The organism is Pantoea sp. GbtcB22 (assembly GCF_019091025.1).
Taxonomy (GTDB): Bacteria; Pseudomonadota; Gammaproteobacteria; order Enterobacterales; family Enterobacteriaceae; genus Pantoea; species Pantoea leporis.
Genome location: NZ_JAGXKB010000001.1, coordinates 1362347 through 1418484, shown reverse-complemented (window position 1 = coordinate 1418484; position 56138 = coordinate 1362347). Strand labels below are relative to the sequence as shown.

The following is a 56138-nucleotide window of genomic DNA, read 5'->3' as shown; positions in this document are numbered from 1 at the left end:
CTGCGGATAACGACGATTGCCATCGGCTTTCATCTGCGCGTATTCCGCTTTTTCATCATCACCGTTGATCAGAAATACGGCATGTTTCGGTATTACATCCAATGCAATCTGTTTGGTTTTATCCCACCAGTTTCCATTAATATCCCGCCCCCAATCTTTATAATCATGCTGAAATTCACGGGCAGCTTCGCGGAGTTGATATTGGGCGTTAGTCGGATCAAGATCGGGCTTGCCCTGCAAGCTTTCGTCCAGCGGCAAGCGGCTCTTTTTGGCTTCTGCTCGCCGTAAGTTAAGCGCTTTTACCGCTGCTTTATGGTCATCCGCTTCTTTTTTAAGTCCTTCAGGAGTTAGCTGTGGTGCTTTGTTAAAGAAACTGTGGGCAAACTTATCGCCCTGAGGAAGCATACTGCCGTGAGCGTAGCGGCCAATGCGCCACGCGGTGATCCAGCCAATCTGATCGATCAGCGCGCTTTCAAGTGTCTGAGAAAGTTGATAGGCGCGATAGCCTTCTGATGTATCTCCCGGCTCTTCGCTGCCTTGCAGAGTGGTGTTGAGCAGGGTTTGACGCCAGATGTTGAAGCGTTTGGCTAACATAGGTGCAACAGCAAACTCAGTAACAGAATCACCAGACATCACGCGTGATGGAGAGATATCTTTAATTAGTAAGGTTATTGCGGAGGGATGTACCAGCAATGGAGCGCCGGACTCGAATGCCGCAGCATACATATCGTGAAGAACGATCTGCGATAGAATTTCACCTGTGCCATTACATGATTTTCCCTGATCCCCTGGAGGATAACCGCCGCCAACATCTGAGTGCATTCCAGGATAAATGACCTCCTGAGTGTTGGCTGGGTAACTGCCATCAGGGCGACGAACGGAGTCAAGAGGGAAACATAAGCGCTGTTCGTGTGCGGCAACAAAATGCCGACAACATTTAATTAATCCAGGAAATTTACGCTCATCAGGTAATTGCTGACTATTATCTGCCCAGCCCATATGTCCTGCGGCACCCGGCACCATGTGAGCAGCCCCAACAGACGCCACCGTATCCAGTAATCCCAGAAACTCAATACTGATGGGTAAACCAGCAAGTTGCAGATGATCGTTTTTTAACTTGGGGTCGGGTAACTGGGTTAACCAGTTCACAAAGGTTCGCGCTTCAGCAGCACCGCGAGAAAAACCATAGATAAACAACTTAATACCCAGAAGATGGGGCTGCTGAGTTTGCGCTGCCTGACCTTCTAACGCCTTTAACAAGGGATTGATCGCATTACGTCGGTTCACTTCCCCTGAAAAAGCTCCGCGAGCCTGCATACTGGGCAGCATTCCCTTCGCTACTCCATCATCAAGGCGTTTGGCTCCTTTGGTGATAGCATATGTCAAGGCGTTAACTACTCTCAGCAACGCCCAGTTAATTCGATCCTCTCCACCAGCGGCGAAAGCCAAGCCATCATTGCTGTAATCCATCTCGCCAATTTTAGGAAATGGCGTGCCAACGCCAGGAATGTAGTAGGAGAAATACCCCTCGGTTTCTGCTGTTTTGTCATATGTTGCATGAAACAATTTGGCGATATTGGTCGGATGAGTTGGTTTAGCTACACGCGTATCGTTCTCTTCATTATTTCCCGTGCCATCGAAAAATAAGCTGATATGTAGGCTCTGACAGCATGGAATGATGCCTTTCTTACCTGATTCTTCGGCCAGGCTGGCACGATAATCATTTTCTTCGCAAATCTGCTTTTTATAATTGGCATTAACCTGCGTTTCGCTAAGTGGCAAGCGACCACTGTCAGGGAACAGCGGTGGTGCAAAACAAGGCAGCGCTAAATTCATTTCACGGGACATGTCGCAGGCTCCTTCATGTTAAGAGGCTCTTTAATCGGGTAGCCCGATGTACCGTATCCAGAGCATGCGGTTGTCACCTTAACCTGATTACAGGGTAGAAAGTGCACAGTTAGTCCACAGCGTTCCTTGCCATACTGCGGAATATTAACGATGGCACTATGTTGCTTAAAACCGCTTTTTAGCTGTTTTTCCCAAGCTAGATATTTGTCCCAATCTTTATAACTTGGTGGCGATGGTGAAGTATGAGGATCAACTTCCCATTGAATCCGAGCTTTCAATTCAGGTGTCCATTTTTCAGGCAGCATGATGCAGCATGTGTTACCAGCCATCGCCCCTCCATACCCATTAACCGAAAACGAATTAACACCACTGTCAGCCATATGGTTGATACCGCTCAAGTCTCCAGCGGTATAGCCGTCATCAACGCTTGCCTGCGAGCAACCTGAAAGTATCGAAGCAACGATAAAAAACAATCCTTTATTCAACCAATCGGATGTTTTCTTTTTCATTTCCAGGCTCCTTCCATCATTAACGTTATCTGTCCTGAAGCAGAACACTGAGAACGCTCGGACAATGACTGTAATTGCTGGAAAACATCCTGTATGGCTTGCTTATGAATGAAATCGTAGTTGTAATATTCATCTTCATAATTAACCAGCATGACTCGATTGCAAGGCATAAATATTGCGATGACACTTGCGGCTTTAAGCAGAGATTCATCGGGAGTATATGATTCAGTGAAGTCGCTGATATCCGTCGTCTCTGCTTGTAGAAGCCTTGTTCCAGCATCCCAGCTAATCGTCACAGATTCTGGAGCAACAGATGGATTCTCCTTTGTCATCAGGGATGCTTTATTAAGTTTTCCTGATGCGCTACCAGCCTGAGGGATAATTCTAGTTCGGGATTGAGTAAGTATTTCTCCAGTGCTTTTTTTTCGAATAGTATAATCAACGTCTGGTTGACCCGTCATATTGACGGCAAAAACTGGGACATAATTTTCCGCGGGTTGTTTATAAACTTTAGGCGAATTGCTGATGGCTAGATCGACAGGCAATAAAAGTGTATCGATCACTGCATCAAAGGGCATCGAAATAATTGAGAGAACGGGTAAAATTCCACCACTAAATAACCACATGAATGCATTAGTGGTAATGCGTATATCGGTATCAACTCCGCGATAAACTTTTTCGCTACTTTCTCCGCGCATCAATGTCCCGCATCCAGCTAGCTGCACAAACAAACTTGCGCAGATTAACTGTTTGCTCAGCGTACTAAATATCCATTTTTTCATTCGCTTTATTCCTTATAGTCCAGTAGATCGCCTATATATCCCGCCCGGCTTGCTTTAATAGCTATTTCCAGGCATTGCGCAAAGTGTTCCTCTCGTGAGGGAACCAAAGTTGCCTGCTCCTTCATCAGCGCCTCGGCATCACTAATACATCCCATCAGCTCAACCTGCGCATCACTCATGCGGTTCATCTCTGGCGCATCAGCAAGTTGTCGACCCGGGTTCCAGGTACCTATTTTCCACACCACCTCGTCATCACGATCTCGCCAGCCCCAGAACAGCGCAATATCGGTGAAAGCCGCCTGCTGCTCTGGCGTCAGAACGTGCTCAAGTAGCGAGGGAAATACGCGATTGTCGTAATAGCGCAGTAAACCGGTTTGCTCTTCCCAGTGAACCTGTGACAGTGCCTGCAAATGGCTACTCAGCAGGTCGAATGCCAGTGGCGATATCAGCAACGTCAATCGCGGTGTCGTGGAGAAGTGTTCCACCAGCTGTTCAAGCCAGCGCTGGTGGCTGCTGATGCTAAAATGCAATCGCATCACCAGCGGTGAATACTCTGGCGTTGCCGCTTCAGGCGTGTTCGCAAACAGCTCGAACCAGCGTAACGGCGGGTTAATCTGGTTCAGCGCCTGTTGCAGCGGCTGTGCTGTGCCAGCCTGATCAACCAGCACATCGAGATAATCCTGTCCGGCAGCAGTGCAAAGCGCGGTGGCCTGTTTCAACCATCCATTATTCATGTCCGTCATCGCTATCCCCTTGGCGCAAAAGCCAGCGCGGCTTCCTGCGCTTTTTTCAGGCACTCTTTGCACACGGATTTAGGCAGATCAGGCAGCGTTGTTTCTTCGCTGGCAGGAGAATTCCAGGCATGAACGCCACGGATGCTGGTTTTACCCGGCGAATGAATTTGGATATCACCCTGCGGCGTAATCCTGATGGTTGCGCCGCCACATCCCAGCACAATGCCGTTTTTCGCGGTCAGGCGCAGTTCACCCTGAACGGTCTGCACGCTGATATCTTTCATCGCCGTCAGTCCCAGGGTATCGCCGTGCGATTCCACCGTCAGCGGGCCCTGGCCCGACACCATGCGAATCCCTTCCTGCTGCGACAGCAGGGAAATCGCCTGACCGGCGTTGACCTGAATGCGTTTGCCACTGGCAATGCTGGTTTCCGTCTGGCTTTGCAGATGCAGAGTGCTGCCTGAGTTGAGCAGAATGCTTTTGGGGCTGACAACGCCAATGCCTTCTGGCGCACTCAGCAACATGGCAGGGGATTTGAGCTGGTCGACAGCGGCCAGATAAGCCCTGAGATGCGTGACATCAGGCTGGAGATTATGGTGCGACTGAGTGATCGACTGCCAGCCGCTCATCTGGCTGATCGCACCTTTGACCAGGCTTATTGCCGGTGTCATTTCCAGCACCGGCCCGGTTGCCGTGGCCTGCTTATCAGCCGTCAGGAAAAGGCCCTTGCCGGCTCGCAGCGTACCGGTGCTGTCTGTACGCAGCTCAAACCCTTCGCCGCGCTTGCTACGTGAACTGTCGACGATATGTCCGAGTGAAAGTTGGCTCTTACCGCCAAATTCCGTCGACAGTTTGACATGTTCATATCCACGGCGATCCTCAAAGCGGAGTTTGTTGTTCGCCGGCGTCCTCAGCACATTGCGTTGATAGTTATAGAGATTGACATGATCTTCATGGCGAGAATCATGCACCGCGCAGAGAATGTAAGGTCTGTCAGGATCGCCGTTGGTGAAGGCAATCATCACCTGCGTTCCAGCTATCAGTGGAAAATGCCAGCCGTAGACATTGCCTGCATAGGGCTTCGCCAGCCGCACCGGTACACTTTCAAAACCAGACTGCCAGGATTCGTTTAGATCGAACTGAAAACGCACCCGATAGCGGCCATGTTCATCAAGTTCTGCATATTGCGCATTTTCTACCGGGCTGGTGACGCGAGCCAGCAGCGTGCCTGCAATGTGCGGCCAGCTTTTCAACGGTGGACGATAAGTGCTTTGCGGCCGAACGGGCACAGCGGTAAAGCGGATAACATAGGCGGTATCGCGCGAAATACGGGTTGATGAGGTAGACACTACCAGCAGGCCATCCGGCGCGTCTGGCCACTCTTTACCTTGTGGCGAGATCACCATGCCCGGACGGATATCCATGCCGTTGCTCATACCGTCGAAAGTGACCTGCTCGGTGATCAGGCGTTCCTGGCGACGTCTGACAAACCACTGTCCCTGTTCCGGTAGAGCCTGGTACTCCTTGCCCAGCAACTGATAGTTTTCACCATAGCGATACAGCTCTCCCGTAAGCGCAGGCTTATCAGGATCGGTTTCCGCTTGCGCCTGCATGTCATTTTGCGCGTTGCGGTAATACTCATCATTGAGTCGTGTGCTGGCGGCAACGGATTGGCGATTAACTGAAATATCCCAGAGAGATTCCAGGCCGCCATCAAATAACCCTGACGGATGGCGAAAGACGATGCTTTGCTCAGCACCATAGGCCTGCGCGCTGTCACCCAGTACCAGCACATCTCGGTGGTTTTCTTCATCCCAGGTGAAGTAATAAAAGACACCAATGCGCGACAGATGACGCTCTATAAAGGCGAGATCGCTCTCCGCATATGAGATATAGAAATCGCGAATCGGATATTGAGTATTCAGGCGAAAGTGATAATCCAGCGAGGAGTATTCCCAGCGTTTAAGGATATCCTCTACCGCACCCGGTACACTTTTATGCTGGTAAACGGCATAGGTCAGGCTGTTTTTTAGCAGCGCAAGGCGCGATTCCAGCGTGACCACATAACGTGTTTGGTCAGCAGAGGATTCGCACTGCTGGAAAGCGGTAACTACACCGCGCAAAATGCGGGGTTCCACTGACAGCCAGGGTTGGCCGTCAGGGTAAAACAATAACTGGGCCGTGCTGTTAATCAGAATATCGGCGGGAATATCGCGTGTAGCGCTGGTGAGTTCAATACTGTACTTCCACGGCGAATTTAATGCCTCTTCACCGCTAAAACGCAGCACTGACAAAAGAATATCGGGACGCTGATTTTTCAGCGTCTGGATGCTCAGTTGATAGTGGCTGTATATCGGCGTCTTGCCAGCCGTAATCACAAAATCCTTCTTGCCCATTTACAGATTCCTTCCTGAAATTTGTTTGCCTGAAGCCTACCCTTTGACTAACAGATATTGCAGATGACCGTTCATGATGAAAGTGGCGAGAATAATGGCAACCAGCACACTGCTGCGAATAAGCCACGGAGAACGTTGCCAGAAAGATGTTTTATGTTTCGAGCGCTGGATAATTATTGCTGAGTCGGCAGATCCAATCTGCTTCGGCAATAGCGCTTTTAGCTGCTGCATCAGCAACTGGCGCTCCTCATCGTCTTCCGTTCGGTATTTTCCGGCATAACCCAAATGCAACATTCTGTAGTAGCAGCTAATGGCGGCTTGAGCTGTTGCAGGTTCACGAAGCAGATTTTTGATGCGATCAAAGAATTGCTCACCACCAATGAGGTGCCCGAGAAAGTGCCCCTGCAAAGGTGTGCGTTTCCACCAGGCAGAGATATCAGCTTGCGGAATGGTCATGATCAGTTCGTCGAGAAACACGCAGTGCGCAAATTTGATTTCTTCGCAGAGAGAAGCTGATGCTCCCGCTGTCGTGAGGTGATGCTGAACCTGTTGAATCGTATTGAAGCAGCGCTGGTAGAGTGCATCATCAACCGTGATGGATTGCCCATTACGGATCGCGAGCGCCAATAGCCAGGTATCCTGCATCAGCTCATCGAGAGTATTCGCTGTGATGTTGTGTTGTGAAAACGTCATGGGCACCTTCCTGGTAACGCCTGAGCATTGTTAATCCATTAATCCAATTACCGATTTCAATCGAGAAATGGCTGTTGCTCTCGCTGCTTACTTAGCCGAGCAAAGGTGGACTCGCTGCCCTGAAGGAGCGATCTCCACCTACCAACGGCCCTGAGGATATTACAAGGAGTGATAGTTGATCAAACTAACAATTTGAGTTTGTGAAACAGGATTCCAATTTTAAGCAAGGATTTTCACTCGACATTACTAGTAATCCTAATGCGATTCAGTAACTGCGGTTTTTTATTTTACATTCTGATTTTGAACGATTTTTGATAATTTAATAAAGGGGAAGGCTGTTCTGCGTGAGTAAACATGTGGTGCGAAGATGTGAATGTTGAGGATGAAAATAACGATCGATGAAACGTGATTACGTTAACAGTTTTGGCAGGTTAGGGGACATTGGCAAGGTCTATAAGCTCCAGCAAAAATTTAAGGGCCTGAGGTAGATTGGTATTGCTGAAGTGCGTCGGCAATACATCCCACCACTCAATGTTGTTAAACCACTGCTGAAATATTACTGCCGTTTTAACTCGTTCTTTTTAAGCACTAACTTTTCAATCAACTCATCCAGCCCGCTCTCAACCAGCATCTCCACCGCATCGCTTCTTGTCGTTTCACTCAACCGCACAACCTGATCGATTTTCCTCAAAACAGACATACGCAACGACAGCGACACCGCTTTCTTTTTCTCTTTATCCAGAAATACCCGGCTGACGGTTTCGCTCTGTTGCAGTTCGGCATTGAGCTTAAGCGCTTCATTAATATGGCGCAGGCTTTTCTTATCGAGTTTGCCGGGTTCAGTAAGTTGGTAGCAGTGGGTGAGGCGGCTGTATTTGATCTCCGCAGACCAGGATTCACGCAGCTCTTTTAGCGCGCGCGTCAGCGTGGGTTCGGAGCAGTCTAGCGAGGCGAGAATACGGCTGGATGCAACCGGTTTGCCGCTGCTGAGCAGTGAGGCGAGCATAAATACGCGTGTCTGTCGGGTACTGAGTTGCATGGTCGATTGAGGCCTGCGTTAGTGGTCAATGGTCGGTATCGCCCTCCTGGCAAACGGTTTTCGACAGTATCAGAGGGTATTTAAATATCAGGTAAATAGGGTCCGAAAATTCCTACGTCCGGTTTGTGATTCAGTGGTAACGCGGTGGGCAGGAATGCCTACCCTGCGGGGGTTGTCAGGTTACCAGCATCAAGGCGCCGTCTGAGCGGGTATCGGGTGCGATGCCATATTCCTGCGCGCGCGCCAGGATGGCGGCGGCCCAGCGGCGATGCGTCGCCGGTTCGCACATCGCGCCCTGCGATTTGAATACCGCCTGGCTTGAATTAAGGATGCGGAAGGCATCCGCTTGATCGCTGGCGGAAACCATCAACATCTCCTGAATCTTGCCGATTTGGCTCGGGTGAATGGCGGTTTTGCCCACCAAACCGTGCGCGATATCCAGCGCCAGTTCCTGATCCATAATCTGCTGATCGTCGATGTGCTCGCACACCGGCGCGGTCAGCGCAAAATCGCGCGACGCGAATACCGCCACCAGCATTTTGATGGTGTAACCCATCGGGCTGTCATACAGCGTGAAGTGGCGCGAACGGCGCAGCGACAGCACATTCATCAAGTCGTTACCGCCAATGCGCAAGGCGACCACGCGCTCGCGGCAGGCATGATGTTGCAGCGTGAGGGCCAGCTCGCGCATCGCCACCACATCGAACACCTCTTCGGTTTCCAGCGTCGGCATCATGCACAGATGGCTCGGTTCGAGAATCTGCCACCACAGCGGCAAGGAATCGGCGGTGAATTTCGGCAGCACAAAACCGTCTATCGCGCTGAGGTTGAGGTTTTCCACCAGCCACGCGCCCATCTCGCTGTTGCGCGGACGGATAAACACCAGCGGCCACTGCGCGTTGCCATTGGCACGCTGTTCGGCATTCAACACCAGCAGGATCTGCTGGAGATTGTGCAGCGCCTGCGGCAAATCCGCATCACTGACCGCATCTTCCAGGCAGATCACCAGCGAGCGCAACCCGCTGATTTTATTGTGCAGAATGGCATCGACGATATCGCTGCGCATCGCTGGCATATACAGCGTTGCGCCCAATCGCCATGGAGAGAGACGGCCGTTCATCACAGCACCTTTTTGATTATCGTCACGGCGCGGTATTGCCCAAGATCGGCTCCCGCTTCTGTGATGGTCAGCCCTTTTTGTTGGGCAAGATAGACCAGCAGCGCCACGTCGGGATCGTCCACCGAACGGACCAGCACCTGATCCGGCACGCGACGTAGCACGGCGCGCGTGGCTTCGGCGATGCCCGGCTTAATGCGGTTGATGCTGTTCACCTGATAACGCGCCGCCAGCATGGCGATCACCGCTTCACTTTGCGCCACCAGTTGCTGCTGATGTTGTGGATCCTGCTGGCACGCGGGCAGGGCGCTGACATCCAGCGATCGCGCATATTCCGCTACGGTGTTCACCAACTGCTGGCTGCAATCGTATTGCGCCAGATGGTCGCACTGCACGCAGCCGTGCAAGCCCGCTTCAGACCACAACGAGCGCGAAATTAACCCTGAAACCGGCGCGCCCATAATGCCAAACGGGATCAGCCAGTCATCATCGCTGGCCGAAAGCCACGCCCGACCGCACGGATCGGCCAGCACCACCAAGCGCGGCTGTGCCGGATAGCCGGGACGATGTTCGAGGCTGCGGATCAGCTCGCCGGTGATGGCGCCTTTGCCGGTCCAGCCATCAACGAACACAATGCCTGCGGTGCCGTGGCGCGCTTCGATGATCTCCAGCGCGGCCTGATCAATACCGCGATCGCGGATGATGCTAATGCCGTAATGGTAAGATTCGTGGCCCATCGCGCGCAGCGCCTGTTGCAGCATCACGCCGAGCGGCACGCCCGCGCGCACCAGGCTTGCTAGCACAATCGGCGTGTCGCCAAACTGGTGTGCCAGCGTCCGCGCCAGCATGGTGACTTCTTGCGCCAGGCGTCCGGCACCGGCGTCAAGCGCGCGGGAAAACAGCTCAAGGTGCCAGCGCGTCGGTTCCGGTTCCTGACTCAACATCTCGGAATAGTGGCGCGCGCCAGATTGGATCAGCTGCTCTTTTTGCTCCACCGGCGTCATGTCGATTTCAACCGGCTTCAGCAGAAATTCGACGTCGCCGGCTTGGTACGATCCAGAGAAAGGCAAGTTATTCACCATCTGTTTGTTCTCCGAATATGGCCTGGTTGATGCGTTCGGCAAACTGGCTCTGACGCGGAATGCCGTACCAGCTGCACAGCTTCATAAAGCGGTGATCGCTGAGGCTGTCGCCAAGGCCAATCACCGGGAAAACGCCGCGCTCGTTACGCAGCTTTTCCAGCAGGTAGCTGACGGCTAAGCCTTTTTCCACCACGTTCGGCAGCCAGGCGACGTTGTTGCTGTTGCGATGGATGTAATAGCCGGCGGTGGGGAAGCGTTGCTCGATTTCATCGGCGATGGCGTAAAGCTCTTCGAGGCGCGTGCTGTCGCGGTGCTTCATCACCAGATAGATCGGCGTGACGCCATATTCATAGTTGATGCGCGCCCAGCCGTTGATATCGCGCTCTGCCATCAGGTCGGTGATCGCCTGCTGCATCGAGAGCAGCGCCGGGCCGTACGGCGTCAGTTTTTCCAGCATGTGCGCGCGCCATTCGGCATCTTCCTCGCCTTGCGGATTGAGGATCACCGCGCCGTGCGTGGTCACCGCCCACGATCGGAAAGGGATCTGCACGCGGGCGATCTCTTCGGTGCCGCGCGCGGTGACCGGGATCAAATCGGCCTGCTCGATCATCCAGTCAACCAGCATCGACTGCTCTTCCGTCATAAAGCTGCGCGGCTGCAGGCTGAGATCGAGCGCGCCAGTACGGAACGGCTCAAGATCCAGCTCGTCCACCATTTTGCGGCGCGTTTGAAATAGCGTGTCGTCAAGGTCGGAAAAAATCACCGGTTTATTCATAGCTGATCACCTCCACCTGTGGCGCAACCTGGGCCAGTGCCGTTGTTAACAGCGGATCCACGCTGTCGACCGGCGTTTCGATGCACAGCAAAATGCGGTCAAACTGCTGATGCGCCACGTTGTATACGAAGTTGGCGATGCCGAGACCGTAGTTATCACCGAAGGCGATAGCTGATTCGATGGCAAATCCGGTAGCGATCGGCGAGCGCGTGGTGGAGCTGTATTTCACCGCTGCGCCTTGTGCCGCCAGACGTTCAGCCAGCAAGAAAGGTTCCCAGACAAATTCGCTGCTGCCGAGCACGAGGATTTTTTCTCCCGGCTGCGCCTGAATCGCGCAACCCAGATCGCCCGCTGGCGCTGCCATGCCGAGTCGGCCCCAGCGCTGTTTGCCGGTGATGGGCACGGTGGCGGCATCGTTAAGCACCATCGCTGGCATCGGCGGCAGTGCGGCGTCGGGATCCTGCTGCCAGTGCCAGTCGCCTTGCATCAGCGACACGCTGCGCACCGGCACCGGACAGCGCGCGGATAACGCATCGCCGCTCCAGTCGGTGAGCGTGACGGCGATAACCTGCTCGATCTGCGTTAAGCCGCCGTCGTTGCGCAGCGCTTCGAGCAGGTTAATAAAGGTGTTGCCGGTGGTGGCTTCGTCATCAATCATCACCAGCGTGCGCGCGTTGAGCACGCGCTGGCGCAGCTGCGCATCATCGGGCAGGTAGATCAGATGATCGGTGGCGTGGCTGTGATTTTCTTTAAACTCGCACAGCAAATCCGCCTGCTGCGGATGGCGCGTTGAGGTGAGATACACCGGCTCACTGACGTGCTGGCGCACTTCATCAAACACGCCTGCGCCGAGGCCAACGGCGGTTTCCGCCATGCCGATAAACAGCACCGGGCCGTCAGAAAGCGGCGGAAACTGCTCCGCCAGCTGGCGATACACGGCGCGCATTTTCTCCGGCGCCACCGGAATGTGGCGGCCAAGCACTTTACTGACGAACAAAAAAGCGCGCTTGGGATTGCGGCGCTCGGCGATCTCGAACAGATCGTCGATGGCGCTGATGCCGCCGGTTGGCGTAACGCTCAGCGTGCCGCATGACAGCGTCCTGCTCCAAAGTGTGGTCATGGATTGTTCCTTATTGAACCTGGTTGGACAGGACGGGGTTGTACGCCACCACGTCGCTCAGCGCGCGGACGGTGGCTGGCGTGAAGTCGCGGCGGGCGTTGTCGATCACCTGCTGCTGACTGATCAAGCCTAGCTGGCGCAGGGCAAACAAGCCGGGAAGATTGACGCCGCTGAAACGGGTGTAACCAATGCCGCCGGAAGGGCGCATATTGATCTCCAGTAATAGCGGTTTGCCGCTGGCATCATTGCGCGTCTGCACGTTGATCAATCCATCCGCGCCCATCGCAGCGGCACAGGCTAGCGCCAGTTCAAAGGCTTCGCCGCGGTTTTCCAGATACTGCAGCGCCCCTTCTTTGCGGCGCGCCACGGCGGCCAGCACCTTGCCGTTTTCCGCCAGCATATCAACCGAATATTCCGGGCCTGGCAGATACGGCATCAGAACCAGCGGCTCCATGCTGTCGGCGGCCTCCAGCGCCTGTAAGTAATATTCGGCTTTCACCCGGCGTGCGTCGGGATGGGTAAACGGCGCCATCGGCGAGACGCTTTCATCAAACTGCCAGAATCCCATGCCATAAATACCGGTAACCGGTTTTACGCACAGCGGCAGATCGCCAAAGGGTTTATCGGCGATCAGCTCACGCAACTGTACGGGCGAATCCACGCGCAGTGAAGGCACCACCGGCAAATTCAGGCTTTTCATATGGTGGGCAAACGCGACTTTGTCATCGGCCAGATCCAGCATCGCAACATCGCGTGCGCCAGTGGTTAAGCGCGCACCGCTGGCTTCGATAGCGGCGCGATGGGCTTCAAACCAATGAGCATGTCGACCGGTATGGATCGCCTGAATGGCATATTTTTCTACGGTAGAAAGAATAAATTTGAGGCGCTGATTAACATCACCGGGTTCAATTAATGCATGATCCGCCAGAGAAAGTATTTCATTACGCGATTGGCGATGTGATGCATAAATCGACACGTTGTAGTTATGTTTTTTTGCTGCAGATATTATGCCATTAATTATATCGCGCTGGGAGGATAAACCTTCCATTAGCCAAATTTTGTGAGACATTTCTAATTATTTCCGCAAGAGGCTGGTGGCTGGGTTATGGTTTGCGAGTTTATTTCTCACTTTGAAATGAGTCAATCATAATATGATTTTTTACCCTAACGTAACCTTATGAATTTTAATGTAAAGAATTGTCATGTTTAGTGCGTTGCTGGTTCGGGCTGGATTCTTTTAAGTTGTTCTTCTGCAAGGATTTATTGTATTTCATAAAATTGCTGTGAAAATTAATGCTGAACATGAATATCCTCATGTTATGATTTTGCCCTCATGGAATTTGTTGCAAATATAAAACCCTTTTCAAACCTGTTTGAAGGAATTATGACATGGTTTCATTAAGCAAGAATCAGACGGTTTCACTCAGCAAACAAACCGCTTCGCTGAATAAATTACATTTCGGCTTAGGCTGGGATCCCATTAAAAAGAAAGGCTTCATGGGCAAGCTTTTTGGTGGTGGCAGCGATTCCATCGATCTGGATGCCAGCTGCGTATTATTGGATCAATCCGGTCATGCCATTGATACCATCTGGTTCCGCGCATTGACCTCCAAATGTGGTGCGGTGAAACACAGCGGTGATAATCGTACTGGCGAAGGCGATGGCGACGATGAAGTGATCATCGTTGAGTTGTCACGTCTGCCAGCTAACGTTGAGTATCTGGCGTTCACCGTGAACAGCTTCCAGGGTCAAACCTTCAATGAAGTGGAAAATGCCTTCTGCCGCGTGGTGGATCAAAACGGCAAAGAGCTGGCGCGCTATGAGCTGACTGAGCAAGGCAGCCATACCGGCATCGTGATTGCTTCGCTGCACCGCAACGGCGGACTGTGGGACTTCACGGCGCATGGCCGCGCGAGTGCCGGCCGTACCATTGACGCGATGCAAAACGACATCGTTGCCGCAGTGGTGCGCTAATGAATATGACGCCGGGGAGCAATGCTCCCGTTCCCGCTAATCTGCTGACGGTGCGCGTGCTCGCTGGCGCCGCCGTTGATGCTTCGGCCTTTCGTCTGTTCGCCAGCGGCAAAGTCAATGGCGATGCCGATATGGTGTTCTACGGTCAGCCGGATAACGATGACCGCACCATCAGCCTGAAAAGCGAAGGGCACAACTCCGCCTTCTCTGTCGATCTCACCCGCCTGCGTCCTGAGGTGCAGAAAGTGGCCTTTACCGTTACCTGTGACGGCGGCCGCAACGTGTCGGGTTTGCAACGTCTGGCGATTCAGGTGGAGCAGAGCGGTGAAGTGTTGCTGAATGGCAGCGTGGAGCTGGTAGGACGTCAGGAAGCAGCGTTGATCCTCGGCGAACTTTACCGCCGTAATAATGAGTGGAAATTCCGCTTTATTGCGCAGGGTTTCAACGGCGGCTTAAAGCCGCTGGCGGAACATTTTGGTGTGGATGTGGCTGAACCCGCGCCTGCCCCAACGCCTGCGCCTGCACCGCAGACGGCACCGGCTCCAGCACCGACACCCGCGCCGGCAAAAATCAATCTGAGCAAAGTGTCTCTTACCAAAGAGAAGCCAGCCATCAGCCTGACCAAGCGCGATAACTTCGGTGAGATCCGCATCAATCTGAACTGGCACCGTGAAACCAGCAGTGGCGGCGGGTTGCGCGGATTGTTCGGCGGCAACAAAGGCGTGGATCTCGATCTCGGCGCCTTCGTTGAGCTGCAAGACGGCTCGCGCGGTGTGATCCAGGCGCTGGGCGGCAATTTTGGCGCCATGCATGCCAAACCTTTCGTACACTTGCAGGGCGACGATCGCACCGGCGAAGTGACCGACGGCGAATGGCTGCACATCAACGGTCGCGAATGGAGTCAGATTCGCGAGGTATTAATTTTCGCCTTCATCTATCAAGGTGCGGCGAGCTGGGACAAAACGGATGGCGTAGTCACGCTGCACATTCCAGACCAGCCTCCGATTGAAACGCGTATGACTGAAGGGGAGAACCGCCGCAACATGTGTGCGATTGCTCGCCTGGTCAATGAGAACGGCAGTATCCGCGTCGAGCGTATCAATCAGTTCTTTAACGGGCATTCCGATATGGACAAAGCTTTCGGTTGGGGATTCAACTGGCGAGCTGGCTCCAAATAATAACAGACAGAGGATTCACTATGAGCTTTTTCAACAAGGTCAAAGGGGCATTTAATTCCGGCCGCGATGAATTAACCAAACAGGTTAGCCGCTTTAAGAACAAGAAATTTATGCAAGGCACCGTCGCGGTGTGCGCACGCATTGCGGTGGCAGACGGCGGCGTGAGCGCGGAAGAGAAGCAGAAGATGATCGGTTTTCTGCGCGCCTCCGAAGAGTTGAAAGTCTTTGATACCAATGAAGTGATTGAGTTCTTCAACAAACTGGTGAGCAGCTTTGATTTCGATCTGGAAATCGGCAAGGGCGAAACCATGAAGTACATCATGGCGTTGAAAGATCAGCCGGAAGCCGCACAGTTGGCGATCCGCGTAGGTATTGCTGTCGGTAAGAGTGATGGTGATTTTGATGCTGACGAGCAGAAAGCGGTGCGCGAAATCGCCGTCGCTTTGGGCTTTGATCCAGCAATATTTGGTCTGTAATTTTTATCTTTTAAGGGTTCATCATGGTGTCTACGCACATTGGCTTCCCAACTGAAACAGTCGCGGTTTTCATCGCGCTGTCGGTGGGCGCTATTTTTATCGACCTGTTCATGCACCGCGGCGACAAGCCGATTTCGCTGAAAAGCGCGGCGCTGTGGTCAGTGTTCTGGGTGGCGGTGGCGATGGGTTTCGCCGGCTTCCTCTATATCCATCACGGCGCTGAAGTTGCCAGCCTGTTCGTGACCGGTTATGCGCTGGAGAAAGTACTCTCCGTCGATAACCTGTTCGTGATGATGGCGATCTTCTCGTGGTTTGCTGTTCCGGACCGCTATCGTCACCGCGTGCTCTACTGGGGCATCATCGGTGCCATCGTTTTCCGTGGCATCTTCGTAGCGATCGGTACCGGCTTGCTGAGCCTTGGTCCGTATGTGGAAATCGTGTTTGCGCTGATCGTCGCGTGGACGGCGGTGATGATGCTGAAAAGCGGCGATGACAGCGACGAGATCGAAGATTACTCGCAGCATCTTGCTTATCGCATGGTGAAGCGCTTCTTCCCAATCTGGCCAAAAATGCGCGGTAACGCCTTCCTGCTGAATCAGAAGGAAGTTGATGAAGAGCTGCAGAAGCCAGAAAACAAAGACGTAGTGATTGGTCGCGGCAAGAAAGCGGCGCTGTATGCCACGCCGTTGATGCTGTGTGTGGCGGTGGTTGAACTCTCTGACGTGATGTTCGCCTTTGACTCCGTGCCGGCGATTATCGCAGTAAGCCGTGAACCGCTGATCGTTTATAGCGCCATGATGTTCGCCATCCTCGGCTTGCGTACACTGTACTTCGTACTTGAAGCATTGAAGCAGTATCTGGTTCACCTCGAGAAAGCCGTTATCGTGCTGCTGTTCTTCATCGCGGTGAAACTGGGTCTGAATGCTACCGATCATATCTGGCATCACGGCTACAGCATCTCTGCTAGCGCCAGCTTGTTTGTGGTACTCGGCGTGTTAGCGGTCGGTATCGTACTCAGCGTGATGTTCCCCGGTAAGCCCGAGGAAAAAGAAGAGAGCTGATCTTCTGCCAGCAATGAGTCTGAAAAATCATTAACCAAGAGGTAATTACAATGAGCGTTTCTCTTTCTAAAGGCGGTAACGTTTCGCTGAGCAAAGCGGCACCAACCATGAAAAACGTCCTCGTTGGCCTTGGCTGGGATGCACGTTCCACCGATGGTCAGGACTTTGACCTTGATGCGTCAGCGTTCTTGCTGTCCGCCAGCGGTAAAGTCCGCGGCGATGCTGACTTTATTTTCTACAACAATCTGGTCTCTTCCGACGGTTCCGTTTCCCACACCGGTGACAACCGTACTGGTGCAGGCGATGGCGATGATGAATCGCTGAAAATCAAACTGGATTTGATCCCGGCTGACGTCGACAAGATTGTGTTTGTGGTCACCATCCACGACGCGCAGACCCGTCGTCAGAGCTTTGGCCAGGTTTCCGGCGCGTTTATCCGCCTGGTGAACGATGACGACCGCAGTGAAGTGGCGCGTTACGATTTGACCGAAGATGCCTCCACTGAAACCGCGATGCTGTTTGGTGAGCTGTACCGTAACGGCGCCGAGTGGAAATTCCGCGCGGTAGGCCAGGGTTATGCCGGCGGCCTCGCTTCGGTATGTGCTCAGTACGGCATCAACGCGTCTTAATTATCACGGGCAGCTTCGCGCTGCCCGCATCATCCAATTAAAAGCAGGAGCTTTAAAATGGCAGTTTCTCTGGTAAAAGGCGGTAACGTTTCCCTGACTAAAGAAGCACCCACCATGAATGTTGCCATGGCGGGTCTGGGTTGGGATGCACGTGTAACAGATGGTCAGGATTTCGACCTCGACGCGTCAGTATTTATGGTCGGTGACGACGGTAAAGTGCTGAGCGATGCCAGCTTCATCTTCTTCAACAACAAGCAGAGCGCTTGTGGTTCCGTTGAGCATCAGGGCGATAACCGCACCGGTGCTGGCGATGGCGATGACGAGCAGGTTAAAATTACCCTGTCTAAAGTACCGGCTGAGGTGAAGAAGCTGGTCTTCGCGGTGACCATTTATGATGCCGAAGCGCGTAAGCAGAACTTCGGCATGGTGAGCAACAGCTTCATGCGTATCTTCAATAATGACAGCGGTGCTGAAATCGCCCGTTTCGACCTGTCTGAAGATGCGTCTACCGAAACCGCGATGGTGTTTGGTGAGCTGTATCGGAATGGTGCCGAGTGGAAATTCAAAGCCGTTGGTCAGGGCTTCGCAGGCGGCCTGTCAGCGCTGGCTTCGCAGCACGGCGTGAGCGTCTGATTCAAAGCATTTTATCAAAGCCCCGGCTGGTCCGGGGCTTTTTATTATCCAAAGGACGCATCCTTAACAGGAGGTTAAAACTATGATGTTACAACCGGGCCAGAACCTGCCGCTGAACACCACCGAACTGACGTTGCGCCTGCACTATGCTGCTTCATCCACGTTGCGCGGCGATGTGGATACCAGTGTTTTCCTGCTCGATGCCGCTGGCAAAGTGAGTGGCGATGCCGATTTCATCTTCTTCAATCAGCCCACAACCGCCAATCGCAGTGTGGTCATGCAGAGCACGCCGCAAGGCTGCACCATTAATCTGGATCTGATGAAGATTGCCGCCAGCGTCAGTAAAATCGCCGTCGCCTTAGTGATTGACGGCGACGAGGCGATCAATGCGCTCAACAGCCTGAGCTTAACCGCTGAAGATATTGCCCAATTCAGCCCGGAAACGCACGGGCGCGGGGAGAAGGCGCTGATTCTGGCCGAAGTTTATCGTCATAATGGCGGCTGGAAGCTGCGCGCTCTGGGGCAGGGATTCAACGGCGGGCTCGAACCACTGGCGCGTCATTATGGCGTGGATATCGCCCAGCCCGATCCTCAGCCAGCCGCGCCAACGGTGGTGAGCCTGGAGAAAAAGCTGCAACAGAAAGCGCCACGATTAGTGAGCCTGGCGAAAAACGCCAGCGTTAGCCTGAGCAAATACCAGCTACAAACGGTGAAAGCGAAGGTGGCATTTGTACTGGACGCCTCGGGTTCGATGAAAGGGCAGTTTAGTAAGGGCAACGTGCAGGCCGTATTAGATCGCATTGCGGTGCTGGCGGCGCAGTTTGATGATGACGGTTCGATGGATGTCTGGGGCTTCGGTCAGCAGCACGCGAAATATCCCGATGTAACCCTGGATAATCTTGATGGCTACATCGCCACCATCCAGCGTGGCGGCAAGACATCGGCGTGGGAGATTTTACCAGGACTGGGCGGCACTAATAATGAACCGCCGGTCATGGAAGAGCTGATTGATACCTTTAGGCACAGCGATCTGCCAGTGTACGTGGTTTTCATTACCGACGGCGGCATCAGCAAAACCCGCGCCATCAAAGAGGCGATTCGCCGCTCGGCTAACTATCCCATCTTCTGGAAATTTGTCGGCCTCGGCGGCAGTAATTATGGCATTTTGCAGGATTTGGATAACTTCAACGATCGCCGCATCGACAACACCCATTTCTTCGCCATCGACAACTTTGCCAGCCTGGCGGAAGACCGGTTATACGATTTGCTGCTGGAGGAGTTTAAGCCGTGGCTGGATGCAGCAAAGGCTGACCGGATTTATTGATCAGCCCGAATTGTGCGCCTAAGGATCCAGACGCAGCATGCGCAGTTTTTCCATTGGCACGCGGCGTTTTTTCCACGTTGGATGGAAATGACGCCAGTGTGGATCCTGCGCGGCGGCCAGTAACTCAAAATCACCGCGCGTATCGCCCCAGGCGCGCAGGTGATAGTTATGCAGCGGGCCGTAAACGCTTTCCAGTCGCTTGACCTTTTGCCCGCAGCGGCAGTTATGGCCGGTAATTTTACCAGTAAGAATGCCGTCAACGACTTCTAATTGGGTACCGATCAGATTGATGCCCAGACGCTCGGCGAACGGTTCTAATACCATCGCCGGCGAGGCGGAACAGATGGTCACTTCGGCGCTGGAGTTCACTTCGGCGGCAACCGCTAACAGCCCGGCTGGGCGCATTAGCTTATTCCAGTTTGCCGCGCAGAAAAGTTGCGCCTGCTGGCGAATCCATTGCTCCTCAACGCCGGTTAAAAAGGTGTGAATCAACACTTCTTTTAACTCATCACGCGTTAGCTTTTTCCGCATGCAGCGCAGCGTAGGGAATGCCAGTTTGGCAATTTTGCGTGCGAACGCGCGCTTGCCAAAGCTGAAACGCAGAAAGGGGATGAAGCTGTCGTGAATGGTCAGCGTGCCGTCAAAATCGAAGACTGACAGAACCTGATTTTCACGCGCTAAGGAGGATTCCATGGACATGTTGTTCTCTTTTGTCGCAAGCCGTAATCAATGCCACGATGATAGCAAATGGCTGGCCGATATTCTCATGCGTGAATGCGGCTACCGATAAACGGTAGCCGTTTGAAACGCTTACTCGCGGATTTTGCCCTCTTCCTCGCGGGTTTTACCCTCTTCGATAAACTCTTCGTCAATCTCTTCGGAGTTCTCACGGTTATCGCGACCGGAAAGCAGATTCCAGCAGGCAATAAACAGCGCGGCGATCAGCGGACCAATGACAAAGCCGTTGATGCCGTACACTTCCATGCCGCCTAGCGTGGAGATCAGGATCAGATAATCCGGCATTTTGGTGTCTTTACCGACCAGCAGCGGACGCAGAATATTATCCACCAGGCCAACCACCACCACGAAGAAGCCAATCAGGAACAGCGCTTTCCAGATGGCGCTGGTGGCGAAGAAGAAGATGGTTGCCGGTACCCAGACAATGGCGGAACCGACCGCCGGAATCAGTGACAGGAACGCCATCAAGGTGCCCCACAGCAAGCTGCCATCAATGCCTGTGATCCAGAAGGCGATGCCGCCCAGCACACCTTGTACCACCGCAACCACCACCGTGCCTTTGACCGTGGCGCGCGATACCGCTGCGAACTTCATCAGCAGGTGATGTTTCACGTAGGTTGAAAGCGGCAGCGCTTCCAGAATTAAATTCACCAGCCAGGCGCCATCTTTCAACAGGAAGAACAGCAGATAGAGCATCACGCCAAAGCCAACGGTAAAGGTGAAGGTCCCTTTGCCGATCAGGAACACGCTGCCCGCCATGTATTGGCCGCCTTTCAGCGCAAAGCCAGAGAGCTTCTGCTGAATCTCCTGCGCGTTGTTCAGGTTGTTATCGGCGAGATAGTTGCGTGCCCAGGAAGGCAGATGCTGCAGCAGATCGGCAAACACCGCAGGGAACTGCGCGGAGTTGTTCTGCAGCTTGGTGTAGACGGTGTTAACTTCAACCACCATTGAAGAGGTGATCAGCGCCAGCGGCGTGAACACCATCAGGCAGATAATCAGTAACGTAGCGAACGAAGCCAGACCGTTGCGATCGCCCATTTTACGGCGCAGCAGCGACTTCAGTGGATGGAAGATCACCGCCAGAATCGCGGCCCAGAAAATGGCAGAAAAATAGGGTGTCAGCACATCAAAAAAGGCGAAGGTGACGATCGCCAAAATAACGATAAAGAAGCCTAAATTAAGTCCTTTAATACGCATTACATAGTCTCGTCAGTAGATAGGGCGAATGAACTATAGAACGCTTAACGGGGAAAGTAATGTTTTTAGGATCGATGGTTCGCTCAAGCTCGTGAAGAGAGCAGACACAGGATGTCCCGATTTGTCCGCCTGATGTCTGTTCACTGGCTGGCGCGGCAGCACTATTACGGTGATGATGGTGGCTGAAACTCACCGGAGGAAATCATGCTGGAACTACGTCCTAACTGCGAATGCTGCGATAGAGATCTGCCGCCGGCGTCGCTTGAGGCGCGCATCTGCTCATTTGAATGCACGTTCTGTGTGGCGTGCGCGGAAGGTATCCTGGCGCAGCGTTGCCCGAATTGCAGCGGTGAGCTGGTGCGTCGACCGATTCGTCCTGCTGCAGCGTTAGCACGTCATCCGGCGTCCTCAACGCGCCATTTATCTTCTTCATGAGATAGTGAGCGTGCAAACGAATATTCTGCTCATGTAAACGTTTACCCTAAATAGTTTATCAGGCTGCCTCGTGATATTTAAACGTTACGCAAGCAGGGTAATTTTGAGCACGATAGTAATCACCGCTGTGTATTAATGTTGGTGATAAACAATCCGGGCCTAATAAGGAGCAGTAATTGTTAAATACTCATCAGGTTGCGCGTGCGGCGTGCTGAGATTATAAAGGTTTAAAAGGCCAATGGTGTTGTTTTTAAAGGGATATTAACGATGCTTGATAGCATGGATTAGCTGTTTGAATGCCTTATTGTTGTGTCTTTGCTGAATCTGGTCAGAGCACAGACCTTATTTATCCTGAAACAACGTTCCTAAAAAAATATCTTTTCTGTCATTTAATTTTTGCGTATTTTTCTGAAAAATAGCCCTTTTCAAAAGAAGTTTTCAATTTTAAATGGTATTGTTTGCTGGCAATGCTAGTGATGTGGCGTTGTGTGCTTCAGTTTTACCCTCACTTTTGCAGGGTTTACCCCTTTATGCAATTTATGGAAATTGAATTATCCTCCCGATCCTTGCGATCGGGTTTTTCTTTATATTTCCCGCTCTCGCCGCAATAAACGCTGATGCGTCTCTTCGATCCCGTTAATGTCAGAAAATACACAATCGTTAAGAAAGTGATAAGTTGACGTAATTTCCTGTAAGTATGCGGTTTTTAAGAGTTTTGGAAATGCTTTTCTGTCTCCAGTTAATCAATAGTAATGCTTAACGGCACAGCAACCGCCGTTATCATTGGAGGCAACACCATGAAAAAAACAACATTAACTCTTATTGCGTCATTTATTGCATGCAGCACACTGTTTTCTAGCGTCTCGTGGGCAGACGGCCCAGGTGATCAGCGCTGGCAGCCGCACGGCGGCGACCAGCATCAGGACCACGGACGTGGCCCGGATCGTGGCGGCGACCGCGGACCGGATCGCGGCAATCATCATGACCGTGGCCACGATCGCGGCCCCGGCCCGGATCGTCATGACCGTTATGCTGACCATCGTATGCCGGAAGGGCATCGTGACGGCGACCGCTTCGCCTGGGGCGGACATGACTTCCGTCGCGGATATCCGGCACCGCCGGAGTTTCGTGGTCCGCACTATCGCGTAGATGACTGGCGTGACCGTGGTCTGTATGAACCACCGCGCGGTGAGCATTGGGCTTACATCGACGGTAATTACGTGCTGGTGGCCGCAGCAACCGGCATCATTACCGCAATTCTGCTCAACGGCGCGTTCAACTAATCCCTCCGCGGATGGCTGCGGCCATCCGTGTTTCTCTGCGCTTTATCCGCTCACCAGGTTATTCTCTCTACGACCCGTTTTTCCTTTCGATACGTTAAGGAGTGATGATGACCGTGGTAAAAATGGTGGCGGTGGATAAAGACGGCACCTTTCTCGACGACAAGAAACAGTACAATCGCGCGCGTTTTAACGCCTGCTATCAGGAAATGAAGCAGCGCGGCATCAAGTTTGTGGTAGCCAGCGGCAACCAGTATTACCAACTCAAATCCTTCTTCCCTGAGATCGCCCACGAAATTGCCTTCGTGGCGGAGAACGGCGCGTGGATTATCGATTGTGATGAAGAGTTATTCTGCGGCGAGTTTTCCCGTCCGGATATTGATGCGGTGCTGGATACGTTGCACAACGGTAACTATCCCGAACTGCGTTACATCCTGTGCGGACGCGACAGCGCGTACTACTTCGAAGGCCTTGATGAAAAGTGGCTGGTGAAAATGCGTCACTATTGCCACCGCCTGAAGGCGATTCGCAGCCTCGATGACGTGGCGGGCGATAAGCTGTTCAAGTTCGCGCTGAATCTGTCTGATGATTACGTGGAACCGCTGATGGCGGACATTGAGCGTCTGCATCAGGGGGCGGCCGCCGCCACGTCCAGCGGTCACGGATCGGTGGATTTGATCGTGCCGGGCAACCATAAAGGTCACGGCCTCGATCTGTTGGGCAAACGCTGGGGCATCGAACGCAGTGAAATTCTGGTGTTTGGCGACGGCGGTAACGATCTCGAAATGCTGCAGCAGTCGGGCTTCAGCTTTGCCATGGCGAACGCACCGCAGAAGGTCAAAGATGCGGCCCGCTTTGAAGCGCCGGGCAATAACGACGAGGGCGTTTTACAGGTGATTGAGCAGATGCTGGCCGGTAAACCGCCGTTTGTCATCTGATCGTCATTTTTAGCTTAATTTAATCCTTGCTTTGCCGATATTCGATTGTGACGGAACGCACAATTCGCCGCTGAGCGGCACTTCTTATCTCAATCGTTAATGCAGTCGGTTAGAAAGGATAAATTATGTTGCCAACCCGTTTGGCTGCCCGCATAACGCTGGGTGGCCTGCTATTACTGTGCGTCACCACCGCAGTCGTGTTTTCCGTTCTGTTGTTGCGCGGTCAGCCGCGCGTCATCGAAGCCAGCCATACGCTGATTGAGCAGGCCGGTAGCAATCTGGTCAGCCAATTAAATCAGCAGCTGGTGCGCATTGAAGGCGAGGCCGTCAGCATGGCGCGCCTTGCTGAAGTGTTGCCGCACGATGCCACGCTGTGGCAGCAAAGCTTCCCACAAATCATCAACAGCAGCGGCAATAAAACCATTGCCGGCGGCGGCGTGTGGCCGGAACCCGATGCGTTTAGCGCCGGTGTGCAACGTCGTAGCTTCTTCTGGGCGCGACAGGGTGATGGCGCGCTGGCCTATTCCGATGACTACAACCTGCCTGCGGGCAACGGCTATCAACAGGAAAGCTGGTACAGCGCGGTGCGTAACGGACCGCGCGATCGTTGCGGTTGGTCGGAGGTTTATCAGGATCCGGTCTCCGGTGTGAAAATGGTGACCTGCAGCGTGCCGTATGCGGCGGGCGATCGGTTTGCCGGTGTCGCAACGCTGGATGTGCAGCTGGATAATCTTGCGGGCTTTATGCAGCAGAAAGGGCAGGTGACGGGCGGTTATGCCTTTGCGCTCGATAGCGCGGGCAATCTGCTCTATTACCCAGGCCAGGATATGAAATCGCTCACCACCTTGAGCAGCCTGGCGGAAAAATCCAGCTGGCTGGCGCCGCTGGCCGCCCGTATCACCCAGTTGAAGGGCGATGGCGATGTATTACAACTGTCGGATTTTGCAGACGGCTACTTGCACAACAGCGCGCAGGTGACGCTGTTCCGCATGCCCGGCACCGGTTGGGTGATTGGCCTGGTAACGCCGGAAAGTGCCGTCAGCGGCCTGGCGCGTACCATGATGCGCGACATCTTCACTTTCCTGATTCCGGCGATGATCGTGCTGCTGCTGTTAACCTGGGCGTTTACCCAACGCATTGGCCAACGTCTGAAGGCGACGCACGCGGCGCTGGATGAGATTGCCAATGGCGATGGCGATTTAACCCGCCGTCTGACCAAAAGTGGGCGCGATGAGCTGGCGGATATTGCCGGTGCGTTCAACAGCTTTGTCGATAAGATCGCTGGCGTGATTACCCGCGTGCAGGGCAGCGGCGAAACGGTGGCGGCCAACGCATCGGGATTAGCGCACAGCAACACCGCGCTGTCGGAGAAAATCGCTGAGCAGGCTGCGGCGCTTGAGCAGAGTGCGGCGGCGATGGAGCAGCTTAACGCCACCGTGCAGCAAAACGCTGAAAATACCCGACTGGCCGATGCTGCCGCCGAACAGACCGCGCAGATTGCCCGCAGCAGCAGCGAAGTGATGGGCGAAGTGGTGAGCACCATGGGCGCTATTCAATCCTCGTCGCGCCGCGTGGCGGAGATTCTGACGGTGATTGACAGCATCGCGTTTCAAACCAACATCCTTGCCCTGAATGCGGCGGTGGAAGCGGCACGCGCCGGTGAGCAAGGGCGTGGTTTTGCGGTGGTGGCATCTGAAGTGCGCGCCTTAGCCCAGCGCAGCGCCACGGCGGCGCAGGAGATCAAAGCGCTGATTGCCGATTCCGACAGCAACGTGCTGGCCGGCAGTAAACTGGTGGAAGGCGCGGGGCAGCAGCTTTCGCAACTGGTTTCCGACGTGCATAAAGTGAAGCAGGTAGTCAGCGAGATGCGCGTGGCCGGTGATGAGCAGAGCAAAGGTATCGCGGAAGTGACGCTGGCCGTATCACAGATGGAGCGCGGTATTCAGCAAAACCTGAGGCTGGTGACGCAAACCGCCGAAAATACCCAGGCGCTGCGTGATGAAGCGGCGCAGCTGGCGCAAGAGATGGCGATGTTTAAAGTGGCTGAGCAGTAAAAAATCGGGCAGCGTCGGCTGCCCGTTATCATTTAGACGATGCGCCAGGCGGCGGCAATCATCTCGGTTAACGTCGGTGCATCGTAGCTGACCCAGCCGTTTTTGCTGTTGGCGCGTGACACAATCCAGTCAACGTCGGTGGCTGACAGCGTTGGGCCCTCTAACCAGAACGGCACGATCGCCTGCTGCTGGATCCAGGCTTTCAACGCCAGCGCGGGCGGCGCGGGATCGTCCGGCAGCAGCTGTTGGCCGAACTGCGCCATCAAACGTTGCTGTTCAGCATGCTCGGTTTCTGCCAGCACCTCGAGGAACGGGAACAGTAAACGTCCGCACACTTCGCCGTGATGGAACGGCTTAATTGCCCCTAACTCACCGGCAATGCCGTGGATCACGCCCAATCCGGCGCTGCTCAGACACACGCCACCCAACCATGACGCCATCATCATCGCTTCGCGCGCGGCATCTCCACGCTCGTCGTCACGGTTTAAATCTGGCCAGGCCTGGAAGAACAGTCGCAGCCCATTAAGCGCAGTTTGCTGGGTGAACAAATTGCCTTTGCGCGACAGATAGGCTTCGAAAAGATGGGTGAAGGCATCGATGGCGCAGGTTGCCAGCACGCTGTCGGGCGCGCCTTTTAGCAGATCAGGATCGAGAATTGCGACCTGCGGCACAAACACCGGATGGCGCAGCGACGCTTTGACCTGAATATGCTGCTGATCGGTCACCACTGCGTTCTGCGTGACTTCGCTGCCGGTGCCGGCCGTGGTGGGAATGGCGATCAGCGGCAAGGTCACCGCTTGCACTGGCGTATCACCGACTTTCTCCAGATAGCGCGCGGTATTCAGAGGGTGCTGCATCATCGCGCTAAAGGCTTTAGCCGCATCCAGCACGCTGCCGCCGCCAATCGCCACCACGCGATCAACATGGCCGCGCCAGCGTCGCACCCAGCCATCAATCTCATCTGGCGAGGCTTCATGGCTGACAATCTCGTAACCGATGATGTGATCGTTGAGCGCGGCACCTAAGCGCGTCCAGGCCGGACCATTCAGGAATGAGCGGCCGCAAAACAGCAGCGTCGGCTGGGTATTGGCCGCCAGCAGCGGAATCAGTTGGTCAATGCTGCCGCGCCCAAACAGGGTTTGTTGATTACTGTACAACTCGATCAGATTCTCACTCACCTGCACGTCCTTCTTGTTTGGCTCAAAGACCTAAGTGTAACCATAAGCCATGACACTCCCGCTGCAAACATTCTGATAACCCGCTGGCAAAAAGTTGATCACCTTCGCAAAACAGAAATTCCGCTGCGGCGCCAGGTGCTTTGTACGCAATGTTACCCTTAACATGATACCCGTAACATTGCTCAGCAGGATGTTTACTGTGGTGCACGTTGTTGATTCTCATGTCCTCTGGGATAACCAAAATAAACCGCTGCCGGTAACTTACCGTGCGCAAAAGTGGAGAAAAATTATGCCATTACTCTATGTGGCGATTGGCGTAGCGTTACTGCTGTTGCTGATGATTCGTTTCAAATTGAACGGATTTATTGCGCTGATTCTGGTGGCGCTGGCCGTTGGCATGATGCAGGGCATGCCGGTCAACAAAGTTATCGTTTCGATTAAAACCGGCGTCGGCGGCACGTTGGGCAGCCTCGCGCTGATCATGGGTTTCGGCGCGATGCTGGGTAAACTGCTGGCGGATTGCGGCGGGGCGCAGCGAATCGCCACCACGTTGATCGCTAAATTTGGCGAGAAGCATATTCAGTGGGCGCTGGTGCTGACCGGCTTTACCGTCGGCTTTGCGCTGTTCTACGAAGTGGGATTTGTGCTGATGCTGCCGTTGGTGTTCAGCATCGCCGCCTCCGCGCGCGTGCCGCTGCTTTACGTGGGTGTGCCGATGGCGGCCGCGCTCTCGGTCACACACGGTTTCCTGCCACCGCATCCGGGCCCAACTGCGATCGCCACGCTGTTTAACGCCGATATGGGTAAAACGCTGCTGTACGGAACGCTGCTGGGGATTCCAACCGTTATTCTCGCCGGTCCGGTTTATGCGCGCTTCCTGAAAGGCATTGATAAGCCGATCCCGGAAGGCTTGTGGAACCCGAAAACCTTTACCGAAGCGGAGATGCCTGGCTTTGGCGTCAGCGTCTGGACGGCGTTGGTGCCGGTGGTGCTGATGGCGTTGCGCGCAGTAGCGGAGATGCTGCTGCCGAAAGGTCACGTGTTGTTGCCGTATGCCGAGTTCTTTGGTGACCCCATTATGGCAACCTTGATTGCCGTGCTGATCGCCATCTTCACCTTTGGTCTCAACCGTGGCCGCAGCATGGATGACGTGATGGCCACCATCACCGATTCGATCAAGATCATCGCGATGATGCTGTTAGTGATTGGTGGTGGCGGGGCGTTCAAACAGGTGCTGGTGGACAGCGGCGTCGATAAATATATCGCCAGCATGATGCATGAAACCAATCTGTCGCCGATCTTCATGGCGTGGTCGATTGCTGCGGTGCTGCGTATTGCGCTGGGTTCCGCTACCGTGGCGGCGATTACGGCAGGCGGGATTGTCGCACCGTTGATCATCACCAGCGGCGCCAGTCCGGAACTGATGGTGATTGCGGTTGGCTCCGGCAGCGTGATTTTCTCTCACGTCAACGATCCGGGCTTCTGGCTGTTTAAGGAGTATTTCAACCTGACCATCGGCGAAACTTTCCGCTCATGGTCGGCGCTGGAAACCATTATTTCGGTGTGCGGTTTGCTGGGTTGCTTACTGCTCGCCAACGTCATCTGAGTATCAAGGCTGAGGCACTGCGCCTCAGCCGCTTGCGGTTTACTGCGTTAAGGCGCGGAACGCCGCGAGTTCCTCTTGCGGCATTCCCGCTTGTAACGCCGCGTCACAGATTTGCTCCCAGCTGTTGCTGTCGAGAGGAATGCCATCGCGTTCACGTGCCACGCGGTTTTGCTCCTCCCACTCGCCGGGCACCTGAATCGGTGCATCGCCACTTTGCGGCGACTGTTTCACCCAATCCAGGAATGATTCCGCTTCTTCCTGCATCGCAGGCGCATCAAACGCATCCGGATTCACGATGATGGTGGTCATGCAGTTGAAAATGGCATCGTGGCTGGTGACCAGCGTCTCATCATGTGTGGTGCGTCCGCCGGACAGCGCGCCGCCGAGAATTTCACACATGGTTGCCAGCGCATAGCCTTTGTGCAGACCAAACGGCATCAGTGAACCATACGGCGCCTGGTGCATCACGCCTGGCTCGGTGGTCGGCTGGCCTTGATGATCAATCAGATAACCTGGCGCGACCTGCTGCTCTTTATTCCACGCTACTCGCGTTTTACCAAAGGCGATGCCGCTGGTGGCGAAATCGAGCAGCAGTGGTTTGGCATTGCGGCGCGGGAAAATGGCGCAAAAAGGATTAGTGCCAAAACGACGATCGCTACCGTTAAACGGCGCGACCATCGGATCGCCCATCACGTTAACAAAATGGAACGAGACAAAACCGGCGGCCGCACACTGTTCTGCCCAATGGCCGATGCGACCAATGTGGTGCGAATGGTGTAAACCAACCGCCGCAATACCTAACCTGGCTGCGCGCTCAATACCGAGTTGCATCGCCTCAAAGGCCGCCACCTGACCAAAACCGTTGTGCCCGTGTAGCGTCAGCACCGCGCCGGCGTCTTTTGCAATGCTGGCATGTTGGTTGAGTTGCAAAAAGCCCTGTGCCAGCGATTTCATGTAGCTCGGAATCATGCCAACGCCGTGTGAATCGTGACCCGCCAGATTCGCGGCCACCAAATGGTCGGCGACCAGGCGCGCTTCTTCGGCGCTGCTGCCAGCATGTAACCAAATGGCTTGAACAAACTGATGAAGGCGAGAAGGGGGAATAAGATGCAGAGTACTCATACGGTCAATCTCCTTATCATGAACAATCATGCATCCTGTGCCGAAACCAGTAATAACCGCAAGTCAATGATAAGAAGTAAAGGGCCACAACGTGTGGCCCAAAAACTCAGTGCGGCTGTTCAAAGCCCGCTTTGACCATCTGATCGCGCAGTGCGCGGGTAATTTCACGGTTTCCGCCAGTGATCGGATAAATGACATTGTTGACGACATCGTCAAGATAGTGCTCTTCAAATTCCTGCAGGGTGAGTTGCGTGCCACCTTCATCATTAATCGCAATACTGCCGCTGATGTGGTTGCCGTAATCCTTTGCCTTAAGGCTATAACGCCCCATGCTGGTATTAATCGTGCTCATAAGAATCTCCTTGTTACGTCGGCATTGATAACAATCGAGGCCTCTTCAGGCGCTATAAGTTTAGACTGCGGACAGGCGCTGAGTGCGGAATCAAGGAGAGGGAAATCGCAGGCTGCGACCCATCTCGCAGAATTAAATCGGCATTAAGCGAAACGATAGCAAAGGGTTGTGACCACTCTCGCAGCGCCCAGCGAAAGCAGAATGATCATCTATACTGGTAAGCAGACACGTTATTTTTCATACTTGAAGGAGCGAACAATGAAAATAATTCTGTGGGTCATCGCCATCATCTTCATCGTTGGGTTACTGACACTAACAGGCGTCTTTAAACTGATTTTCTGACAACAACAGGCACCTGCGGGTGCCTGAATTTTTTATTCAGCATAGGATTTTTCGCTGTCATTAAAAGACGCAATCGGCAGGATAAGATCGCCCAGCGTCAACGGTTTCTGACATTGTGCGCAGCAGGCGCCATGATGATTTATTGCATCGACCTGTTTGCAGTCCGTTAAGGTGTAAAAAAATTTAGTGCAACCGCAGCGGCTACAACGAATAGTCATGTCAGTTTTTTCCCCATCTCCGTCCTGGAGTATCGAGATTTATCTTATTCGTCGGGCGAGTTCAATTGATAAATTTTGTTAATTTATTCCATGCGTGAATAGTTGACACTAAGTCACTGAAAGCTATCTCATTGCTTGCCGTCATCATCACAACATGATTGCACTTTGTGTACATCCCTCAGTAATACCTTTCCGTTTATCCGGCGTTTCAATTTCACGTTCCGCATGAGGTAAAATTCGCCGTCAACCGAGAATTAGCCTGGAGATATTAAGCCTGTTGTTTAATATCCTTTTGGCGATTACTTAGGAATGCGTCGTACAAGAATCTGAAAAATTTACCTCAGGGTAGTGCATTTTTTCAGCATGAATTAACAGGAAATTACGTTGTGAATCGGCACTTTTCTGCAGTTTTGTTAGGCTGCATTTTGACCTCATCGGTCTCATTTTCGGCATCAGCGGTAACAACTTCACAAGCCATCAAATCAGGCTGGAACACCTTTAGCGATAACGTGTCGCAAACCTGGTCGCAACCGCAGAATTATGATTTTTATCTGCCGGCGATTACCTGGCACAACCGTTGGACTTACGACGATGAACACATCGATAAATACAACGAGCGCCCGTGGGGCGCAGGTGCGGGCGTTTCGCGCTGGGATGAGAAAGGTAACTGGCACGGTTTGTACCTGATGGCGTTCAAGGACTCCTTCAATAAATGGGAGCCGATTGGCGGTTACGGTTGGGAAGCGACCTGGCGACCGCTTAGCGATCAGAACTTTCATTTGGGCGCCGGATACACGGCGGGTGTAACGGCGCGGGATAACTGGCGCTACATCCCGGTTCCGCTGATATTGCCTTTAGCATCAATTGGATATGGTCCAGCCACTTTCCAAATGACTTATATTCCTGGCACTTACAATAACGGCAACGTTTACTTTGCATGGCTGAGATTTGAGTTTTAAGCGCTGGCGGCACGCATAAAGTGTGATCGGCATGCAAAAAATCAATATTTATCACTTTTTCATCAAAACGCACTGGACAAATGTCACCGCAATTGCTGTACTAGACGTCGACACAGTTTAGTGTCCTTTTTTCATGTAAAGGTAATATAGATGTCTAAGATCAAAGGTAACGTAAAGTGGTTTAATGAGTCGAAAGGCTTCGGTTTCATTACTCCAGAAGATGGCAGCAAAGATGTATTCGTACACTTCTCTGCAATCAACAGCAACGGTTTCAAAACTCTGGCTGAAGGTCAACGCGTTGAGTTCGAAATCACTGACGGCGCTAAAGGCCCATCAGCTGCTAACGTTATCGCACTGTAATTTAACAGTTCGAATTCTGAAAACCCGCCTTCTGGCGGGTTTTTTTTATTCATTTTTAGGCTCGCCACCAAATAATCATCCAGCTCGCTAAGGCAAGCATGCTGATGCTCAGTGCCATTAACTCATCGAAAGTGCGTGGAATAAGGTTCTTCATTTCGCCTGCCTTAGAAAGATATTTCCCTCAGCATGCCAATGCCAGATTAAGCCAGCCTTAAGCCGTTATGACATTCTCGTGACAAGGCAGATTCTGCGGCACATCTCACAGATAACTTCCGTAACATAGCCACAACAATGCTTACTTGCAGATTTTTGTCCGGCAACGCTATATAACTGCTCAGGGAAAATGAGGAGGCAGGATGAACATACGTCAGGCACAGGCAAAAGACAGTTTTGCATTGAGCGCGTTGCTAACCGAATTAGGTTATAGCGCGACGGAAGGATTTATCGATACACGTTTGGCGCAGCTTATTCATCATCCCGATGAAATGTTGTTGGTCGCGGAACACGGCAATCAGGTGCTGGGCTTTCTCTCGTTGCACTTTATTCCGCAGCTGGCATTGGCCGGCGATTTTGCGCGCATCAGCTACTTCTGTATTGCCGAAGGCGAGCGCAGCAAAGGCAGCGGGCAGCAGTTATTGAACCACGCCGAACAGCTGGCGCGGTCACGCGGTTGCGACCGTATGGAAGTGCACTGCCATTCATCGCGCCTCAAAGCCAACCAGTTCTATGCGCGTGAAGGCTATGTGGAATCACCGCGCTATCACATTAAAGCTCTGGGTTAAGATTGAGCTCGCGTCCGCTGGCTATCACGATGGCATCGGCGATGCTGTCGAGTTGTGCAACAGGCAGCAGCGCCGCGCTGACGCGAATGAACTGCCGGCTGCTTATGCTACAGCGTTCTCCGGGCAGCACGGCGATACCGCGCGCGGCTAGCGTGATCATCGCGTACTGCTCCGATTCCACCGGAATCCATACGCTCAAACCATCGCGCTCTTCCAGCACCAGACCGCGTTTCGCCAGCGCGGCCAGTAACTGCTGGCGACGCTGCGCATAGGTGGCTTTAGCCTGCTGAATACGCTGCTGAGTCTCTTCATCATTGAGCATCCACGCCACGGCATCCTGCAAAATACGGCTGGTCCAGCTCACGCCAAAGTTGCGCCACGCTTGCAGGCGCTTCACCATTTCTGCGGTGCCTGATAACACCGCCAGCCGCAAATCCGGCCCATAAGCTTTGGAAAACGAGTGCACGTGCAGCACGCGTTCGGGATAGTGGAAGCCGAGGCTAAACACCGGGTAGCGCGACAGATCGCCAATGCCGTCATCTTCGACAATGACGGTGCTGCTGTTTGCCAGCACGCGCGCCAGCTCTGCACTGCGACGCTGGCTCACGCTGTTTCCGGTGGCGGAATGTGTGCGCGGTTGATAGATAAACATCGCCGGAGATTTCTGCATCAGCGTGATCAGCGCCGAGGGAATGGGACCTTGCTCATCACAGGGCAGCGGCAGAATTTCTGCACCCATGTTGTCTAAAATATCCAGTAATCGCGTGGCGGTAGGATCTTCGATCACTACACGATCGCCCGGTGACAGCAACGTCTGCACGATCAGGTTCATGGCATCGAAGCCGCCATCGGTTGCCAACCAGGCTTCGGCGGGATAGGGCCAACGTGGCGTTACGGCATCCTGCAATTGCGGTGAAATCGCCTCACGCTGATAACTATTCAGTTGCGGCGACGCAATGCCCGCCAGCATCGCCCGACGCAGATCCGGCAATAACGTTGGATCCGGTGAGGCCATCGCCAGTGACGCCTGAATATTCTCGCCGTAATTGCCGATCTTCTCGAAGCGAATCGGACGCGGCATCACGCTGTTACCGCTCACCCACACGCCGCTGCGACCTTTACCCGCCAGCACTTTCTGCTTCTTCAGTTGCGCCCAGGCAGCGGAAACGGTTGCCGGGCTCACGCCCAATCGCTCAGCCAACTCGCGTACCGCCGGCATCTGCATGCCCACCGCAATCTGCCCATCGCGAATTAGCGTGGATGCCGCATGCGTGATGCCTTTCACCGAAGCATCCGTGATCTGCTGGCTGAGCCACTCCAAATCCACACTTTGCGTCATAAGAAAATCCTTTGTTCAGTAACAAATAATAGATTGTTCAGATTAGTATTCGCGATTTAGACTCAAATTCAAGCACTATTTGCTGCATAAATAATCACAGCCGCAGGGCTGGCAGAACAGACGGGGAAGGCAAAACTATGGTAACCATCAGACTGGCGGTACGTGACTGGGATTACTTCACACCGCTGGCACTTGGCGATATCAAGCCGGAAGGTTTCACGCTGGAGATCGATCGCGTTGGCACGCTGGTGGATAACCTCGCCACCAGCGATAAATACGATGCCGGTGAAGTGTCGTTTAGCCGCTTTGCTCAGGCCCGGGCAAAAGGTGACACTTCACTGTTGGGCCTGCCACACTTTCTGATGCGCGGTTTCCGTCAGCGCTGCATCATTACGCGCAGCGACAGCCCGATTACCTCGCCAGCGCAGCTGAAAGGTAAAAAAATCGGCGTCACCGGCTGGCAGGATTCAGGCAACACCTGGACGCGCACCGTGCTGCGTGAAGCGGGCGTGGAGATTGATGATGCGTACTGGTTTGCCGGGCGTTTGACTGAGGATCACCCGATTGTTGATCGTCTGGCCGGTTTTGGTCGTCCGGGGCGTATTGAACCGGCGCCAGGTGAGCGTCCACTGATCGCGTTGCTGAAAGCGGGCGAGCTGGATGCTGTGTTTACCCCTTTTATGCCGGAAGGTTTTTTCCTCGCCGATTCGGGTTTGCGTCAGCTGCAGGTGGATTTTGCCGCTGCCGAGCGCGACTACTTTAATCGCGTCGGTTATGTGCCGGGCATTCACTTACTGGCACTGAAGCCCGCCTTAGCGGAGGCGCATCCGTGGCTGCCTCAGGCGCTGAGCGACATCATCGATCGTTCGTACCAGATGTGGATGAAGAAGCGCGAGAAATACGCCGACACCACGCCGTGGCTGCTGGACGATTTGCGGCGCACCGCGCAGGAATTACCGGCCAACTGGAATCAGAACGGATTTTCCGTTAACAAAAAGATGATTGCCGACTTTGCGAATGAGCTGTTCCAGCAAGGCCTAACCCAAACATTGCTGACGCCGGAAGCGATTTTTCCGGCTGCGGCGCAAGGAGAATAACCATGAAAGTAGCAATGGGACAATTTGCCGTCAGCCGCGAATGGCAGGAAAACACCGATATCTGCATCGGATTGATGAACCAGGCATTGGCAGGCGGTGCTGATCTGCTGGTGCTGCCGGAAGGCGTGCTGGCGCGTGATATCGCCGATCCTGATCTGGTATTGAAAGCGGCGCAGCCACTTGATGGTCCTTTCGTCACGCAGCTGCTGGCGGTTAGCCAAGGCAACAATCTGACCACCATGATGAGCGTGCACGTGCCGACAGAAGGGCAGAAGGCGCTCAATGTGCTGATCGCCATTCGCAACGGCGAAATCATCGCCGAGTACGTGAAACTGCACCTTTACGATGCCTTCGCCATGCAGGAGTCGCAGCGCGTAAATCCGGGGCGCGAAATTCCGCCGCTGGTTGACGTGGCGGGCATGAAAGTCGGGTTGATGACCTGCTACGACGTGCGCTTTCCGGAGCTGGCGCGTCGCTTAGTGCTTGACGGCGCGGATGTGCTGGTGCTGCCGGCAGCGTGGGTGAAAGGCCCGCTGAAAGAGATGCACTGGGAATTGCTGACCACCGCGCGTGCGCTGGAAAACACCTGCTACATGGTGGCGGTGGGCGAATGCGGGCCACGCAATATCGGCAACAGCCTGGTAATCGATCCGTTGGGCGTGGCGATTGCCAAAGCGCCGGAATCGGCCGCGCTGGTGTTTGCCGATCTCGATCCACAGCGCATCGCCTACGCACGCAGCGTACTGCCGGTGCTGGAAAATCGCTGTTTTGCGCGTCCCGAACTTAAACCACTTTGATCGCTGGGGAATCTGACTGATGAAAATTCTTGCTACCGCCATCGCGCTGTCATTGGGCCTCACGGCCTGTTTCGCTCAGGCCGCCGACGTGATTCCTGCGCAAAAAGTGGATCAGGCGCTGCACGATCGTCTGCCAGCAGAGATCAAAAGCAGCGGTAAAATGATCTCGGTGAACAACGGATCTTTTCCTCCGTATGAGATCGTTAACGGTCCGCACTCAATGGACGGCGCTTCCGCCGATCTCACCGAAGCGCTGGCACAATTGCTGGGCGTGAAGATTGAACATGCCACCGTCAGCGGTTTATCGGGCGTGCTCACCGGCATTAATTCCGGCCGCTACCAGATGGCGATTGGCCCGATTGGCGATTATCCGGATCGTCAGCAGAAGGTTGATTTTATCGACTTCGTGCAGGAGTTCGTGGTGTTTGGCGTGCAGAAAGGCAATCCCTCGAAGATTAACGGTCTGGAAGATACCTGCGGTAAACGCATTGCGGTAATGGCGGCCGGTTCAGCAGAGCAGGTGATTCGCAAGCAGTCCGATGCCTGTGTCGCGGCGGGTAAACCGGCGGTGGTGGTGCAATCCTTCACCGACCAGCCATCGTCGATTTTAGCCGTGCGTTCAAAACGTTCCGATGCTTTTTTCTCCTCGCAGGCGCCGCTGACATACTTCATCGAACAGGCCAATGGCCAGCTGGAGCTGTCGGGCAAAGGCAAGAAAAACGGCTTTGGCGACATTTTCCAGGGCACCGTGGTACCCAAGGGTTCTGAACTCGGCAACGTGGTGCTGGATGCGTACAAAGAGCTGTTCAGTAATGGCACTTACGCGGCCATCATGAAGAAGTGGAAATTAGACGGCAACGTGTTGCAGCAACCGGGACGTAACCTGGCGCAAGGGGCAGCAAAATGAGTCCGGTCACCAACAATTCGCGAGCCAGGGATAAGGCCGACGTGCAGCAGCGCGATGTGGCTTTTGCCCGCAGTGCGCCCACTTATGGGCGCTGGATCTCATGGATTTTGGTGCTGGTTATTGCCGCGAACTTCCTCTGGCTGGTGGCGACCAACCCCAATTTCGAGTGGAACGTGGTGCTGCAGTGGTTCACCGAAGGTTCGGTGATGAAAGGCCTGCAGGTCACGCTCGGCTTGACGGTGGTGTCGATGATTCTCGGCACGCTGCTCGGGCTGCTGTTGGGCGTCTGGCGTCTCTCGGAAAACAAATTGCTGAGCGGCTTATCGTCCCTCTACATCTGGTTTTTCCGGGGTACGCCGCTGCTGGTACAGCTGATCTTTTGGTACAACCTGTCGACGCTGTTTCCCACCATCGCAATCACTCTTCCGTGGACGGATATCACTTTTGCCAGCTGGAACACCAACGATCTGATCACGCCACTGACCGCAGCCATTGCCGGACTGGCGCTCAATGAAGCGGCTTATATGGCCGAGATCATTCGCGCCGGCCTGCTGTCAGTGGATAACGGTCAGGTCGAAACCACCCAGGCGTTTGGCATGAGTCGCAGTCGTGCGCTGCGCCGCGTGATCATTCCACAGGCGATGCGTTCAATTATTCCGCCTACCGGCAACCAGTTGATCAGCATGATCAAAGCGACCTCGCTGGTAAGTGTGATCGCTATGGGCGATCTGTTGTACTCAGTGCAGGCGGTTTATAACCGCACCTTTGAAATTATCCCGATGCTGATGGTTGCGGTGATCTGGTATCTGCTTATCACCTCGATTCTTAACCTTGGCCAGTCCGCCATCGAGCGTTACTACGCCCGTGGCACCACCCGCACGGTGGTGAATAAACGTCGCGTTGCTGCTAACGAAGCCGCGCCTGCCGTCGCGCACCGTCTGAAGGAGGATGTATGAGTGAAGTTCAGCCACTGGTGCGTGCGCGTAATGTGCAGAAGAGTTATGGCGATAATGAAGTGCTGAAAGGCATCGATCTCGATGTGTTTCCCGGTGAAGTGGTGGTGATTCTCGGGCCATCAGGTTCGGGTAAATCCACCTTTTTACGCTGCATTAACCATCTGGAAGACATGAATGCCGGTTCGATTGTGGTCGGTGACGATCAGATCGGTTATGAACTGAAGCGCGGTATTCTGCATCGTCTGTCGGCGCGTAAAATTGCTCATCAGCGCCAGAAAATCGGCATGGTGTTTCAGCAGTTCAACCTCTATCCGCACATGACGGTGCTGCAAAACATCATTGAAGCGCCGATAGGTGTGCACAAATTTACACGGCAGGATGCACTCAAGCATGCGCGTGAGCTGCTGGCGACCGTGGGATTGAGTGACAAAGCCGATGCCTGGCCGCGTCATCTATCCGGTGGCCAGCAGCAGCGCGTGGCGATTGCGCGTGCGCTGGCGATTAAACCGGCGCTGATGCTGTTCGATGAGCCCACTTCGGCGCTCGATCCGGAGTTAGTCGGCGAAGTGCTGGCCACTATGCGCACCTTAGCCGATCAAGGGCTAACCATGATTGTCGTGACCCATGAAATTGGTTTCGCGCGTGAGGCGGCCGATCGCGTGGTGTTTATGGATGGCGGCGTGGTAGTGGAGCAGGGTAGTCCGGAGCAGGTGATTGGTAACCCGCAACATCCGCGCACGCAGGCATTTCTCAGCCGCTTTATCTGAGCAGGCGGTCTCACTCTGTTACAGATTGCAGTTGAGGCCGTTTATAAACTGCGCGTTAATAGTCAGGTCCGTTTTTCACATTGGTTGAAAGGTAAATTATGGAAGGTATCAGTATTGCCAAACTGCTGATCATCGGTGCGCTCATCGTACTGCTTTTTGGCACCAATAAGTTACGTTCACTGGGTGGCGATCTGGGTTCCGCAATCAAAGGCTTCAAAAAAGCCATGAAAGATGATGAATCCGGCGCATCCAAAAGCAGCGCTGAAGAAGTGCCTGCTGAACGTGTCAGCCACAAAGAGTAATCTCTGCGCCGAACGTCAATAAGTGTAAATATTTATTACGTTGATAAAAAACCAGACTGTCGCCAGCCTGGTTTTTGTTTTTTGCGTCTTAGTGCCAATTGGCGTAAATGATTTCCTGCTCATCCACATCAAATATTGTTGAGCCATATAAGCTATCAAAGTCGCTCAACCCATCCTGGGTATGCCAGCCCTGCAACATATCATCAGTTAAAATTAAGGGTATCAGCGAAAGTCTTTCTTCTTCCTCGGCTGTAATAACATCAATGAGTGCTATTTCAATTTTGTCTGATTCACTCTCATCAATTGGCATAATGATTTCGCCTATTTTAGGCTTAGTCAAAAACGGATAATCAACTTTGCCACCCATTACGCCTTGCGGATTAATGGGGACTGCACTAAAAACATGTTGAGCGACAGAAATATCGGTGGGCAGTTCAAACTGCCAGCGGCCTTGGCTATCAATTTCAGAGCTGCCGACCCACACATCATCAAGATAAAAGTATAACGTCGTACCAACTGGCGCATCACCGCTGAAAGACCCTTCATCCTCGTTCAGATCATCAATAATGACCTCATTTTCAGTGATAACCTTTGACTGTACCTGTACTAAAAGTTGAGGTTTGGCACTCTCGCGTTCAGGTAGCGTGGCAATTTCCACACTCTCGTGGTGCATGCCGATAGCCGGTTGCCACAGTTGTGGCAGAGGAGCATTGAATTTCGCTTCCAGCAAATCAAAATTCCATTCAGGTTCAGGCTCTTCATTAATCACAGCAAGTACATTCTCCTGAGAAGTTTGAAAAGCGATATCTTCAGCATAAGGCATGATGTGTCGCACCACTTCGGGCATCACAGCGACAGTTTCATGACCCTTTAATGGCAACTCTAAATGAATTTCATCGTATCGATGCTCAATACTGATAGCGGTAGCGATAAATGCATTGGCACATGAGGCGTGAGATGAAGTATAGGGATTGGTGTTATCTATGGGCGTGGTGCGCGCTTTAAGCGCATCCAAACTCTCTCCGGATGCACTGTTAAGCCGCACATCGGGTATTTGACCTGACAAATCGGGTTCCCGGAGAAAATCGAGCCCCTTTAAGTGAGAGGATGTTTGCATTATCTGACCTTCAAAATAAACACTGAGAAAAGAGAAATAGGCTCTTATGGCCTCAGCGATTAAAGCGACAGATTTGAGACAGGGATTAAGACTTTTAAGGAGATATTTGCGATTGCGCCCTGGTAAGAACGCAATCGCGAAGCATATTACTTAACTTCCAGACCTTTGGCCTGCATATCAGCATGATAAGAGGAGCGCACAAACGGGCCGCAGGCGGCATGGGTGAAGCCCATCGCCATTGCTTCTTCTTTCATTTCGTCAAACTCGGCCGGGCTAACGTAGCGCTGCACCGGTAAGTGGTGACGGCTCGGCTGCAAATACTGTCCCAGCGTCAGCATGGTGACACCGTGGCGACGCAGATCGCGCATCACTTCAATGATTTCAGCATTGGTTTCGCCAAGGCCGACCATCAAACCCGATTTAGTCGGGATATCCGGATGCGCTTCTTTGAAACGCTCCAGCAATTTCAGTGACCAATCGTAGTTGGCGCCAGGACGGACCTGACGGTACACGCGCGGCACGTTTTCCAGATTGTGGTTAAACACATCCGGTGGCGTCGCGGTGAGGATTTCCAGCGCGCGATCCATACGACCACGGAAGTCCGGTACCAATGTTTCAATTTTGATGGTTGGGCTTTTTTCGCGAATCGCGCTGATGCAGTCAGCAAAGTGCTGGGCACCACCGTCGCGCAGGTCATCACGGTCCACAGAAGTGATAACCACATAACGCAGTGCCATATCGGCGATGGTTTGGGCCAGTTTCAGCGGTTCGTTAGCGTCAGGCATATTCGGACGGCCGTGCGCCACGTCGCAGAATGGGCAGCGACGGGTACAGATCGCGCCGAGGATCATAAAGGTCGCGGTACCGTGGTTGAAACACTCTGCGAGGTTAGGGCAGGAGGCTTCTTCACACACCGAGTGCAGACCGTTTTTACGCATCGCGGCCTTGATGCCCTGAATGCGGCTGGAGTCCGCAGGCAGTTTGATCTTCATCCATTCCGGCTTACGCAGAATTTCTTCACGCTCAACCATCACGGTTTTCACCGGGATCAGCGCCATTTTGTCGGCATCGCGATACTTGACGCCACGTTCCATCTGAATTGGTTTACTCATAAATCTGCAGGTTCCGGTCGGGATTGCGATTTGAAAGCTTCCTCACTCAAACTGAGAACCAGGCTTTCAACTTTTTTTGAAAATATGGCAAAAATTATATCATCTCGTCTGCTCATAAGCAGCCGATTCGCCGGTGCAAAAGTTACAATTTTGTAAATAGGCACGTACAGTCAAGGTCAGACCGCGGCATCACTTTGCCATTCCAGTTGGGTAAATCCGGTTAAACGGGCGAAATGTTGCACCAGACGTGGTCGCACATCGGCGGGCGTGACGCCCGGCTGCAGCTGGCTAAGCTGCGTCATTTGCATCCCGGCATATCCGCACGGATTGATGCGCAGGAACGGCGCTAAATCCATCGCCACATTCAGTGCCAGGCCGTGAAACGAGCAGCCTTTACGAATGCGCAGTCCCAGCGAACAAATCTTGTCATCGCCAACGTACACGCCCGGCGCATCCGGTCGCGCCCGCGCGCTGATGTCATAGTCGGCCAGCGTGGCGATCACCGTTTCTTCTAACGCCGTCACTAACTCGCGCACGCCCATCTTGCGACGTTTTACGTCAATCAGCACATACATCACCTGTTGGCCGGGGCCGTGATAGGTTACCTGGCCGCCGCGATCGCTTTGTACCACCGGAATATCGCCCGGCATCAGCAGATGTTCAGCTTTCCCTGCCTGGCCTTGGGTAAACACCGGATGATGTTCCACCAGCCAGATTTCATCGGCAGTGCTGCTGTCGCGTTGATCGGTAAAGTGATGCATGGCATCGGAGATGGGTTGCCAATCGCGCTGGCCGAGTTGACGAACAAGAAGCGTATTAGCTGACAAAGCAGAGATCCGGTAAAGAGTGGAAGGCAGAGTATAACGCTGGCAAAGCGGACTTTGCCAGCGCCAGAATTACAGCACCATGCGCACGATTTCGATGTTGCCTAGCTCTTCATACAGGGTTTCAACCTGCTCAATGTGTGTGGCGATGATGGTAATGGAAACAGAGTGATAGTTGCCTTTGCTGCTTGGCTTAACGTCCGGTTTGTAATCGCCTGGCGCGTGGCGCTGCACCACTTCAACCACTTGATCAACCAGCTCCGGTTGCGCCAAACCCATCACTTTGTAAGTGAAAGGCGTAGGGAATTCGAGCAGTTCATTCAATTTGGTTTTCATACATTGACTCCGGTGCTTAAAAAACAGGCTCCCGCCGAGGCGGGAGCAAAGATAGTAACTTAATTGGGGGCAAATTGGCGTTTTTTCAAGCGCGCCTTAGCCGAACCAGTGGTGGAACATCAGTTTGATGTAATCGATGATGCGGCCGAAGAAACCACCTTCTTTCACTTCATTCAGCACCACCAGCGGACGCTGTTCCACCGTTTTGCCGTCGAGCTGGAAGTTGATGCTGCCCACTACCTGATTTTTCTGCAGCGGCGCATGCAGTTCAGTGTTGTTCAGCACATAGCTGGCTTTGAGATCTTTCATGCGGCCACGCGGAATGGTCAGATAGGCATCTTTCTCCACACCCAACTGCACACGATCGCTGTCACCGAACCACACAGGCTCAGAGGCAAACTCTTTGCCCGCTTTCAGCGGTGCGACGGTTTCAAAGAAGCGGAAGCCCCACGTCAGCAACTTCTTGCTCTCGGTTTCACGGCCTTTAAAGGTACGACCGCCCATCACCGCGGAGATCAAACGCATCTGGCCTTCTGTTGCCGAGGCGACCAGGTTGTAACCCGCTGCGTCTGTGTGGCCGGTTTTGATGCCATCGACGTTCAGGCTGGTATCCCACAGCAAACCGTTACGGTTGGTCTGCTTGATGTTATTAAAGGTGAAATCTTTTTCACGATAAACCGCGTACTCATCGGGTACGTCACGGATCAGCGCCTGGCCGATCAACGCCATATCGCGCGGCGAGCTGTATTGGCCTTCGGCATCCAAACCGTGCACGGTCTGGAAGTGGGTGTTTTTCAGACCCAGCGCGCCAACGTAGTTGTTCATCAGGTTGACGAATGCGTCCTGGCTGCCGGCAACGTAATCCGCCATCGCTACACAAGCGTCGTTACCTGATTGCAGCACGATACCGCGCGTCAGCTGAGAAACCGGCACACGATCGCCAGGCTTGAGGAACATCAGTGATGAACCTTTGAATACCGGATTACCGGTTGCCCAGGCATCTTTACCCACGGTCACGATGTCATCGTTATGGATTTTTCCCGCTTTGACCGCCTGACCAATCACATAGCTGGTCATCATCTTGGTCAGGCTTGCCGGATCGCGGCGTGCATCCGCGTTCTTTTCGGCCAGCACTTTGCCGGAGTTATAGTCGATCAGCACATAAGCTTCAGCATCAATGTCCGGTACACCCGGAATCATAGTCTTAAGATTAACATCGTCCGCAAATGCGGCATGGCTGAGAGAAAGGGCGACCAGTGATCCCACTGTCAGGCGTTTCAGAAAACGAGAAGGTTTCAGCGTATTCATGTTCAGGACTACAACATCCGTGGGTTTAGAGTGAAAAAAGTGCCTAACTATAGCAAACGCCCGATCGGGCGACATCTTGCTTTGCAAATCAGTTTCAGCAGGAAATGTCACTGTCCGTTACATCGATGGACGGGCAGTGGTAATAAATGAGCTCATTTGCGCTTCAGTGTTAAGACGTTGCTGCAAGGCAGCGGCTTCGGCACGGCTTTTATAGCCACCTAACTGAATGCGATAGACGTTGCCGTTGGCTTCAACCGCGCCCGGCACGCCAAAGCGTTTACCCAAGCTTTCGGCCAGCTGACGTGCACGCGCCGGATCGTTAATCGCGCCGACCTGAACCACATAACCGCTGCCGGCATGGGCATTCTGGCTGGTAGCTGGTGCGGCGGCAGCGGCTGGCGCGGCAACCGGCTCGTTGCCTTCCAGCACGCCCGTAGCTAACGGCTGTGGCGCGCCGAGAAAGCCGCTGCTCTGGACGGGCGCACCCATGCTGTCACTGCTTTGCAAGGTGCTGTTATCGACAGCGCGCACATCCTGCGGTGCAGGCGCTGGCGCAGCATTGGCGCTGCCGCCCATCATCACCATGCCGCCGCCGAGATCGGGACGCGCGGGCAGGGCGTAACTCTGTTTGGCGACGGTGGTACCGATGGTGCCGGGACCGGAAACGGAACCATCCGGCGCCACTTTAATGTAATCAACGCGCACGCGGGTGTTGTTAGAGATATTCAGGCGATCGCCCGCCGCACGCGACAAGTCGATAATGCGGCCTGGCGTGTAAGGGCCACGATCGTTGACGCGTACCACAATTTGGCGGCCGTTGGCGAGGTTAGTGACACGCACATAGCTCGGCAGCGGCAGCGTTGGATGCGCGGCGGTCATGCCTTCCGGATCGTAAGATTCACCGATAGCGGTGCGATTCCCCCGCGCTTCGTCACCGTACCAGGTGGCTAAACCCACTTCGCTGTAGTTCGAGGGATCTTTGATCACGCGGTAGTTTTTACCGTTGACGCTGTAATCCTGGCTGGTGGAAGGATTGATCGGTTCATAACGTGGTTCCACGCCAGGAATTTCCACTACCGGGCCGTTATAGGCCGGTTGCGGTGGCGCAGTATTATTCTGCGGTTCCGGTGTGGAACAGGCAGCCAGTACCAATGATGCCAGTGCAACCCCAAGCCAGTCCTTACGCATGTGCAGCCTCTTAAACGCTTTTAGATAACATTTTTCGATGAGTATGGATCGACATCACGATGCCAAATCCAGCCATTAACACAATCAATGCCGATCCGCCGTAGCTCACCAGCGGCAGCGGTACGCCAACCACCGGTAAGATACCACTTACCATGCCAATGTTAACGAAAACATAAACGAATAAAATCAGCATCAAACCGCCCGCCATCACGCGACCAAAGGTGGTTTGCGCGCGCGCCGCGATAATCAGTCCGCGCATGATCAGCAGCAAATAGAGTACCAGCAGTAACAACACGCCAACCAGACCCAGTTCTTCCGCTAAAACGGCAAAAATAAAGTCGGTATGGCGTTCAGGCAGGAATTCCAGCTGCGATTGGGTACCGTGCAGCCAGCCTTTGCCGCGCAGGCCACCGGAACCGATAGCAATCTTCGACTGAATGATGTGATAACCGGCGCCGAGCGGATCGCTTTCCGGGTCCAGCAGCATCATCACGCGGGCGCGCTGGTAATCATGCATCAGGAAGAACCACAAAATCGGGATAAAGGCGGCGACCAGCAATACCGCGATACCAATTAGCTTCCAGCTCATGCCGGATAAGAACAGTACAAACAGGCCGGAAGCAGCGATCAGAATCGAGGTGCCGAGATCGGGTTGTGCCGCCACCAGCAGCGTCGGCATGAAAATCAGAATCAACGCGATGCCGGTGTTTTTCAGCGTCGGCGGGCAGACATCGCGGTTAATAAAGCGCGCCACCATCAGTGGCACGGCAATCTTGGCGATCTCCGAGGGCTGAAAACGCACAAAACCAAGATCGAGCCAGCGCTGTGCGCCTTTACTGATGTGACCAAACGCGTCCACCGCTATCAGCAATATCACGCAGACAATATAGAGATAGGGCGCCCAGCTTTCATAGACGCGCGGCGGCACCTGCGCCAGCACCAGCATAACGATGATGCCCATGGCAATTTGCCCGAACTTACGCTCGGTCATGCCTGGATCCTGTCCGCTGGCGCTCCAGATGACGATGGCGCTGTAGGTCAGCAAACTGAGAATGATCAGCATAAACAGGGGGTCGATATGGATGCGCGTCCAGATCGATCTTTTCTGCGGACTATCGTTCATGGACATTGTCATTCACCTTCGTAGCCGGGCGGTGTCGGTGCGGCTTCTGGCAGCACGGTATTGTTGTCGCCTAACATAATGTGGTCGAGAATCTGGCGCATCACGGTGCCGACAGCCGGGCCTGCGCCGCCGTTTTCCAGAATCATGGTGACGGCCACGCGCGGTTTATCGTAAGGCGCATAGGCAGTCATTAATTTATGGTCACGCAGACGTTCGGCAATCTTGTGCGCGTTATAGACTTCATTTTCTTTCAGTCCGTAAACCTGCGCGGTACCGGATTTGGCAGCGATTTTGTAGGGCGCGTCGGCAAAGCTCTTGTGCGCGGTACCGTTAGCGCGGTTGGCTACGCCATACATGCCGTCTTTGGCAATTTCCCAGTAACCTGAATGAATATCGCCAATCGGCGCATCCGGAACCTGGCGATAGGGCACCATGACCTGGCCTTCACGCGTGGCGCGCAGTAAGTGCGGCACTTTGATCACACCGTCATTAATCAGGATCATCATCGCTTTGTTCATCTGAATGGGCGTCGCGGTCCAGTAACCCTGGCCGATACCCACCGGAATGGTGTCACCTTGATACCACGGCTTCTTAAAGCGCTTCAGCTTCCATTCACGCGTGGGCATGTTGCCCGCGCTCTCCTGCGGCAGATCAATGCCGGTGCGATGGCCGTAACCAAACTTGGTCATCCACTCTGACAGGCGATCGATGCCCATATCGTAGGCAACCTGATAGAAGAAGGTATCCGCCGATTCTTCCAGCGATTTAGTGACGTTCAGGCGACCGTGGCCCCATTTTTTCCAGTCACGATAGCGCTTTTCCGAGCCGGGCAGTTGCCACCAGCCGGGATCGAACAGGCTGGTATTGCGGTTGATCACGCCTGCGCTCAGCGCCGACACGGCAACGTAAGGTTTCACCGTTGACGCTGGGGGATAGGAGGCCTGCAGCGCACGGTTATACAGCGGACGATTTTCGTCGCTTAATAGCGCTTTATAATCTTTGCTCGAGATACCGTCGACAAACAGGTTCGGGTCGTAACTGGGGGTAGAAACCAGTGCAAGAATTTCGCCGGTGCGTGGATCGCTCACCACCACTGCCGCGCGGCTGCCGGTCAACAAGGTTTCGATGTACTGCTGCAGTTTGAGGTCAACCGTCAGGTAGATATCGCGTCCGGCCTGCGGAGATTGCTCGTGCAGCTGTCGAATGACGCGGCCACGGTTGTTAACTTCAACCTCTTCATAACCGGTTTTACCGTGCAGCACATCTTCGTAATAATTTTCGATGCCGAGCTTGCCGATATCATGCGTAGCCGCATAGTTCGGCCATTTGCCTTCCTGATCGAGGCGTGTAACGTCGCGATCGTTGATTTTGGAGACGTAGCCCACTACGTGCGTCAGCGTCTGGCCATACGGATAGTAGCGGCGCTGATAGCCTTTTACTTCCACGCCAGGAAAACGGTATTGATTGACGGCGAAACGCGCCACTTGCACTTCGTTTAAACCGATTTTGACCGGAATCGAGGTAAAGCGGCGCGAGCGTTTGCGCTCTTTGTCAAACGCATCGAGATCGTCGTCGGTCAGATCCAGTACCGGACGCAGATCCTGCAAGGTCTGCTTCAGGTTTTCGACCTTTTCCGGCATCAGTTCGGCCTGATAAATCGTGCGGTTTACTGCCAGCGGGACGCCGGTGCGATCGAAAATAATGCCGCGGCTCGGTGCCACCGGCACCAGCTTAATGCGGTTTTCATTTGAACGGGTGCTGTAGTCGTCAAAGCGCAGAATTTGCAGGTGGTACATGTTGACCACCAGAATGCTGGAGAGCAGCAGAATGCCAACAAAAGCCACCAATGCTCGGCGGACAAAAAGTTTCTGTTCGGCAGTGTAATCGCGAAAGGCGTTGCTCTGTAATTTCATCCGCTACATTTATTGTCTGGGGTTGTCAGGCGTTTATTCACGATGATAAGGATGATTCGTGGTGATGCTCCACGCACGATACAGGCTTTCCGCTACCAGCACACGCACCAGCGGATGTGGCAACGTGAGCGCTGACAGTGACCAGCTTTGTTCAGCAGCGGCTTTGCACGCGGGCGCCAGTCCTTCCGGACCGCCGATTAACAGGCTGACATCGCGGCCATCCAGTTTCCAGCGTTCAAGCTGCTGCGCCAGCTGTGGGGTTTCCCACGGCTGTCCGGGAATATCCAGCGTGACAATACGATTGCCTTTACCCACGGCGGCCAGCATCGCTTCACCTTCTTTTTCCAGAATGCGTTTGATGTCAGCGTTCTTGCCGCGTTTGCCGGCAGTTACTTCGATCAGTTCAAACGGCATATCTTTCGGGAAGCGGCGCAGATACTCCATGAAACCGGTCTGAACCCAGTCGGGCATTTTGGTGCCGACGGCCACAAGCTGCAGTTTCACGTCTTAGCTCCAGAGTTTTTCCAGCTCGTACAGCTGGCGGCTCTCTGCTTCCATCACGTGCACAATCACGTCACCCAGGTCAACGACCACCCAATCGGAGGCGGTTTTACTGTCTACACCCAGCGGCTTAAGGCCCGCAGTGCGCGATTCCTGCACCACATGATCGGCGATAGAAGCGACGTGACGTGTTGAAGTGCCGGTGCAAATGATCATGCAATCGGTGATGCTGGATTTGCCCTGAACATCGATAGCAATAATGTTCTGGCCTTTGAGATCATCAATCTTATCAATAACGAACTCTTGGAGTGCTTTACCTTGCAAAAGGTTCCCCTTAAAAACAGGTGATTACGGACGGGCTAACGATGCGAGAAAGGTAGCCGAAAATGAAGCGGCGCAGTATAGCATGCTGCCTTTAGCTGCGATATAAGCCAACGCTATCGATGTAGCCGATCACTGCATCTGGCAGTAAATCCGCGCAGGAGATGCCTGCGTGGCGGCGCTGACGGATTTCGGTGGCGGAAATGTCGAACAGCGGCGTATCCGCCAGCCAGATGTGTCCCGCCGGTGCGTGATGGAGTTGCTGCACCTCATCGGCGAGATGCTCATCAAGCCACTGCTGCATCTCTTTCGTCTCCATCTGCGCGGCGTAACCTGGACGCTTACACACCAGCAAATGGCACAGCGACAATAGATCCTGCCAGCGATGCCATTTGGCTAAAGTTAGCAGAGAATCCTGACCAATGATAAACCCGAGGGGCTGTTTTGGGCCGCGTTCCGCACGCAGTGCTTCCAGCGTGGCAACTGTCCAGGACGGCGTTGCACGCGCCAGTTCGCGCGTATCAATATCAAACAGCGGGCGATCGGCAATAGCACAGCGCAGCATCTCAACGCGCTGTTGTGCACAGGCTTCCGGCTGCGGGCGATGCGGCGGCACGTTGTTCGGCAGCAGCGTGACCTTTTTTAATCCCACTTGCTGTGCCAGCGCTTCTACCGGGCGCAAATGGCCGTAGTGAATCGGATCGAAGGTGCCGCCAAACAGAGCGTAGAGTTTAGACATCAGTAAAGCTCAATGGGAAATCGCGGTGACACAGTAGTAGCGACAGTGTTTCCAGCTGCGGCCACAGGTTTTGTCCGTAATCCTGCTTCATGCTGAGTTCCAGCTCTGCCAGCAAATGCACCGCGCGCTGTAAACGCTGTGCATCAAGGCGCTGCAAGGCTTCAGTAAACAGCGCGCGACGGTTTTGCCAGATACGTTGCTGATCCATCAGCGTGCGCAGCGCTTGTTTCGCCTGATTCCGCTGCAGGTGCAGCAGCGTGAGTAAATCGCGTTGCAGCGTGCGCAGTAGAATCACCGCTTCGCTGTCCTCTTTTTCCAGCTGATGCAGGATGTGCAGGGCGCGTTTACTTTTCCCTGCCAGCAATGCATCCACCCAATGGAACGGGGTAAAGTGCGCAGCATCGTTGACGGCGGCTTCCACGCGCGGCAGCGTTAATTTGCCATCCGGCCACAGCAGCGATAAGCGTTCCAGCGCCTGCGACAGCGCCAGCAGATTCCCTTCGTAGCAGTAGCAAAGCAGCTGGATCGCCGCATCATCTACGCTGAGTTTCATCGTTTTGGCGCGACTCGCCACCCAGCGCGGCAGCTGTGCCTGTTCAGGCGTCTGGCACGGAACCATTACCGCCTGCGTACTCAGCGCTTTGAACCAGGCGCTGTTCTCCTGCGCTTTGGTCAGTTTCGCCAGGCGCAGCACCAGCAAAATATCGCTGTGCAGCAGCGTGGAGAGTTTCACTAACTGCTCGGCGATAGCGGCATTGGGGCCGTTTTCGGGCAGTTGCAGCGTCAGGGTTTGGCGTTGGGTAAACAGGCTGAGCGATTGGCAGCTAACGAAGATCGCATCCCAATCGGTTTGCGCATCAATGGTGACGCTGAAGTGCTCTTCAAATCCCTGTGCGCTGGCGGTAGCACGGATTGCATCTGCGCTTTCCTGAATCAGCAGAGGTTCATTACCGGTAAGAAAATAACAGGCGCGCAGCCCCTCTCGAAGCTGCGCGCTCAGTTGTTCAGGATAAATCCTGATCATTGCAGACTGGTAGCTGACGAAGAGGACACTTCCGGTGAGTTCTGTCCCGGTGCAATCGTCTCAGGCTGCGGCAAAGTATCTTTGTTGCTTTCCTGCGCGGCATGCACGGTCAGCAGTTTACGTACTAACTGCTCGGACGCGCGCTGACGCATCTCCTGCACGATCATATCTTGCTCGGCATCCTTCGCCAGTGCGGCGTTCGGGTTGTCGAAGAAAGAACGATACACGGTGGTGCTGATCGGGTAGATACCTTTACCCGGCAGCAGAACCTGTGCGGTGACCGTCATCACCAGCGAGTATTCCGCGGTGGTACCGCTGATAAACACCGATGCGGTATCGCGTCCCTGGCCTTCAGCACCCAGACGCAGCGTTGGGTATTTGGCGCTGGCCGCTTTGCTGTCTTCAATGATGGTGACATTGTTGATGCGCAGCTGCTGGCGCACGGCACGTGCCAGTGGGCCATAGGGATCGCCGCTCTGGACGATAAGGGTTTTCATCTCACTCGGCACCGAGGTGGTGCCGCGCGGGTGGAAACCACAGCCTGCGGTAATCACTACCGCAAACAGGACAAACAGCCTGATAATCAGTTGTCGCACAGTTCCTCCTGAACTTAACCTACGACCAGGTTAAGCAGTTTGCCAGGGACATAAATCACTTTACGAATGGTGACGCCATCCAGATATTTCGCCACCAAATGCTCCTGCGCAGCACGCGCCTGCACCTGCTCCTGCGTGGCATCCGGCGCAACGGTAATCTTGCCGCGCACTTTGCCATTCACCTGCACCACCACCAGCAGCGAATCTTCCACCATGGCCGCTTCATCGGCTACCGGCCAGCTGGCTTCGTCGATGCTGCCTTCGCCGCCCAGCGCTTGCCACAATACATAGCTGGCGTGCGGGGTGAATGGATAGAGAAGACGCGTCACTGCGACCAGCGCTTCCTGCAGCAGCGCGCGATCTTGCTCGCTCTCCTGCGGGGCACGGATCAGTTTGTTCATCAGCTCCATAATGGCAGCGATGGCGGTGTTGAACGTCTGACGACGACCCACATCATCGGCCACTTTGGCGATGGTTTTGTGCAGATCGCGACGCAACGCTTTCTGGTCGTCATTCAGGTTATTGACGTCCAGCGCCACGGTCGCGCCTTTCGCAATGTGCTCGTAAGCCAGTTTCCATACGCGCTTCAGGAAGCGGTTAGCACCTTCAACGCCCGATTCCTGCCACTCCAGCGTCATCTCTGCTGGCGAAGCAAACATCATGAACAGACGAACGGTATCTGCACCGTAACGCTCAACCATCAGCTGGGGATCGATGCCGTTGTTTTTCGACTTCGACATTTTGCTCATGCCGGCGTAAACCACTTCACGACCTTCGTTGTCAGTGGCTTTGATAATGCGGCCTTTCTCGTCGCGTTCTACGGTCACGTCAACCGGAGAAACCCAGTTACGCTCGCCGTTCACGCCGAGGTAGTAGAACGCATCAGCCAGCACCATGCCCTGACACAGCAGGCGTTTAGCCGGCTCATCAGAGTTTACCAGGCCAGCATCACGCAGCAGCTTGTGATAGAAGCGGAAATACATCAGGTGCATGATGGCGTGTTCGATACCGCCAACATACTGATCGACCGGCAACCAGTAGTTCGCCGCCGCCGGATCCAGCATGCCTTCATGATAGTTGGCGCAGGTATAACGCGCGTAGTACCAGGATGACTCCATAAAGGTGTCAAAGGTGTCGGTTTCACGCAGCGCAGGCTGGCCATTAACGGTGGTTTTGGCCCACTCAGGATCGGCTTTGATTGGGCTGGTGATACCATCCATTACCACGTCTTCTGGCAGGATGACCGGCAACTGATCTTCTGGCGTTGGCATCACGGTGCCATCTTCCAGCGTCACCATTGGAATTGGCGCGCCCCAGTAACGTTGACGGGAAACGCCCCAGTCGCGCAGACGGTAATTGACTTTACGCACGCCCACGCCTTTGGCAGCCAGCGCATCGGCGATGGCGTTAAAGCCCGCCTGATGATCCAGACCGTTGTATTCACCCGAGTTGAACAGCGCGCCTTTTTCGGTCATCGCGGCAGCACTCAGGTCCGGTTCAGAACCGTCGAGATTCAGGATCACCGGCTTAATGTTCAGGTTGTACTTGGTAGCGAACTCCCAGTCACGCTGATCGTGGCCTGGAACAGCCATTACCGCGCCGGTGCCGTATTCCATCAGCACGAAGTTAGCGACCCACACCGGAATTTCTTCACCGGTCAGCGGATGGATAGCGAACAGGCCGGTGGCCACGCCTTTCTTCTCCATCGTTGCCATGTCGGCTTCGGCGACTTTGGTGGTACGGCATTCGTCGATAAATTCAGCCAGCGCAGGATTAGTGGCAGCTGCTTGCTGCGCCAGTGGGTGACCTGCGGCAACCGCCACATAGGTTGCACCCATAAAGGTGTCTGGACGGGTGGTGTAAACGGTCAGCTTCTCAGCGCTGTTGGCAACGTCAAAGGTGATTTCCACGCCTTCAGAGCGGCCAATCCAGTTGCGCTGCATGGTTTTGACCTGCTCCGGCCAATCTTCCAGCTTATCGAGATCGTTGAGCAGCTCTTCCGCATAGGCGGTGATTTTGACGAACCACTGTGGGATCTCTTTGCGCTCAACTTTGGTATCACAGCGCCAGCAGCAGCCGTCGATAACCTGTTCGTTGGCCAGCACGGTCTGATCGTTCGGGCACCAGTTCACCGCCGAGGTCTTTTTATAGACCATGTCTTTTTCATACAGCTTAGTGAAGAACCACTGTTCCCAGCGATAGTATTCTGGCTGGCAGGTCGCCAGTTCGCGGCTCCAGTCATAGCCAAAGCCCAGTAATTTCAACTGGTTCTTCATGTAAGCGATGTTGTCGTACGTCCACGGCGCCGGCGCGGTGTTGTTTTTCACCGCAGCACCTTCGGCTGGCAGACCAAACGCATCCCAGCCAATTGGCTGCAGAACGTTTTTGCCGAGCATACGCTGGTAACGCGCAATCACATCGCCAATGGTGTAATTACGCACATGCCCCATGTGCAGGCGGCCAGAAGGATAGGGCAGCATCGAAAGGCAATAATATTTCTCTTTGCCTTCCTGCTCGGTCACTTTAAAGGTTTCGTTTTCGTCCCAGTGTTGTTGGACGCGGGATTCTATCTCTTCCGGGCGGTATTGCTCTTGCATGGCTGCCTGTGGTCCTTTGTGAAAATCGCTAAGCATACTTTTAGATCCGCATAGCATACCCATAAGGCTGCGCATCAACAACTTTTCACGCCCTCGCCGGCCGGATTTCTGCCGAATGCGCCGCCGCTTTCACCCTTTTGTGATTTCTTAGGTTGCTGCCGATGCAATTGTGACAAAACCGCTAAACTTAACAGCAGTATCCGCAGCGGAAAGGAGAATAAAATGAATAACGTGGCGCAGGAATACCGTGCAACGATTGAAGCATTATCCCAACGATTGGATCATGGCGAGCGCGATGTTGATGCGTTGGTGGCCGAGGCGCGGCAAAGTTTGCTGGCGAAAAAAACGTTGTCACCCGCCGAGGTCAATGAAGTGATGCGCGCCGTGCGGCGCGATTTACACGAGTTTGCGCTGAGCTATCAGGAGTCTTCTGATGTGGTCGGCGATTCAGTGTTTTTGCGCGTGATTCGTGAAAGCCTGTGGAAAGAGCTGGCGGATATCACCGATAAAAGTCAGCTCGAGTGGCGTGAAGTGTTTCAGGATTTGCGCCATCACGGCGTCTACCAGAGCGGTGAAGTGGTGGGGCTGGGGAATTTAGTCTGTGAGAAGTGCGGCTTCACACGGGCGATTTATACGCCAGAGAGCTTAACGCGCTGCCCGGAGTGCGGGCACGATCAGTTCCAGCGCCAGCCGTTTGAACCCTGATTTTATGAATGTATAACCCCCGCGCGATGAATCGCGCCGCTACGGGTACGAGCACTTATCGTAGCGGCGCGATTTATTGCGCTAATCAGTGCAGGATCTTCGCCAAGAAGTCTTTCGCACGATCGGATTGTGGATTGTTAAAGAAGTCATCCTTATTGGTGTCTTCGATAATTTTCCCTTCATCCATAAAGATCACGCGGTTAGCGACTTTGCGCGCAAAGCCCATTTCATGCGTTACCACCATCATGGTCATGCCTTCATTCGCCAGCTCAACCATCACGTCCAACACTTCGTTGATCATTTCAGGATCAAGCGCTGACGTCGGCTCATCAAACAGCATCGCCACCGGATCCATGCACAACGCACGCGCGATTGCCACGCGCTGCTGCTGGCCGCCGGAAAGCTGGCCGGGAAACTTATCCGCGTGCGCAGAGAGCCCAACACGTTTTAGCAAGCCCTGCGCTTTCTCACGTGAGGCCGCTTTATCACGCTTCAGCACTTTGACCTGCGCCAGCGTCAGGTTCTCGATGATGCTGAGATGAGGGAACAGCTCGAAATGCTGGAACACCATGCCCACTTTGCTACGCAATTGAGCGAGGTTGGTTTTTTTGTTGTTCACTTCGGTGCCGGTCACCTGAATGCTGCCCTTTTGAATCGGCTCCAGGCCGTTCACGGTTTTAATCAGCGTTGATTTACCTGAGCCAGACGGACCGCAGACCACTACCACTTCACCTTTTTTCACTTCGGTGGAGCAGTCGGTCAGCACCTGAAAGTGCCCATACCACTTTGAAACATTTTTCAGGCTAATCATTTAAACCGTCCTCTTTCTTTTCAGATAGGTAACCAACAGCGAAGCGCTCAGGCTGATCACAAAGTAGACCAGACCAGCAAACAAAATCATTTCAACCTGGGTTCCGTCACGCTCACCTATGGTCGAAGCGGTGCGGAAGAAATCGGCCAGGCTCAGTACATACACCAGCGAGGTATCCTGGAACAGCACGATGCCCTGCGTCAGCAGCAGCGGCACCATGGCGCGGAACGCCTGCGGCAATACGATCAGTTTCATCGATTGCCAGTGCGTCATGCCGAGCGCCAGCGCGGCATTGGACTGCCCGCGTGAGATGCTCTGAATACCGGCGCGGATGATTTCCGAGTAGTACGCGGCCTCAAAGAGCGCAAATGCCACCATGGCAGAAATCAGGCGGATATCTGATTTAGGCGATAAGCCCAGCACCTGTTGCAGGAAGGCGGGCACCACCAAATAGAACCACAGCAGCACCATCACCAAGGGTACGGAGCGGAACAGGTTGACGTACAGCTTGGCAAACCAGCGTATCGGCGCAATCGGCGACAAGCGCATCACCGCCAAAATCGTGCCCCAGATAATGCCAAACACCACGGCAATCGCGGTGATCTTGAAGGTAATGATCAACCCGTTCCACAAGTAAGGCAGGCTGGGAACAATTGAACTCCAGTCAAACTCGTACATTATTTGCCTCCCATATTGCCAGGCAGGCGAATTTTGCGTTCTACCACACTCATAATCAGCATGATGACCAGGTTAATGCCGACGTACGCCAGAGTGATGGCGGTAAAGGATTCATAGGCATGCGCGGAGTAATCCAGCAGCTTGCCGGC

The 56138-nt window shown here is 53.9% G+C and carries 57 protein-coding genes (2 of these 57 running past the window's edge); 22 read left to right on the top strand and 35 right to left on the bottom strand.

Annotated features, from left to right (window positions below; translation table 11 throughout):
- The 12 genes from KVT28_RS06695 to KVT28_RS06640 form a co-directional block, all read right to left on the bottom strand.
- Positions 1-1848, bottom strand: the 5' portion of a protein-coding gene (locus tag KVT28_RS06695) for a DUF2235 domain-containing protein (RefSeq protein WP_217547306.1). The gene continues 465 nt to the left of window position 1, outside the view; the window shows 1848 of its 2313 coding nt (coding positions 1-1848); its start codon is at positions 1846-1848; its stop codon lies off the left edge, out of view.
- Positions 1833-2357 carry a DUF3304 domain-containing protein gene (locus KVT28_RS06690; protein ID WP_217547303.1) on the bottom strand — a complete coding sequence of 175 codons (525 nt, stop codon included), beginning with the start codon at positions 2355-2357 and terminating at the stop codon, positions 1833-1835. Before KVT28_RS06690 ends, KVT28_RS06695 begins: the two co-directional genes overlap by 16 nt.
- Positions 2354-3139, bottom strand: a complete 786-nt coding sequence (locus KVT28_RS06685; RefSeq protein WP_217547300.1) for a YceK/YidQ family lipoprotein — start codon at positions 3137-3139, stop codon at positions 2354-2356. Before KVT28_RS06685 ends, KVT28_RS06690 begins: the two co-directional genes overlap by 4 nt.
- 5 nt (positions 3140-3144) lie before the next feature.
- Positions 3145-3882 (bottom strand): DUF4123 domain-containing protein, encoded by a 738-nt coding sequence (locus tag KVT28_RS06680; RefSeq protein WP_217547298.1) that lies wholly within the window; start codon positions 3880-3882, stop codon positions 3145-3147.
- 2 nt (positions 3883-3884) lie between these two features.
- Entirely contained in the window at positions 3885-6269 is a 2385-nt protein-coding gene (locus KVT28_RS06675) for a type VI secretion system Vgr family protein (protein WP_217547295.1), read from the bottom strand.
- A 36-nt stretch (positions 6270-6305) separates the two neighbouring features.
- A complete protein-coding gene (gene tssL / locus KVT28_RS06670; RefSeq protein WP_217547293.1) occupies positions 6306-6962 on the bottom strand; it encodes a type VI secretion system protein TssL, short form in 657 nt (218 codons plus the stop codon).
- A gap of 556 nt (positions 6963-7518) precedes the next feature.
- Positions 7519-8001 carry a tellurium resistance protein TerW gene (locus tag KVT28_RS06665; protein ID WP_192236659.1) on the bottom strand — a complete coding sequence of 161 codons (483 nt, stop codon included), beginning with the start codon at positions 7999-8001 and terminating at the stop codon, positions 7519-7521.
- Positions 8002-8176: 175 nt separating this feature from the next.
- Entirely contained in the window at positions 8177-9121 is a 945-nt protein-coding gene (locus KVT28_RS06660; RefSeq protein WP_217547290.1) for an HpcH/HpaI aldolase/citrate lyase family protein, read from the bottom strand.
- The gene (locus KVT28_RS06655) at positions 9121-10200 is read right to left on the bottom strand and encodes a cysteine protease StiP family protein (protein ID WP_101763281.1); all 1080 of its coding nucleotides are present in this window, start codon (positions 10198-10200) and stop codon (positions 9121-9123) included. Before KVT28_RS06655 ends, KVT28_RS06660 begins: the two co-directional genes overlap by 1 nt.
- Positions 10190-10975: a hypothetical protein gene (locus KVT28_RS06650; protein ID WP_217547288.1), complete on the bottom strand. Its 786-nt coding sequence runs from the start codon at positions 10973-10975 to the stop codon at positions 10190-10192. Before KVT28_RS06650 ends, KVT28_RS06655 begins: the two co-directional genes overlap by 11 nt.
- Positions 10968-12095, bottom strand: a complete 1128-nt coding sequence (locus KVT28_RS06645) for a phosphoribosyltransferase domain-containing protein (RefSeq protein WP_217547286.1) — start codon at positions 12093-12095, stop codon at positions 10968-10970. The genes KVT28_RS06650 and KVT28_RS06645 overlap by 8 nt, the downstream gene beginning before the upstream one ends.
- A gap of 10 nt (positions 12096-12105) precedes the next feature.
- Positions 12106-13164, bottom strand: coding sequence for an ATP-grasp domain-containing protein (locus tag KVT28_RS06640; RefSeq protein WP_217547283.1), 1059 nt, complete (start codon positions 13162-13164; stop codon positions 12106-12108).
- Positions 13165-13484: 320 nt separating this feature from the next.
- Here KVT28_RS06640 and KVT28_RS06635 point away from each other — a divergent pair, with 320 nt between their 5' ends.
- From KVT28_RS06635 to KVT28_RS06605, 7 genes are all read left to right on the top strand, one after another.
- On the top strand, positions 13485-14069 hold the full coding sequence (locus KVT28_RS06635) for a TerD family protein (RefSeq protein ID WP_101763278.1): 585 nt from the start codon (positions 13485-13487) through the stop codon (positions 14067-14069).
- Positions 14069-15247, top strand: a complete 1179-nt coding sequence (locus tag KVT28_RS06630) for a TerD family protein (RefSeq protein WP_101763277.1) — start codon at positions 14069-14071, stop codon at positions 15245-15247. Before KVT28_RS06635 ends, KVT28_RS06630 begins: the two co-directional genes overlap by 1 nt.
- A 20-nt stretch (positions 15248-15267) precedes the next feature.
- A complete protein-coding gene (locus KVT28_RS06625; RefSeq protein WP_101763276.1) occupies positions 15268-15723 on the top strand; it encodes a tellurite resistance TerB family protein in 456 nt (151 codons plus the stop codon).
- Positions 15724-15746: 23 nt separating this feature from the next.
- Entirely contained in the window at positions 15747-16784 is a 1038-nt protein-coding gene (locus KVT28_RS06620; protein WP_217547281.1) for a TerC/Alx family metal homeostasis membrane protein, read from the top strand.
- A gap of 50 nt (positions 16785-16834) precedes the next feature.
- Positions 16835-17413 carry a TerD family protein gene (locus KVT28_RS06615; protein ID WP_008103744.1) on the top strand — a complete coding sequence of 193 codons (579 nt, stop codon included), beginning with the start codon at positions 16835-16837 and terminating at the stop codon, positions 17411-17413.
- A 57-nt stretch (positions 17414-17470) separates the two neighbouring features.
- On the top strand, positions 17471-18046 hold the full coding sequence (locus KVT28_RS06610) for a TerD family protein (RefSeq protein ID WP_101763275.1): 576 nt from the start codon (positions 17471-17473) through the stop codon (positions 18044-18046).
- An 82-nt stretch (positions 18047-18128) separates the two neighbouring features.
- Positions 18129-19370, top strand: a complete 1242-nt coding sequence (locus tag KVT28_RS06605; protein ID WP_101763274.1) for a VWA domain-containing protein — start codon at positions 18129-18131, stop codon at positions 19368-19370.
- An 18-nt stretch (positions 19371-19388) separates the two neighbouring features.
- On the opposite strand, the gene KVT28_RS06600 is transcribed toward KVT28_RS06605, so the two are convergent.
- Entirely contained in the window at positions 19389-20069 is a 681-nt protein-coding gene (locus KVT28_RS06600; protein ID WP_101763273.1) for an HAD family hydrolase, read from the bottom strand.
- A gap of 111 nt (positions 20070-20180) precedes the next feature.
- Positions 20181-21305 (bottom strand): AI-2E family transporter, encoded by a 1125-nt coding sequence (locus KVT28_RS06595; protein ID WP_101763272.1) that lies wholly within the window; start codon positions 21303-21305, stop codon positions 20181-20183.
- Between the two features lie 204 nt (positions 21306-21509).
- Here KVT28_RS06595 and KVT28_RS06590 point away from each other — a divergent pair, with 204 nt between their 5' ends.
- The 4 genes from KVT28_RS06590 to KVT28_RS06575 all read left to right on the top strand — a co-directional run bounded on the left by KVT28_RS06590 (position 21510) and on the right by KVT28_RS06575 (position 26012).
- Complete coding sequence (locus KVT28_RS06590) at positions 21510-21740, top strand: DUF1272 domain-containing protein (RefSeq protein WP_192414137.1); 231 nt, start codon at positions 21510-21512, stop codon at positions 21738-21740.
- Between the two features lie 797 nt (positions 21741-22537).
- Entirely contained in the window at positions 22538-23023 is a 486-nt protein-coding gene (locus tag KVT28_RS06585; RefSeq protein ID WP_192414138.1) for an RcnB family protein, read from the top strand.
- 107 nt (positions 23024-23130) lie between these two features.
- Positions 23131-23958, top strand: a complete 828-nt coding sequence (locus KVT28_RS06580) for a Cof-type HAD-IIB family hydrolase (protein WP_110865702.1) — start codon at positions 23131-23133, stop codon at positions 23956-23958.
- Positions 23959-24083: 125 nt separating this feature from the next.
- A complete protein-coding gene (locus KVT28_RS06575) occupies positions 24084-26012 on the top strand; it encodes a methyl-accepting chemotaxis protein (protein ID WP_217547279.1) in 1929 nt (642 codons plus the stop codon).
- 32 nt (positions 26013-26044) lie between these two features.
- Here KVT28_RS06575 and KVT28_RS06570 read toward each other — a convergent pair whose 3' ends face one another.
- Positions 26045-27196 (bottom strand): iron-containing alcohol dehydrogenase, encoded by a 1152-nt coding sequence (locus tag KVT28_RS06570; RefSeq protein WP_368734920.1) that lies wholly within the window; start codon positions 27194-27196, stop codon positions 26045-26047.
- A 283-nt stretch (positions 27197-27479) separates the two neighbouring features.
- Here KVT28_RS06570 and gntT point away from each other — a divergent pair, with 283 nt between their 5' ends.
- Entirely contained in the window at positions 27480-28796 is a 1317-nt protein-coding gene (gene gntT / locus KVT28_RS06565) for a gluconate transporter (RefSeq protein ID WP_217547273.1), read from the top strand.
- A 39-nt stretch (positions 28797-28835) separates the two neighbouring features.
- Here the strand turns inward: gntT and KVT28_RS06560 are convergent, their stop codons facing one another.
- Both KVT28_RS06560 and KVT28_RS06555 read right to left on the bottom strand, forming a co-directional pair.
- Positions 28836-29918, bottom strand: coding sequence for a malate/lactate/ureidoglycolate dehydrogenase (locus KVT28_RS06560; protein ID WP_192236649.1), 1083 nt, complete (start codon positions 29916-29918; stop codon positions 28836-28838).
- A 106-nt stretch (positions 29919-30024) separates the two neighbouring features.
- The gene (locus KVT28_RS06555) at positions 30025-30270 is read right to left on the bottom strand and encodes a hypothetical protein (protein WP_101763266.1); all 246 of its coding nucleotides are present in this window, start codon (positions 30268-30270) and stop codon (positions 30025-30027) included.
- A gap of 985 nt (positions 30271-31255) precedes the next feature.
- On the opposite strand from KVT28_RS06555, the gene pagP reads away from it, so the two are divergent.
- The 3 genes from pagP to KVT28_RS06540 all read left to right on the top strand — a co-directional run bounded on the left by pagP (position 31256) and on the right by KVT28_RS06540 (position 32931).
- On the top strand, positions 31256-31789 hold the full coding sequence (gene pagP / locus KVT28_RS06550) for a lipid IV(A) palmitoyltransferase PagP (protein ID WP_240632918.1): 534 nt from the start codon (positions 31256-31258) through the stop codon (positions 31787-31789).
- A gap of 150 nt (positions 31790-31939) precedes the next feature.
- Complete coding sequence (gene cspE, locus KVT28_RS06545; protein WP_007890714.1) at positions 31940-32149, top strand: transcription antiterminator/RNA stability regulator CspE; 210 nt, start codon at positions 31940-31942, stop codon at positions 32147-32149.
- 356 nt (positions 32150-32505) lie between these two features.
- A complete protein-coding gene (locus KVT28_RS06540; protein ID WP_101763263.1) occupies positions 32506-32931 on the top strand; it encodes a GNAT family N-acetyltransferase in 426 nt (141 codons plus the stop codon).
- On the opposite strand, the gene KVT28_RS06535 is transcribed toward KVT28_RS06540, so the two are convergent.
- On the bottom strand, positions 32915-34270 hold the full coding sequence (locus KVT28_RS06535; RefSeq protein WP_101763262.1) for a PLP-dependent aminotransferase family protein: 1356 nt from the start codon (positions 34268-34270) through the stop codon (positions 32915-32917). The genes KVT28_RS06540 and KVT28_RS06535 overlap by 17 nt on opposite strands.
- 137 nt (positions 34271-34407) lie before the next feature.
- On the opposite strand from KVT28_RS06535, the gene KVT28_RS06530 reads away from it, so the two are divergent.
- The 6 genes from KVT28_RS06530 (at position 34408) to tatE (ending at position 39096) form a co-directional block, all read left to right on the top strand.
- Positions 34408-35367 carry an ABC transporter substrate-binding protein gene (locus tag KVT28_RS06530; protein WP_101763261.1) on the top strand — a complete coding sequence of 320 codons (960 nt, stop codon included), beginning with the start codon at positions 34408-34410 and terminating at the stop codon, positions 35365-35367.
- Between the two features lie 2 nt (positions 35368-35369).
- Positions 35370-36164 (top strand): deaminated glutathione amidase, encoded by a 795-nt coding sequence (locus tag KVT28_RS06525; RefSeq protein ID WP_101763260.1) that lies wholly within the window; start codon positions 35370-35372, stop codon positions 36162-36164.
- 19 nt (positions 36165-36183) lie between these two features.
- Complete coding sequence (locus KVT28_RS06520) at positions 36184-37071, top strand: ABC transporter substrate-binding protein (protein ID WP_101763259.1); 888 nt, start codon at positions 36184-36186, stop codon at positions 37069-37071.
- On the top strand, positions 37068-38027 hold the full coding sequence (locus tag KVT28_RS06515) for an amino acid ABC transporter permease (RefSeq protein ID WP_101763258.1): 960 nt from the start codon (positions 37068-37070) through the stop codon (positions 38025-38027). Before KVT28_RS06520 ends, KVT28_RS06515 begins: the two co-directional genes overlap by 4 nt.
- Positions 38024-38794: an amino acid ABC transporter ATP-binding protein gene (locus KVT28_RS06510; protein WP_101763257.1), complete on the top strand. Its 771-nt coding sequence runs from the start codon at positions 38024-38026 to the stop codon at positions 38792-38794. The genes KVT28_RS06515 and KVT28_RS06510 overlap by 4 nt, the downstream gene beginning before the upstream one ends.
- Before the next feature lie 98 nt (positions 38795-38892).
- Positions 38893-39096: a twin-arginine translocase subunit TatE gene (gene tatE / locus KVT28_RS06505; protein ID WP_064740541.1), complete on the top strand. Its 204-nt coding sequence runs from the start codon at positions 38893-38895 to the stop codon at positions 39094-39096.
- Between the two features lie 88 nt (positions 39097-39184).
- Here the strand turns inward: tatE and KVT28_RS06500 are convergent, their stop codons facing one another.
- The 14 genes from KVT28_RS06500 to leuS form a co-directional block, all read right to left on the bottom strand.
- Complete coding sequence (locus KVT28_RS06500; RefSeq protein ID WP_217547271.1) at positions 39185-40213, bottom strand: hypothetical protein; 1029 nt, start codon at positions 40211-40213, stop codon at positions 39185-39187.
- 146 nt (positions 40214-40359) lie between these two features.
- Entirely contained in the window at positions 40360-41325 is a 966-nt protein-coding gene (gene lipA, locus KVT28_RS06495) for a lipoyl synthase (protein WP_101763255.1), read from the bottom strand.
- Between the two features lie 176 nt (positions 41326-41501).
- Positions 41502-42152, bottom strand: coding sequence for a lipoyl(octanoyl) transferase LipB (gene lipB, locus KVT28_RS06490; protein WP_217547269.1), 651 nt, complete (start codon positions 42150-42152; stop codon positions 41502-41504).
- A 69-nt stretch (positions 42153-42221) separates the two neighbouring features.
- Positions 42222-42485, bottom strand: a complete 264-nt coding sequence (ybeD, locus tag KVT28_RS06485) for a DUF493 family protein YbeD (protein ID WP_008103691.1) — start codon at positions 42483-42485, stop codon at positions 42222-42224.
- 96 nt (positions 42486-42581) lie between these two features.
- Entirely contained in the window at positions 42582-43793 is a 1212-nt protein-coding gene (gene dacA, locus KVT28_RS06480) for a D-alanyl-D-alanine carboxypeptidase DacA (protein ID WP_101763253.1), read from the bottom strand.
- A 117-nt stretch (positions 43794-43910) separates the two neighbouring features.
- Positions 43911-44981 carry an endolytic peptidoglycan transglycosylase RlpA gene (gene rlpA / locus KVT28_RS06475; protein ID WP_217547266.1) on the bottom strand — a complete coding sequence of 357 codons (1071 nt, stop codon included), beginning with the start codon at positions 44979-44981 and terminating at the stop codon, positions 43911-43913.
- A gap of 10 nt (positions 44982-44991) precedes the next feature.
- Entirely contained in the window at positions 44992-46104 is a 1113-nt protein-coding gene (gene mrdB, locus KVT28_RS06470; RefSeq protein WP_101763316.1) for a peptidoglycan glycosyltransferase MrdB, read from the bottom strand.
- Between the two features lie 8 nt (positions 46105-46112).
- A complete protein-coding gene (gene mrdA, locus KVT28_RS06465) occupies positions 46113-48017 on the bottom strand; it encodes a peptidoglycan DD-transpeptidase MrdA (protein ID WP_217547264.1) in 1905 nt (634 codons plus the stop codon).
- Positions 48018-48050: 33 nt separating this feature from the next.
- Positions 48051-48521, bottom strand: coding sequence for a 23S rRNA (pseudouridine(1915)-N(3))-methyltransferase RlmH (gene rlmH, locus KVT28_RS06460; protein WP_008103678.1), 471 nt, complete (start codon positions 48519-48521; stop codon positions 48051-48053).
- 3 nt (positions 48522-48524) lie between these two features.
- Positions 48525-48842, bottom strand: coding sequence for a ribosome silencing factor (gene rsfS / locus KVT28_RS06455; RefSeq protein ID WP_210081539.1), 318 nt, complete (start codon positions 48840-48842; stop codon positions 48525-48527).
- Between the two features lie 91 nt (positions 48843-48933).
- Positions 48934-49578 carry a nicotinate-nucleotide adenylyltransferase gene (gene nadD, locus KVT28_RS06450; RefSeq protein WP_101763250.1) on the bottom strand — a complete coding sequence of 215 codons (645 nt, stop codon included), beginning with the start codon at positions 49576-49578 and terminating at the stop codon, positions 48934-48936.
- Positions 49571-50602: a DNA polymerase III subunit delta gene (gene holA / locus KVT28_RS06445; protein WP_101763249.1), complete on the bottom strand. Its 1032-nt coding sequence runs from the start codon at positions 50600-50602 to the stop codon at positions 49571-49573. The genes nadD and holA overlap by 8 nt, the downstream gene beginning before the upstream one ends.
- Positions 50599-51198 (bottom strand): LPS assembly lipoprotein LptE, encoded by a 600-nt coding sequence (gene lptE, locus KVT28_RS06440; protein ID WP_101763248.1) that lies wholly within the window; start codon positions 51196-51198, stop codon positions 50599-50601. Before lptE ends, holA begins: the two co-directional genes overlap by 4 nt.
- Before the next feature lie 14 nt (positions 51199-51212).
- Positions 51213-53795, bottom strand: a complete 2583-nt coding sequence (gene leuS / locus KVT28_RS06435) for a leucine--tRNA ligase (protein ID WP_101763315.1) — start codon at positions 53793-53795, stop codon at positions 51213-51215.
- A gap of 222 nt (positions 53796-54017) precedes the next feature.
- Between leuS and KVT28_RS06430 the strand changes: the two genes are divergently transcribed.
- Positions 54018-54500, top strand: coding sequence for a zinc ribbon-containing protein (locus KVT28_RS06430; protein WP_007890691.1), 483 nt, complete (start codon positions 54018-54020; stop codon positions 54498-54500).
- 85 nt (positions 54501-54585) lie between these two features.
- On the opposite strand, the gene KVT28_RS06425 is transcribed toward KVT28_RS06430, so the two are convergent.
- The 3 genes in view from KVT28_RS06425 to KVT28_RS06415 are tightly spaced (each overlapping or abutting the next) and all read right to left on the bottom strand, a layout consistent with a single transcriptional unit that may run on beyond the window.
- Positions 54586-55311 carry an amino acid ABC transporter ATP-binding protein gene (locus tag KVT28_RS06425; protein ID WP_008103661.1) on the bottom strand — a complete coding sequence of 242 codons (726 nt, stop codon included), beginning with the start codon at positions 55309-55311 and terminating at the stop codon, positions 54586-54588.
- Positions 55312-55989 carry a glutamate/aspartate ABC transporter permease GltK gene (gltK, locus tag KVT28_RS06420; RefSeq protein WP_101763247.1) on the bottom strand — a complete coding sequence of 226 codons (678 nt, stop codon included), beginning with the start codon at positions 55987-55989 and terminating at the stop codon, positions 55312-55314. It abuts the gene before it with no gap.
- Positions 55989-56138, bottom strand: the 3' end of a protein-coding gene (locus KVT28_RS06415) for an amino acid ABC transporter permease (RefSeq protein ID WP_061717388.1). Its footprint extends 591 nt past the window's final position; only the last 150 of its 741 coding nucleotides appear in the window; its start codon lies off the right edge, out of view; the stop codon is at positions 55989-55991. The genes gltK and KVT28_RS06415 overlap by 1 nt, the downstream gene beginning before the upstream one ends.

What these genes read in the sequence shown, in the direction of transcription:
- KVT28_RS06690 (WP_217547303.1), bottom strand. Translation starts at nt 2,357, where the DNA reads ATGAAAAAGAAAACATCCGATTGGTTGAATAAAGGATTGTTTTTTATC.
- KVT28_RS06685 (WP_217547300.1), bottom strand. Translation starts at nt 3,139, where the DNA reads ATGAAAAAATGGATATTTAGTACGCTGAGCAAACAGTTAATCTGCGCA.
- KVT28_RS06680 (WP_217547298.1), bottom strand. Translation starts at nt 3,882, where the DNA reads ATGACGGACATGAATAATGGATGGTTGAAACAGGCCACCGCGCTTTGC.
- KVT28_RS06675 (WP_217547295.1), bottom strand. Translation starts at nt 6,269, where the DNA reads ATGGGCAAGAAGGATTTTGTGATTACGGCTGGCAAGACGCCGATATAC.
- tssL (WP_217547293.1), bottom strand. Translation starts at nt 6,962, where the DNA reads ATGACGTTTTCACAACACAACATCACAGCGAATACTCTCGATGAGCTG.
- KVT28_RS06665 (WP_192236659.1), bottom strand. Translation starts at nt 8,001, where the DNA reads ATGCAACTCAGTACCCGACAGACACGCGTATTTATGCTCGCCTCACTG.
- KVT28_RS06660 (WP_217547290.1), bottom strand. Translation starts at nt 9,121, where the DNA reads ATGAACGGCCGTCTCTCTCCATGGCGATTGGGCGCAACGCTGTATATG.
- KVT28_RS06655 (WP_101763281.1), bottom strand. Translation starts at nt 10,200, where the DNA reads ATGGTGAATAACTTGCCTTTCTCTGGATCGTACCAAGCCGGCGACGTC.
- KVT28_RS06650 (WP_217547288.1), bottom strand. Translation starts at nt 10,975, where the DNA reads ATGAATAAACCGGTGATTTTTTCCGACCTTGACGACACGCTATTTCAA.
- KVT28_RS06645 (WP_217547286.1), bottom strand. Translation starts at nt 12,095, where the DNA reads ATGACCACACTTTGGAGCAGGACGCTGTCATGCGGCACGCTGAGCGTT.
- KVT28_RS06640 (WP_217547283.1), bottom strand. Translation starts at nt 13,164, where the DNA reads ATGTCTCACAAAATTTGGCTAATGGAAGGTTTATCCTCCCAGCGCGAT.
- KVT28_RS06635 (WP_101763278.1), top strand. Translation starts at nt 13,485, where the DNA reads ATGGTTTCATTAAGCAAGAATCAGACGGTTTCACTCAGCAAACAAACC.
- KVT28_RS06630 (WP_101763277.1), top strand. Translation starts at nt 14,069, where the DNA reads ATGAATATGACGCCGGGGAGCAATGCTCCCGTTCCCGCTAATCTGCTG.
- KVT28_RS06625 (WP_101763276.1), top strand. Translation starts at nt 15,268, where the DNA reads ATGAGCTTTTTCAACAAGGTCAAAGGGGCATTTAATTCCGGCCGCGAT.
- KVT28_RS06620 (WP_217547281.1), top strand. Translation starts at nt 15,747, where the DNA reads ATGGTGTCTACGCACATTGGCTTCCCAACTGAAACAGTCGCGGTTTTC.
- KVT28_RS06615 (WP_008103744.1), top strand. Translation starts at nt 16,835, where the DNA reads ATGAGCGTTTCTCTTTCTAAAGGCGGTAACGTTTCGCTGAGCAAAGCG.
- KVT28_RS06610 (WP_101763275.1), top strand. Translation starts at nt 17,471, where the DNA reads ATGGCAGTTTCTCTGGTAAAAGGCGGTAACGTTTCCCTGACTAAAGAA.
- KVT28_RS06605 (WP_101763274.1), top strand. Translation starts at nt 18,129, where the DNA reads ATGATGTTACAACCGGGCCAGAACCTGCCGCTGAACACCACCGAACTG.
- KVT28_RS06600 (WP_101763273.1), bottom strand. Translation starts at nt 20,069, where the DNA reads ATGTCCATGGAATCCTCCTTAGCGCGTGAAAATCAGGTTCTGTCAGTC.
- KVT28_RS06595 (WP_101763272.1), bottom strand. Translation starts at nt 21,305, where the DNA reads ATGCGTATTAAAGGACTTAATTTAGGCTTCTTTATCGTTATTTTGGCG.
- KVT28_RS06590 (WP_192414137.1), top strand. Translation starts at nt 21,510, where the DNA reads ATGCTGGAACTACGTCCTAACTGCGAATGCTGCGATAGAGATCTGCCG.
- KVT28_RS06585 (WP_192414138.1), top strand. Translation starts at nt 22,538, where the DNA reads ATGAAAAAAACAACATTAACTCTTATTGCGTCATTTATTGCATGCAGC.
- KVT28_RS06580 (WP_110865702.1), top strand. Translation starts at nt 23,131, where the DNA reads ATGACCGTGGTAAAAATGGTGGCGGTGGATAAAGACGGCACCTTTCTC.
- KVT28_RS06575 (WP_217547279.1), top strand. Translation starts at nt 24,084, where the DNA reads ATGTTGCCAACCCGTTTGGCTGCCCGCATAACGCTGGGTGGCCTGCTA.
- gntT (WP_217547273.1), top strand. Translation starts at nt 27,480, where the DNA reads ATGCCATTACTCTATGTGGCGATTGGCGTAGCGTTACTGCTGTTGCTG.
- KVT28_RS06560 (WP_192236649.1), bottom strand. Translation starts at nt 29,918, where the DNA reads ATGAGTACTCTGCATCTTATTCCCCCTTCTCGCCTTCATCAGTTTGTT.
- KVT28_RS06555 (WP_101763266.1), bottom strand. Translation starts at nt 30,270, where the DNA reads ATGAGCACGATTAATACCAGCATGGGGCGTTATAGCCTTAAGGCAAAG.
- cspE (WP_007890714.1), top strand. Translation starts at nt 31,940, where the DNA reads ATGTCTAAGATCAAAGGTAACGTAAAGTGGTTTAATGAGTCGAAAGGC.
- KVT28_RS06540 (WP_101763263.1), top strand. Translation starts at nt 32,506, where the DNA reads ATGAACATACGTCAGGCACAGGCAAAAGACAGTTTTGCATTGAGCGCG.
- KVT28_RS06535 (WP_101763262.1), bottom strand. Translation starts at nt 34,270, where the DNA reads ATGACGCAAAGTGTGGATTTGGAGTGGCTCAGCCAGCAGATCACGGAT.
- KVT28_RS06530 (WP_101763261.1), top strand. Translation starts at nt 34,408, where the DNA reads ATGGTAACCATCAGACTGGCGGTACGTGACTGGGATTACTTCACACCG.
- KVT28_RS06525 (WP_101763260.1), top strand. Translation starts at nt 35,370, where the DNA reads ATGAAAGTAGCAATGGGACAATTTGCCGTCAGCCGCGAATGGCAGGAA.
- KVT28_RS06520 (WP_101763259.1), top strand. Translation starts at nt 36,184, where the DNA reads ATGAAAATTCTTGCTACCGCCATCGCGCTGTCATTGGGCCTCACGGCC.
- KVT28_RS06515 (WP_101763258.1), top strand. Translation starts at nt 37,068, where the DNA reads ATGAGTCCGGTCACCAACAATTCGCGAGCCAGGGATAAGGCCGACGTG.
- KVT28_RS06510 (WP_101763257.1), top strand. Translation starts at nt 38,024, where the DNA reads ATGAGTGAAGTTCAGCCACTGGTGCGTGCGCGTAATGTGCAGAAGAGT.
- tatE (WP_064740541.1), top strand. Translation starts at nt 38,893, where the DNA reads ATGGAAGGTATCAGTATTGCCAAACTGCTGATCATCGGTGCGCTCATC.
- KVT28_RS06500 (WP_217547271.1), bottom strand. Translation starts at nt 40,213, where the DNA reads ATGCAAACATCCTCTCACTTAAAGGGGCTCGATTTTCTCCGGGAACCC.
- lipA (WP_101763255.1), bottom strand. Translation starts at nt 41,325, where the DNA reads ATGAGTAAACCAATTCAGATGGAACGTGGCGTCAAGTATCGCGATGCC.
- ybeD (WP_008103691.1), bottom strand. Translation starts at nt 42,485, where the DNA reads ATGAAAACCAAATTGAATGAACTGCTCGAATTCCCTACGCCTTTCACT.
- dacA (WP_101763253.1), bottom strand. Translation starts at nt 43,793, where the DNA reads ATGAATACGCTGAAACCTTCTCGTTTTCTGAAACGCCTGACAGTGGGA.
- rlpA (WP_217547266.1), bottom strand. Translation starts at nt 44,981, where the DNA reads ATGCGTAAGGACTGGCTTGGGGTTGCACTGGCATCATTGGTACTGGCT.
- mrdB (WP_101763316.1), bottom strand. Translation starts at nt 46,104, where the DNA reads ATGAACGATAGTCCGCAGAAAAGATCGATCTGGACGCGCATCCATATC.
- mrdA (WP_217547264.1), bottom strand. Translation starts at nt 48,017, where the DNA reads ATGAAATTACAGAGCAACGCCTTTCGCGATTACACTGCCGAACAGAAA.
- nadD (WP_101763250.1), bottom strand. Translation starts at nt 49,578, where the DNA reads ATGTCTAAACTCTACGCTCTGTTTGGCGGCACCTTCGATCCGATTCAC.
- holA (WP_101763249.1), bottom strand. Translation starts at nt 50,602, where the DNA reads ATGATCAGGATTTATCCTGAACAACTGAGCGCGCAGCTTCGAGAGGGG.
- leuS (WP_101763315.1), bottom strand. Translation starts at nt 53,795, where the DNA reads ATGCAAGAGCAATACCGCCCGGAAGAGATAGAATCCCGCGTCCAACAA.
- KVT28_RS06430 (WP_007890691.1), top strand. Translation starts at nt 54,018, where the DNA reads ATGAATAACGTGGCGCAGGAATACCGTGCAACGATTGAAGCATTATCC.
- KVT28_RS06425 (WP_008103661.1), bottom strand. Translation starts at nt 55,311, where the DNA reads ATGATTAGCCTGAAAAATGTTTCAAAGTGGTATGGGCACTTTCAGGTG.
- gltK (WP_101763247.1), bottom strand. Translation starts at nt 55,989, where the DNA reads ATGTACGAGTTTGACTGGAGTTCAATTGTTCCCAGCCTGCCTTACTTG.